Source organism: Kluyvera sp. 142486 (genome assembly GCF_046569695.1).
GTDB lineage: Bacteria > Pseudomonadota > Gammaproteobacteria > Enterobacterales > Enterobacteriaceae > Kluyvera.
This window is the reverse complement of sequence record NZ_JBKHUI010000014.1, coordinates 1-56,871: the sequence shown is the minus strand read 5'-3', so window position 1 is coordinate 56,871 and position 56,871 is coordinate 1. Positions and strand designations below refer to the sequence as shown.

52 protein-coding genes and 1 tRNA gene (1 of these 53 only partly in view) are annotated in these 56,871 nt (G+C 55.5%); 17 read left to right on the top strand and 36 right to left on the bottom strand.

Features of this window, described 5'->3' with window-relative positions; translation table 11 throughout:
* On the bottom strand, positions 1–1,878 hold the 5' portion of the coding sequence (locus ACLGE8_RS15855; RefSeq protein WP_410999846.1) for an ornithine decarboxylase. It extends 258 nt beyond the left edge of the window; the window shows 1,878 of its 2,136 coding nt (coding positions 1–1,878); it begins with the start codon at positions 1,876–1,878; the stop codon falls past the left edge of the window.
* A 418-nt stretch (positions 1,879–2,296) separates the two neighbouring features.
* Here ACLGE8_RS15855 and ACLGE8_RS15850 point away from each other — a divergent pair, with 418 nt between their 5' ends.
* Both ACLGE8_RS15850 and ACLGE8_RS15845 read left to right on the top strand, forming a co-directional pair.
* On the top strand, positions 2,297–3,004 hold the full coding sequence (locus ACLGE8_RS15850) for a DUF554 domain-containing protein (protein ID WP_410999844.1): 708 nt from the start codon (positions 2,297–2,299) through the stop codon (positions 3,002–3,004).
* A gap of 105 nt (positions 3,005–3,109) precedes the next feature.
* Positions 3,110–3,185, top strand: a tRNA-Phe gene (locus ACLGE8_RS15845).
* A gap of 48 nt (positions 3,186–3,233) precedes the next feature.
* Here the strand turns inward: ACLGE8_RS15845 and ACLGE8_RS15840 are convergent.
* From ACLGE8_RS15840 to ACLGE8_RS15785, 12 genes are all read right to left on the bottom strand, one after another.
* Positions 3,234–3,533 carry a SymE family type I addiction module toxin gene (locus tag ACLGE8_RS15840; protein ID WP_410999842.1) on the bottom strand — a complete coding sequence of 100 codons (300 nt, stop codon included), beginning with the start codon at positions 3,531–3,533 and terminating at the stop codon, positions 3,234–3,236.
* Positions 3,534–3,560: 27 nt separating this feature from the next.
* Positions 3,561–3,701, bottom strand: coding sequence for an ash family protein (locus tag ACLGE8_RS15835; protein WP_410999841.1), 141 nt, complete (start codon positions 3,699–3,701; stop codon positions 3,561–3,563).
* Between the two features lie 186 nt (positions 3,702–3,887).
* Positions 3,888–4,793 carry a fimbrial protein gene (locus ACLGE8_RS15830; protein WP_410999839.1) on the bottom strand — a complete coding sequence of 302 codons (906 nt, stop codon included), beginning with the start codon at positions 4,791–4,793 and terminating at the stop codon, positions 3,888–3,890.
* A 16-nt stretch (positions 4,794–4,809) separates the two neighbouring features.
* Positions 4,810–5,313: a fimbrial protein gene (locus ACLGE8_RS15825; RefSeq protein WP_410999838.1), complete on the bottom strand. Its 504-nt coding sequence runs from the start codon at positions 5,311–5,313 to the stop codon at positions 4,810–4,812.
* A gap of 12 nt (positions 5,314–5,325) precedes the next feature.
* Complete coding sequence (locus ACLGE8_RS15820; protein WP_410999837.1) at positions 5,326–5,853, bottom strand: fimbrial protein; 528 nt, start codon at positions 5,851–5,853, stop codon at positions 5,326–5,328.
* A gap of 10 nt (positions 5,854–5,863) precedes the next feature.
* On the bottom strand, positions 5,864–8,464 hold the full coding sequence (locus ACLGE8_RS15815; protein ID WP_410999836.1) for a fimbrial biogenesis usher protein: 2,601 nt from the start codon (positions 8,462–8,464) through the stop codon (positions 5,864–5,866).
* A gap of 72 nt (positions 8,465–8,536) precedes the next feature.
* Positions 8,537–9,226, bottom strand: coding sequence for a fimbria/pilus periplasmic chaperone (locus tag ACLGE8_RS15810; RefSeq protein ID WP_410999835.1), 690 nt, complete (start codon positions 9,224–9,226; stop codon positions 8,537–8,539).
* 44 nt (positions 9,227–9,270) lie between these two features.
* Complete coding sequence (locus ACLGE8_RS15805; RefSeq protein ID WP_410999931.1) at positions 9,271–9,810, bottom strand: fimbrial protein; 540 nt, start codon at positions 9,808–9,810, stop codon at positions 9,271–9,273.
* Between the two features lie 70 nt (positions 9,811–9,880).
* A complete protein-coding gene (gene fimA, locus ACLGE8_RS15800; RefSeq protein ID WP_220439545.1) occupies positions 9,881–10,432 on the bottom strand; it encodes a type 1 fimbrial major subunit FimA in 552 nt (183 codons plus the stop codon).
* A 1,307-nt stretch (positions 10,433–11,739) separates the two neighbouring features.
* A complete protein-coding gene (locus ACLGE8_RS15795) occupies positions 11,740–12,369 on the bottom strand; it encodes a deoxynucleoside kinase (RefSeq protein WP_410999833.1) in 630 nt (209 codons plus the stop codon).
* A 248-nt stretch (positions 12,370–12,617) separates the two neighbouring features.
* Positions 12,618–12,959, bottom strand: a complete 342-nt coding sequence (locus tag ACLGE8_RS15790) for a DUF1971 domain-containing protein (RefSeq protein WP_035892065.1) — start codon at positions 12,957–12,959, stop codon at positions 12,618–12,620.
* Positions 12,960–13,117: 158 nt separating this feature from the next.
* Positions 13,118–15,406, bottom strand: coding sequence for an FdhF/YdeP family oxidoreductase (locus tag ACLGE8_RS15785; protein WP_410999832.1), 2,289 nt, complete (start codon positions 15,404–15,406; stop codon positions 13,118–13,120).
* Positions 15,407–15,738: 332 nt separating this feature from the next.
* Here ACLGE8_RS15785 and ACLGE8_RS15780 point away from each other — a divergent pair, with 332 nt between their 5' ends.
* The gene (locus ACLGE8_RS15780; protein ID WP_410999830.1) at positions 15,739–15,924 is read left to right on the top strand and encodes a hypothetical protein; all 186 of its coding nucleotides are present in this window, start codon (positions 15,739–15,741) and stop codon (positions 15,922–15,924) included.
* 160 nt (positions 15,925–16,084) lie between these two features.
* Here ACLGE8_RS15780 and ACLGE8_RS15775 read toward each other — a convergent pair whose 3' ends face one another.
* Positions 16,085–17,266: a PLP-dependent aminotransferase family protein gene (locus ACLGE8_RS15775; protein WP_333011281.1), complete on the bottom strand. Its 1,182-nt coding sequence runs from the start codon at positions 17,264–17,266 to the stop codon at positions 16,085–16,087.
* Between the two features lie 124 nt (positions 17,267–17,390).
* Positions 17,391–19,259 (bottom strand): bifunctional glutathionylspermidine amidase/synthase, encoded by a 1,869-nt coding sequence (gene gss / locus ACLGE8_RS15770; protein ID WP_410999829.1) that lies wholly within the window; start codon positions 19,257–19,259, stop codon positions 17,391–17,393.
* Between the two features lie 155 nt (positions 19,260–19,414).
* On the opposite strand from gss, the gene ACLGE8_RS15765 reads away from it, so the two are divergent.
* On the top strand, positions 19,415–19,963 hold the full coding sequence (locus tag ACLGE8_RS15765; RefSeq protein WP_410999828.1) for a DsbA family protein: 549 nt from the start codon (positions 19,415–19,417) through the stop codon (positions 19,961–19,963).
* A gap of 51 nt (positions 19,964–20,014) precedes the next feature.
* Positions 20,015–20,884: a glutathione-dependent disulfide-bond oxidoreductase gene (gene yghU / locus ACLGE8_RS15760; RefSeq protein WP_410999827.1), complete on the top strand. Its 870-nt coding sequence runs from the start codon at positions 20,015–20,017 to the stop codon at positions 20,882–20,884.
* 28 nt (positions 20,885–20,912) lie between these two features.
* Here the strand turns inward: yghU and ACLGE8_RS15755 are convergent, their stop codons facing one another.
* Positions 20,913–21,203, bottom strand: a complete 291-nt coding sequence (locus ACLGE8_RS15755) for a DUF2623 family protein (protein WP_185668353.1) — start codon at positions 21,201–21,203, stop codon at positions 20,913–20,915.
* Between the two features lie 204 nt (positions 21,204–21,407).
* On the opposite strand from ACLGE8_RS15755, the gene ACLGE8_RS15750 reads away from it, so the two are divergent.
* Positions 21,408–22,448 (top strand): aldo/keto reductase, encoded by a 1,041-nt coding sequence (locus tag ACLGE8_RS15750; RefSeq protein WP_410999826.1) that lies wholly within the window; start codon positions 21,408–21,410, stop codon positions 22,446–22,448.
* A gap of 117 nt (positions 22,449–22,565) precedes the next feature.
* Here ACLGE8_RS15750 and ACLGE8_RS15745 read toward each other — a convergent pair whose 3' ends face one another.
* A complete protein-coding gene (locus tag ACLGE8_RS15745) occupies positions 22,566–23,060 on the bottom strand; it encodes a TIGR00645 family protein (protein WP_333496138.1) in 495 nt (164 codons plus the stop codon).
* 70 nt (positions 23,061–23,130) lie between these two features.
* Complete coding sequence (locus tag ACLGE8_RS15740; protein ID WP_410999825.1) at positions 23,131–23,640, bottom strand: ESA_00282 family adhesion-associated protein; 510 nt, start codon at positions 23,638–23,640, stop codon at positions 23,131–23,133.
* A 103-nt stretch (positions 23,641–23,743) separates the two neighbouring features.
* Between ACLGE8_RS15740 and ACLGE8_RS15735 the strand changes: the two genes are divergently transcribed.
* Together ACLGE8_RS15735 and ACLGE8_RS15730 are read left to right on the top strand one after the other, a co-directional pair.
* On the top strand, positions 23,744–24,139 hold the full coding sequence (locus tag ACLGE8_RS15735; RefSeq protein WP_410999824.1) for a hypothetical protein: 396 nt from the start codon (positions 23,744–23,746) through the stop codon (positions 24,137–24,139).
* A gap of 2 nt (positions 24,140–24,141) precedes the next feature.
* The gene (locus ACLGE8_RS15730) at positions 24,142–24,585 is read left to right on the top strand and encodes a cytoplasmic protein (RefSeq protein ID WP_185668358.1); all 444 of its coding nucleotides are present in this window, start codon (positions 24,142–24,144) and stop codon (positions 24,583–24,585) included.
* On the opposite strand, the gene ACLGE8_RS15725 is transcribed toward ACLGE8_RS15730, so the two are convergent.
* The 5 genes from ACLGE8_RS15725 to exbB form a co-directional block, all read right to left on the bottom strand.
* Positions 24,558–26,090 carry a glycoside hydrolase 43 family protein gene (locus ACLGE8_RS15725; protein ID WP_410999822.1) on the bottom strand — a complete coding sequence of 511 codons (1,533 nt, stop codon included), beginning with the start codon at positions 26,088–26,090 and terminating at the stop codon, positions 24,558–24,560. The two genes, ACLGE8_RS15730 and ACLGE8_RS15725, sit on opposite strands and share 28 nt — an antisense overlap.
* Positions 26,091–26,100: 10 nt before the next feature.
* Positions 26,101–27,480, bottom strand: a complete 1,380-nt coding sequence (locus ACLGE8_RS15720) for a glycoside-pentoside-hexuronide (GPH):cation symporter (RefSeq protein WP_410999930.1) — start codon at positions 27,478–27,480, stop codon at positions 26,101–26,103.
* A 201-nt stretch (positions 27,481–27,681) separates the two neighbouring features.
* On the bottom strand, positions 27,682–29,133 hold the full coding sequence (locus tag ACLGE8_RS15715; protein WP_410999820.1) for a methyl-accepting chemotaxis protein: 1,452 nt from the start codon (positions 29,131–29,133) through the stop codon (positions 27,682–27,684).
* A gap of 231 nt (positions 29,134–29,364) precedes the next feature.
* Positions 29,365–29,790, bottom strand: a complete 426-nt coding sequence (gene exbD / locus ACLGE8_RS15710) for a TonB system transport protein ExbD (RefSeq protein ID WP_185668362.1) — start codon at positions 29,788–29,790, stop codon at positions 29,365–29,367.
* A gap of 6 nt (positions 29,791–29,796) precedes the next feature.
* Positions 29,797–30,528: a tol-pal system-associated acyl-CoA thioesterase gene (exbB, locus tag ACLGE8_RS15705; RefSeq protein ID WP_185668363.1), complete on the bottom strand. Its 732-nt coding sequence runs from the start codon at positions 30,526–30,528 to the stop codon at positions 29,797–29,799.
* Positions 30,529–30,779: 251 nt separating this feature from the next.
* Between exbB and metC the strand changes: the two genes are divergently transcribed.
* Positions 30,780–31,967, top strand: a complete 1,188-nt coding sequence (gene metC, locus ACLGE8_RS15700; RefSeq protein WP_410999818.1) for a cystathionine beta-lyase — start codon at positions 30,780–30,782, stop codon at positions 31,965–31,967.
* Between the two features lie 247 nt (positions 31,968–32,214).
* Positions 32,215–32,874: a DedA family general envelope maintenance protein YghB gene (gene yghB, locus ACLGE8_RS15695; protein ID WP_410999816.1), complete on the top strand. Its 660-nt coding sequence runs from the start codon at positions 32,215–32,217 to the stop codon at positions 32,872–32,874.
* A 138-nt stretch (positions 32,875–33,012) separates the two neighbouring features.
* On the opposite strand, the gene ACLGE8_RS15690 is transcribed toward yghB, so the two are convergent.
* Positions 33,013–33,906 carry an AraC family transcriptional regulator N-terminal domain-containing protein gene (locus ACLGE8_RS15690; protein ID WP_410999814.1) on the bottom strand — a complete coding sequence of 298 codons (894 nt, stop codon included), beginning with the start codon at positions 33,904–33,906 and terminating at the stop codon, positions 33,013–33,015.
* 197 nt (positions 33,907–34,103) lie between these two features.
* On the opposite strand from ACLGE8_RS15690, the gene yqhD reads away from it, so the two are divergent.
* Positions 34,104–35,267 carry an alcohol dehydrogenase gene (gene yqhD, locus ACLGE8_RS15685; protein ID WP_410999812.1) on the top strand — a complete coding sequence of 388 codons (1,164 nt, stop codon included), beginning with the start codon at positions 34,104–34,106 and terminating at the stop codon, positions 35,265–35,267.
* A gap of 227 nt (positions 35,268–35,494) precedes the next feature.
* The gene (dkgA, locus tag ACLGE8_RS15680) at positions 35,495–36,322 is read left to right on the top strand and encodes a 2,5-didehydrogluconate reductase DkgA (protein ID WP_410999810.1); all 828 of its coding nucleotides are present in this window, start codon (positions 35,495–35,497) and stop codon (positions 36,320–36,322) included.
* 120 nt (positions 36,323–36,442) lie between these two features.
* Here dkgA and ACLGE8_RS15675 read toward each other — a convergent pair whose 3' ends face one another.
* From ACLGE8_RS15675 to ACLGE8_RS15650, 6 genes are all read right to left on the bottom strand, one after another.
* The gene (locus ACLGE8_RS15675) at positions 36,443–38,614 is read right to left on the bottom strand and encodes a YgiQ family radical SAM protein (RefSeq protein ID WP_410999808.1); all 2,172 of its coding nucleotides are present in this window, start codon (positions 38,612–38,614) and stop codon (positions 36,443–36,445) included.
* 208 nt (positions 38,615–38,822) lie between these two features.
* Positions 38,823–40,235, bottom strand: coding sequence for a cell division protein FtsP (ftsP, locus tag ACLGE8_RS15670; protein WP_410999806.1), 1,413 nt, complete (start codon positions 40,233–40,235; stop codon positions 38,823–38,825).
* Between the two features lie 98 nt (positions 40,236–40,333).
* Entirely contained in the window at positions 40,334–41,071 is a 738-nt protein-coding gene (gene plsC, locus ACLGE8_RS15665; RefSeq protein ID WP_410999804.1) for a 1-acylglycerol-3-phosphate O-acyltransferase, read from the bottom strand.
* 183 nt (positions 41,072–41,254) lie between these two features.
* Positions 41,255–43,513 carry a DNA topoisomerase IV subunit A gene (parC, locus tag ACLGE8_RS15660; protein ID WP_410999802.1) on the bottom strand — a complete coding sequence of 753 codons (2,259 nt, stop codon included), beginning with the start codon at positions 43,511–43,513 and terminating at the stop codon, positions 41,255–41,257.
* Between the two features lie 110 nt (positions 43,514–43,623).
* On the bottom strand, positions 43,624–44,490 hold the full coding sequence (locus tag ACLGE8_RS15655; protein ID WP_410999800.1) for a GyrI-like domain-containing protein: 867 nt from the start codon (positions 44,488–44,490) through the stop codon (positions 43,624–43,626).
* Positions 44,491–44,564: 74 nt separating this feature from the next.
* Positions 44,565–44,960 carry a YgiW/YdeI family stress tolerance OB fold protein gene (locus ACLGE8_RS15650; protein WP_410999798.1) on the bottom strand — a complete coding sequence of 132 codons (396 nt, stop codon included), beginning with the start codon at positions 44,958–44,960 and terminating at the stop codon, positions 44,565–44,567.
* Between the two features lie 150 nt (positions 44,961–45,110).
* Here ACLGE8_RS15650 and qseB point away from each other — a divergent pair, with 150 nt between their 5' ends.
* The 4 genes from qseB to ACLGE8_RS15630 all read left to right on the top strand — a co-directional run bounded on the left by qseB (position 45,111) and on the right by ACLGE8_RS15630 (position 48,148).
* Complete coding sequence (gene qseB / locus ACLGE8_RS15645) at positions 45,111–45,770, top strand: quorum sensing response regulator transcription factor QseB (protein ID WP_410999796.1); 660 nt, start codon at positions 45,111–45,113, stop codon at positions 45,768–45,770.
* Positions 45,767–47,116 carry a quorum sensing histidine kinase QseC gene (gene qseC, locus ACLGE8_RS15640; protein ID WP_410999794.1) on the top strand — a complete coding sequence of 450 codons (1,350 nt, stop codon included), beginning with the start codon at positions 45,767–45,769 and terminating at the stop codon, positions 47,114–47,116. Before qseB ends, qseC begins: the two co-directional genes overlap by 4 nt.
* A gap of 105 nt (positions 47,117–47,221) precedes the next feature.
* On the top strand, positions 47,222–47,803 hold the full coding sequence (locus ACLGE8_RS15635; RefSeq protein WP_220440988.1) for an NAD(P)H-dependent oxidoreductase: 582 nt from the start codon (positions 47,222–47,224) through the stop codon (positions 47,801–47,803).
* 30 nt (positions 47,804–47,833) lie between these two features.
* Positions 47,834–48,148, top strand: coding sequence for a putative quinol monooxygenase (locus ACLGE8_RS15630; RefSeq protein ID WP_395595905.1), 315 nt, complete (start codon positions 47,834–47,836; stop codon positions 48,146–48,148).
* 106 nt (positions 48,149–48,254) lie between these two features.
* On the opposite strand, the gene ACLGE8_RS15625 is transcribed toward ACLGE8_RS15630, so the two are convergent.
* The 3 genes from ACLGE8_RS15625 to ACLGE8_RS15615 form a co-directional block, all read right to left on the bottom strand.
* Positions 48,255–49,445, bottom strand: coding sequence for a glycoside hydrolase family 88 protein (locus ACLGE8_RS15625; protein WP_410999792.1), 1,191 nt, complete (start codon positions 49,443–49,445; stop codon positions 48,255–48,257).
* Between the two features lie 25 nt (positions 49,446–49,470).
* On the bottom strand, positions 49,471–50,739 hold the full coding sequence (locus ACLGE8_RS15620) for an oligosaccharide MFS transporter (RefSeq protein ID WP_410999790.1): 1,269 nt from the start codon (positions 50,737–50,739) through the stop codon (positions 49,471–49,473).
* A gap of 97 nt (positions 50,740–50,836) precedes the next feature.
* A complete protein-coding gene (locus tag ACLGE8_RS15615; protein WP_410999788.1) occupies positions 50,837–52,675 on the bottom strand; it encodes a DUF2264 domain-containing protein in 1,839 nt (612 codons plus the stop codon).
* Between the two features lie 152 nt (positions 52,676–52,827).
* Here ACLGE8_RS15615 and ACLGE8_RS15610 point away from each other — a divergent pair, with 152 nt between their 5' ends.
* Positions 52,828–53,685 (top strand): AraC family transcriptional regulator, encoded by an 858-nt coding sequence (locus ACLGE8_RS15610; protein ID WP_410999786.1) that lies wholly within the window; start codon positions 52,828–52,830, stop codon positions 53,683–53,685.
* Here ACLGE8_RS15610 and ACLGE8_RS15605 read toward each other — a convergent pair.
* The 3 genes from ACLGE8_RS15605 to ACLGE8_RS15595 are packed head-to-tail and all read right to left on the bottom strand — an operon-like array spanning position 53,682 to position 56,567.
* Positions 53,682–54,971 carry a TRAP transporter large permease gene (locus tag ACLGE8_RS15605; protein WP_410999784.1) on the bottom strand — a complete coding sequence of 430 codons (1,290 nt, stop codon included), beginning with the start codon at positions 54,969–54,971 and terminating at the stop codon, positions 53,682–53,684. The genes ACLGE8_RS15610 and ACLGE8_RS15605 overlap by 4 nt on opposite strands.
* A 12-nt stretch (positions 54,972–54,983) precedes the next feature.
* Entirely contained in the window at positions 54,984–55,532 is a 549-nt protein-coding gene (locus ACLGE8_RS15600; RefSeq protein WP_410999782.1) for a TRAP transporter small permease, read from the bottom strand.
* Positions 55,533–55,589: 57 nt separating this feature from the next.
* Positions 55,590–56,567: a TRAP transporter substrate-binding protein gene (locus tag ACLGE8_RS15595; RefSeq protein ID WP_185668385.1), complete on the bottom strand. Its 978-nt coding sequence runs from the start codon at positions 56,565–56,567 to the stop codon at positions 55,590–55,592.
* Positions 56,568–56,871 lie beyond the last annotated feature (304 nt).

The following is a 56,871-nucleotide window of genomic DNA, read 5'->3' as shown; positions in this document are numbered from 1 at the left end:
CTCGCTGTTAGCGTCCTGCGGGTTCATCACTACCGCCGGCAGGCTGGCTTTGCGGAACATCGCCTTTTGCAGATCCTTCACGTCAAAGCTGACATACAGGTCGTGCATCTCCTGGCACAGTTCACGCAGGGTGTAGTCGCGATAGCGCACCGGATATTTGTTGTAAATAGTCGGCAGCACGTCCGCCAGCGGCGTGTCGTCTTCAATGTGCTGCTCAAACTGGCCGAGCATCGACACCAGCTGCGCCATTTTCTCGGCGGACTCCGCTGGCGTCAGCAGGAAGAGAATCGAGTTGAGATCGCACTTCTCCGGCACGATGCCGTTTTCACGCAGGTAGTGCGCGAGGATCGTCGCCGGAATGCCGAACTCGGTGTACTCCCCGGTTTGTGCATCAATGCCCGGCGTGGTCAGCAGCAGCTTACACGGATCGACGAAGTACTGATCCTGCGCGTAGCCTTCGAAACCGTGCCAGCGAGCTCCTGGTGCAAAGCTAAAGAAGCGACGTTCGCTGGCGATGGTTTTGGTCGGGTGATCCTGCCACGGGCGACCGTCGACGATCGGCGGGATAAACGGCTGGATCATCTTGCAGTTCGCCACAATCGCTTTGCGCGCCTCAATACCCAGCTCGACGCACTCCGCCCACAGCCGGCGGCCGCTCTCCCCTTCGTGAATTTTGGCGTTCACGTCCAGCGCGGCAAACAGCGGATAAAACGGACTGGTTGAGGCGTGAAGCATAAAGGCGTTGTTCAGCCGTTTGTGCGGGCAGAAGCGTGCCTGACCACGAATGTGATTGTCTTTTTTGTGGACCTGCGAGGTTTGCGAGAACCCGGCCTGCTGTTTGTGCACCGATTGGGTGACAAAAATCCCCGGATCGTTTTCGTTAAGATCCAGCAGCAACGGCGAGGTATCCGCCATCATGTCGATAAACTGTTCGTAACCCACCCACGCGGAGTCAAACAGGATGTAGTCGCAGAGATGGCCGATTTTATCCACCACCTGACGGGCGTTGTAAATCGTGCCGTCGTAGGTGCCAAGCTGGATGATCGCCAGGCGGAACGGGCGCGCGTCATCGGCTTTCTCCGGCGCCACCTCGCGGATCTGCTCACGCAGATAACTATCATCAAAGCAGTGGTCGTCAATGCCGCCGATAAAGCCGAACGGGTTACGTGCCGCTTCCAGATAGACCGGCGTCGCCCCGGCCTGGATCAGCGCGCCGTGGTGGTTGGATTTGTGGTTGTTACGGTCGAACAGCACCAGGTCGCCGCGGGTGAGCAGCGCGTTGGTGACAACCTTGTTGGCCGCCGAAGTGCCGTTCAGCACGAAGTAAGTTTTATCGGCGTTAAACACCTTCGCCGCGAACTTCTGCGCGTGCTTGGCTGAGCCTTCGTGGATCAGCAGATCGCCGAGCTTCACGTCGGCGTTGCACATGTCGGCACGAAACACGTTCTCGCCGAAGAAGTCATAGAACTGACGGCCCGCTGGGTGTTTTTTAAAGAACGCGCCATGCTGATGCCCTGGACAGGCAAAGGTGCTATTGCCCATTTCGACATACTGGGTCAGGGTGTCGAAGAACGGCGGCAGAAGACCTTCTTCGTAGCGACAGGCCGCCGTTTCCAGCTCCAGCCACTCCTGCTCTTTTCCGCTAATCACCGCATTCACGCCTTCCGGCGCGCTGATAGCGTCCGACGTCAGCACGAAGACCGGCAGGTTAAAACCGGTACGTTTAAGTAATGCCAGGATGCCGCTGTGGCTGTCCGCCACCGTAATGACGACTGCTGCGACATCGGTAAAGTCGGTGCCGTCCAGCGCCACCACGTTACGGTGGGTGGAGAGACGGGAGACCAGTTCGCGACTGGCAGCAATGTGCATTGATTTCATAAGCGCAACGACCCACTCAGGGAGAGTAAAAGCCCCGGACAAAGCCGCTGGCTTTGCCCCATAAAGCGTCTGGGTGCAACTGGGTTACAGCTCCGACCGCCAGACATCAGTAAAAGCAGACATGGTCTAATCTTACTGTTGTCCTGCAGTGAGCGTGCGTTGGCTTCACCGCATGGTGAGCAATGAGAAAGGGGCAGACCTTCGCGAGCAGGCGAAGTGGCACTGGCGATGTAATGGCAAAGATGTCATTGCAGGCGGCCCCGATTCAGGAAAGGAGAAAATTCGCGCAATCATGGCACCATTCACCAGGGGGTGCAAGACGAAATTTTTATGCACTTATACCACGGAGAAACAAGCACTGAACCGATTAATCAGTCCATAATAATGCAGGACTTATCGATAAGTAACAGGAGTTAACGTGGTTATAGGCCCATTTATTAATGCCAGCGCGGTGCTGGTCGGTGGCTTGATCGGGGCGCTGCTCAGCCAGCGTTTACCGGAGCGCATTCGTGTTTCAATGACCTCTATTTTTGGCCTTGCCTCGTTGGGGATTGGCCTGCTGCTGGTGATTAAATGCGCCAATATGCCGGTAATGGTACTCGCAACGCTGGTCGGCGCGCTGATTGGTGAGTTTTGCTTTCTGGAAAAAGGCATCAATAAAGCCGTTTCCAGCGTACAAAAGCGGATGCTCAAGCCGGGCAAAAGCAGCCAGCATGAGAACTTTATTCAAAGCTTCGTGGCGATTATCGTGCTGTTTTGCGCCAGCGGGACGGGGATTTTCGGGTCGATGCATGAAGGCATGACCGGCGACCCGACTATTCTTATCGCCAAGTCGTTCCTTGATTTCTTCACCGCGATGATCTTTGCCTGCTCGCTCGGTTTTGCGGTCTGCGCCATCAGCATACCGATGCTTATCATCCAGCTCTCGCTGGCATTCTGCGCCTTCCTGATCCTGCCGTTGACTACCCCCGCCATGATGGCCGACTTCACTGCCGTCGGCGGCCTGCTGCTACTGGCAACAGGTCTGCGCATCTGCGGAATTAAGATGTTTGCGGTAGTGAATATGCTGCCCGCGCTGCTGCTGGCGATGCCGATTTCTGCGGCCTGGACGGCGTTTTTTGCCTGACCCGGCGTGCAAAACGGGCAAAGTGGTGATAGATTGTGCAACTCGCCGCAAATTTTATAAATTTCGTTGACGAGTCGAGGCGATTACGGTTTAATGCGCCCCGTTGCCCGGATAGCTCAGTCGGTAGAGCAGGGGATTGAAAATCCCCGTGTCCTTGGTTCGATTCCGAGTCCGGGCACCACTATTTAGAAGAACCCGCCTATGGCGGGTTTTTTGCTTTTCAGGCATATCACAACGCGTTCAATACCCCCTCCCTCAGTGCGTTTACCATGTTCTTAATCTGCTTTATCTCTTCGCGCAGCGCTTTCATTTCGTCGTTATCCGGAATCAACACAATGTAGCCTCCGGCAATCTTCACCGTGACGCCCGTTACGGTGTCGAAACCGGCCTCTTTTAGCCATTTTCCGCTGAGGTTCAGGGAGGGCGTGCTGGTATTGCCTTGCTGAGGGATGTAGCTGACGGTGTAACGGCGCTCGGTTTTTATCGGTGTGGCGGGTGATGGGTGAGCCTGGGTAGGGATCGTAGCCATAAGGGGCAACCTCCAGTATGTGTATATCTAAATACCGCCACTGGAGAGGTCAATCTCACTGGTGGCAGACTGAACGAGGTTGACCTTACCGGCCATACTGGATACCGGCGCACCTTGCGGCGCCCTCGCCCAGCCCACCATTGAGGTGTAACTAAGCGCACGACACAAAAATACGCTAATGCGCCATGTGTCGCCAGAATGTGATATCTCAGGAGGTCAATCCCGGCACCTGATTTTGCAGATGCCGGGCAGAGGTACTGCTATCACTTACAGGCCGCAAGCGGTTTTCAAACGCTAATCAAATCATCACGTTAATCTGGAATTCGCCTCGCAAAACATGGCGACACTGCGCCCTCATTGATACACAAACGTCACCCCAATAATCGACTGCACGTTCCCCGCCGTCACCTGGCCGCTGGTTCGCGCGTAGTTGGCCGTTAACCCCAGGCTGACGGCAGACGTCGTCACCGTGCCAAGCGACACCGTATTGTTAGCCGGAAGCACGCTGCCATTGCGCGTAAGCTGCACGCCAATCCCCTGTGCCGGTGAGGCCGATGCGGTATTGGTGAAGATAGAGTTCGCCGCATCCGCCGTGGTGCCTGACAGGTAGTAGCCCAGCTTCTGACTCTGTGCGCAGTACACCGTCAATGGAATGGCGGTGGAGCCGGGATAGTCAGGCAGCGTCACCGTCACGTTGCGCGAGGAAACATCGCAGCCGCCGGTCGGCACCACCACGTTGTTGTTGGCGTAGATATTCCAGACAAACTGAAAATCATCGCTGTTTTTGTTGTTGGTCTGGCGCAGGATCATCACCGCAATCAACGTACCGGCGCTTATCGCCACGCCACCAGCAGAGCTAATCGGCGTCAGGTAAAGCGCCGTAGGCCAGGGTTTATCAGTCTTTGAGTTATAGATAATCCGGGACGTTTCAGTGGTGGTGGGAAACGGGTAGCTGGTGCCGTTATATTTCACGGTGCCGGAAAAACTCGACAGCACCCCGCCGTAGGCCGAACCGCGCTGCAGCGTCACATAGTCGGTGATGGTATCCGGGTAGTCGTTATGGCAAAAAATCTGCGTCGAGAGATCGACCACCAGGTTTTGCCCCACGTTGACCGCAGGCGCGAGATCCACATAGACGTTGGCGCTGCCACCACCGATAGGGATCGTCGTACCGCTGGCGGTCTTACAGGCAAACGACCAGGCGTTAAATGACCAGCCGGCCAGCAGTAGCGTGGTCAGTAGGGCTATCACGTTTTTCATTACTCTCTTCTCCTGGTCAGGCGTAGGTGTAGGTGACGTTGATGACCGTCTTAATGGTGCCCTGGGTCGCACCGCCGTTAACCGACAGCGCCCTCACCTGCAGCGGAAAGTGCGCGGACTGCGATGCTTCGTCCACCGTCACCGTCGTGGTCGCGCCGGTGTTCAGCGTGTTTCCGCCGTTGTCCTGGAGCTCAAGCTGGATATTTTTGGCGGAGCCCTGATTCTGGTAATAGCCGGTGGCGTCAGCCGTGCCGCTAAAGCTGGCGACGACCCGCGACGTGCCCACCGGGCAGTTGCTGAGTTCAAGCGCCACGCTGTGCCACGCGGATGCCGAACCGGCGGCAAGCAGGCTAAAGGTATAGAGGTCGCCCAACGCGACGTTGGCGTTGGTGGTTGATACCGTGCAGGGCTTCGCCACCACTTTGCCGTTGACGGTAATGGTGACATCGGCAGCCCACAGCGCCGGAGAGACCGCCGCCAGCGCTAACGCCCACAGCCAGCCGTAAAAAAACCGTTTCATCTGCGCCTCCGCTTACTGAAATTCAAGAGTGAACGTCGCCGTGGCGTTAACGTGGCCGGGGGTGACCGGCACCTGCGTCGCCATCAGGCGGGCGTAAAAGTTCAGCGTGTTAGTCTGGCCGGGGGTGAGCGTCGTCCAGGGTATGGTCGACGATGCCGCGTTAATCGGCAGCGTGGTCTGCTGCCCGTTGAGGATCTGCACCCCCATGCCTGCCGCGGCAGACGCGCCGTTATCCAGCTTTAACAGGCTGGTATTGCCGTTATCCGCCACGCCGGTAAATCCCACCTTCACGGCGCTGACCGCCCCGCCGCACGGCGAGAGCACGATGCGAAATGGGACGGCGGGCGTGGTCGCGCCAACGGCGTTGAACTGTTTGGCGGCGTTGTTCATCAGGTCGACGGTAAAGTCTTTTGATTCTCCCGCCACGGCGCAGCCGTTGTCCCTGACGTTGCCGGTGATGGTTATCGTGCTATCCGCCGCCAGCGCGCAGGTAGCCGTCAGCGCAATGAACGCGCTGAGCAGGTAAAAGGGGGTTCTCATTCTTTTGTCCTTAGCGGCACACGGCCGATAGCTGAATCAGCGTCTGTTCCAGGCTCTCATTAGGGATGCGGTAATCCGCCACGCAGCGAGCATCGTCGCCTTCGCCCCACACCACCTGAACCTTCCCGGCTTGCGGCATACCGCTCAGGTAAACGAGGCCGTTATCCGCCACGATGCTGCTGTTCTGGTTGTCAGTCGAGGTCACCACCGCACCAAAAGGCACCAGCTTGCCGCGATGCGTGAGCGTCATCAGCAGCTTCATCCCTACCCGCGTTTTAAATTTCGCCCGCACAATCGCGCCGTGGGTTGGCACCACGTTGACCACCGCATCGTCTAAATCGACGTTATCCGCCAGCGAGTTGGTGTCCAGCGCCACGCGGTTTTCGCGGTACTCAGTGGCGTACGGCAGGACGGCGTAGCCGCGCCAGTCGGTGCGCACCCCGGTCTGGTTTTCTACTCTGGTCCCTTCCGCGCCCGGCGCGCTCACCAGCACCACCGTATCGTTCAACGGTTGGCTTAGCGTCACGCCATTGGCATGCGCCAGCACGCCGCCGCTCATGCCGTAATAGAGCTGCTTCATGCCGTCGCTGTGGCTGTAACCGACGTTGGCGTTGCCGTAGCCGCCGCGATAGTTCAGCGCCGCATAGCCGGTGCTGCCGCTAGAGCCTTCCCCGCCGCTGGCGTAGCCGGTCTGCACGCTGTAGCTCAGGTTGTTATCTTCCAGCAGCGTGCCGTACAGCCCGGCGAGGTTGCTCATGCGGCCGTTAAGATCGTCAGACATGCTGTAGCTGGCGCTGGCGTGTCGCCAGACGGACCGGCTGTCTGAACGCAGCCAGTGGCTGAACGGAATGTTGATGTTCACGGCCAGCATCTGGTCACGCTCGTCCTGCCAGGCGTTTTTGGTCAGGCTGTAGCTCAGCGTCCAGTTGATGTCGCTGACGGCGGTATTCAGCCCGACCTGGAACTGTTCATCCGCGTTGTCGGTTCCCCAGTAGCTTTGGCGGCTACCGCTTACGTAAAGGGTGGCAGTACGCCCTAGCTGCTGGGTCACGCTCACCTGCACCTTGCCCCGTTTGCTATAGGCCAGGTTGTAGTAGTCGGTGAATTTCGGCTTCACGTAAACCGGGCCGTCTTCGGTCACCACGCTATGGCCGCTCATACGCTGGTAGGTGGTATCGGCAAAGCTGTAGTAGCCCTGCGTAGAGTAGCGGTAGCCCACCAGTTGAATATTGGTGCCGAGCTCGCTAAGCGATTTGTTATAGAGGAATCGAACCGATTGCCCCTGCTGCTCGCTGTCATCGGGCAGCGTGGCGTTGGCCTGAGTGATATCCACCGACAGCGCGCCCAGATCGCCCATATTTTTCCCGACGCCCAGGTTAAAGGCGCGATAGCGGTCTGCCAGCTGGGTGCCGCCATAGAGCGTCCATCCTGCCGGTAGCCCGTGCATCAGCGTGCTTTGAAAGAAGGTAGGATCTTCTTGCAGATCGTTGCCGCTGCGGTATTTCCCGGCGGTCAGCGCGTAACGGGTGTGGCCTTCACGTTGCAGAACCGGAACCGAAGAGTACGGCACGGTGAAGCTCTGAACGCTGCCGTCCGCCTCTTTGATGGCGACCTGAAGATCGCCGCCGTTTCCCGCCGCATAGAGATCGTTAATGGTAAAGGGGCCCGGCGGCACCGTGCTGTGGTAAATCTCATAGCCGTTCTGCTTGATAGAGACCTGCGCCGTCCCGCGCGCAATACCGTGGATAACCGGCGCAAAGCCTTTCTGGCTGTCCGGCAGCATATTGTCATCGGACGCCAGCTGCGCGCCGCGAAAGTTAATGCCGTCAAAGACGTCGCCGTTGGTGTAGCTGTCGCCAAGCGTCAAGCGCGAGCGAAACGGGGTGATATCACGCTCCAGCCAGGTGTTGACGTGCTGCCATTGATTCTGGCTGGTTGAACCGCTGCTGTAGCTCCAGGTGCTGTTATCACGCAGCCGCCATGCGCCAACGTTGAGCCCGCTTTGCAGGTTTAGATAGGCGTACTGGCTGCTGCCGCCAACGCGGTTTTGTACGTTATTACCGGTGAAGTTGTAATTCAGCAGCCCGGCGGTGATCCCGTTATCCCACAGCTCCGGCGAAATATAGCCACGCGCCTGATTTCCCATATAGGCCTGAGGAATGGTCAGGTAGAGGCGCTGCTGGCCGACGTCCAGGCGGACGGTCGCATCCTTGATAATCTCCGTAAACGGTACGCAGGCATCAGGCTCCAGCGCGTCCATTCCCTTAATTGCAGCCGTGTTAAGGCCCATGCTGGCAAGCTGGCCGCGCGTCAGGCATGGCATCAAACCGTGGCCGTTTTCACCGGCGCTAAAGGTGACATCGCGGGTAGTCATAAAGCCATCGTTCAGATAGATATCCATCCGATAGGTGCCAGGCGGTAGCTCTTGCCCCTTCTCAAAACTGGAGAGATCCGCAACGGCTGCCGGGTCGTCGGCCAGAAAACGCGGGTTAAAGTAGAGCTCCGCCTGAGCAAGAAAGGCCGGTGAGGCGAGCAAGGTCGCAACGGAGAGTTGCGTCAGCCGTATACGTCGGGCCTGCAAATGGTCGAGGCCAAATTTCAGATATGACATAGTCCCTCCGGTTCGACATCGCCCGGCTGTCTGTTCTTATTCTGTTCAAGGGAGACGGGAAATTCCCGTGGTTTACCGCATCACGCCGATAACGCGCGGCGTCAGTGCGCCATAGTCATTGATGGTTCTGTAGGTAATCTCGCCGCCCGCGTCATCCGGAATTTTTACGCTGGTTTCGCCCATCGGGGGCACCAGCGCGTTTTCCAGCCCGCGCGTGCCCGCGCTAAGCTCGGTAACCGTCAGGTAATAGGGCGAAGGATTGATAAGCGTGAGCTTGCCGGCGCTGCGACGAAACGTCAGTTTCTGAGCAGCCTCTTCCGGCGGCATGGCAAGCTTAGCGGGGCGGTAGTAGAGCTTGATGCGGCTGATAATCGCCAGCTGCAGGGTATTATCGTTGAGTTTAGATTTGTCCATCGCCGGAATCGCTTTGACGTTCATCCAGAACAGGCTTTCTCTGTCCTGTGGCAGTTGGCCGTTAGTCGCGTCGAGAATGCGTAAGGTGTTCTCTTTTTTTCCCTGCATCGCAAACAGCGGCGGCGTCACCACAAAGCGTCCGTCTTTGCTGCCCGCCGCGTTTTCCACCCATGACTGGATCAGATAGGTGCCGTTTTCATCGGTGTTGGTGACCGCCAGCGGAACCTGCTTTTGCCCGGCCGGGTAAATCACGCGGGTCGCCCCCAGCGCCACGCCCGCTTCTGCGCGCGAAACCAGCCCGGTTACCGCGATCAGCAGCCCGAACACCATCATCAACGTTCTTTTCATGTTTACCCTTGTTGTACTCACCGTCATATCCTGCGTTCGGTTAATTACTGGTAGGTCAATGCAAACCAGGCCTGCGCATTGGCCGTACCGCCGACGACCTGCCGTGCGGTCGATCGGTACTTCGCCACAAAGTGCAGCGTGGTGGGCCCATCGTTCAGCCGCACCCAGCGCACGGGTTCGTCGTTCAGCGCAATGCGTCCGCCCTGGTCATCAAACAGCGCGATGCCAATGCCGCTCGCAATTCCCGCGCCTTCTCCCACCGAGAGCACGTTCGGATCTTTGCCATCAGCAACGCCCTGAAATGACACGCCCACGTGTTGGCTGACTTCGGTGCTGCAATCTTCAAGATGGATATCAAAAGCAATCGGGTTGGACTCTTCGCCTACCGCATGAAAACGATGGCTGCTGACCTGACCCATTTTTACCGTCATCAGGCGATCCCCCGCCGCGACGCTACAGGCTTCGGCGACGACGACGCCCTGAAAGCGCATATTTCCGCCGGGTACCGTCACGTTCCAGTGATTTCCGGCCAGCGCCACGGCTGGCAACGTGGAAACCAGCAAACCCCATTTCATCCATTGCATCGTTATCATCTCCGTTCCTTCACGGATAACTGGGCCCCCCTGGCCCCGAACGTCATCCTTGTCGAATGGGTTACTCGTACTGCACTTTGAAGGTGGCGTCAGCGTTCGCCGCACCCGCGGTTGCTGCACCGGTGGCGTAGTAACGCGCCTGGAACGGAATCACGTTGGTGCCATCGTTCAGGGTGGTCGCGCTGCTGAAGGTGGCGCCATCTAATGCCAGCGGTTTGCCTTTGTTGTCGAGGATCTGAATACCGACGTTAGACGCGCCGCCGGAAGCTGAACCCTGCAGCGCCAGAACGGTGGTATTGGTGGTATCGATCGCCGTACCAGAGAAGGCAACTGACGCTTTGGTAGAGACGGTGGTATCGCAGTCGTTCAGCTGAATGTTGAAGCCCACTGCGGAGCTGGTGCTGCCCGCCGTCGCCAGTTTTGCGGAACGAACCTGGCCCATCTGCACGGTCTGGTCGATAGAACCGGCATCGACGGCGCAGGCTGCGTTAACCACTTCACCTTTAAAATGAACGGTACCGCCATTTACAGTCGTGGTATCCGCCGCTAATGCGGCCGTTGAAGCCATAGACAGCGCAGAGATAATAACCAGCGCGACTTTATTAATTCCCATAAAACCTACTCCTTATTAATAGAGAATCTTATTCTCATTTTGTTAAAAACAGCGATGGAGGGTGATAGCGGAAGCATCACCAGATACGCTTTTATTACTTAAGTGAAATTTCTTTGCTCGTGGCAATAGTGCCATTGCCGATCGCCAGCAATGGCACTACCAGCGTCGATTGAGCTTAGAAATATCGAGATAAAAAGAGAGCGCCGCGGCATTATTTCCGCGCAAGCCAAACATCCTTTTAGTTTTCTGCCTCACATAATAAATATGTTTCTCACTGAACCCTGCTAACTTATTTATTTGGGATACTGAGTATCCTTCGCATAGATAGCGAAAAACAATCAGCTCTTTCTCAGAGAAATCTCTCTGATCGTAAATAGATTTACTCGCCTTATACAGGCATAAGTAAAGGTCAGAAAAGCCTATTTTTTCAGAGACTAGCCAAGGAAAAGGCCCCTGAAAATCGCCCCCGGAAGAAGCTTCCATCTTGTATAGCAGTACAATTCGACAACGAGAAGTCGGTGAAGCCAATAAACTAAGTATCCGATGTCGCTCTACAACATCAGAAATATAAACAACGAAGATGTCCCGAACCGATGTGCGTAAGTAGCACTTCGACCGCAATTGCCGAGAGTGGATCGTTGAAACGTTGCCATCCTGAATAACATCATCATCCTGTAATGCCAAAAGAAAAAAACTGTTATCCGAGATAATACATTGCCTCATATATTACCCCAACGTCCTGGTCTAAGTTTTTTATCTAATGTCCGTAGTTCCTGATTCTATAAATCTGTTTGCTAAAATTCGGTTTAATTATATACACAGTGAATATATATCGTCAAAAACGATCAATTAATTATTATTGATAGATATAATCAATTGATTTAATGAATATAGATCGTCTTGATCGATCAATCATTTAATAAAAACAAGTAGATCAATGAAATAGATAATCGTATTTTAGGATTTTTCCATTAATAAGATTTTACTCGTACTGATACGTCCGCCGCTCAATTTGTAATTTTATGTAAATAGCGTATTCAGATTCATGATTTAACTTATTTTTCACATTCGAAAAAATTGATCTAAATCAATTAACGGCAAATAAACAAAAATAGAATTATTGATTCACAACAATTCAAACCCCTAAATTTAATCCATTTTGGGGAGTCATCGCGGTAATAAAACGTCCCAATGGGAGTATAGACGCAGGTTTTCGACAGGGAGGAGTAGAAGACGGCAGGAATGAACAACGACCTCAGGCGCAGAGTCCCATAAGAGGCGCTGCGCCATGGTATAGATTCAACACGCTATTTCAGGCTTTCAACAATGGCATCCGCCAGCACTTCCGGGCAGGCAAACCCTGACTCTACGCGGTGCGTCAGCAGTTTAGATCCGTACTGGCGGGTAATCTGCGGCAAGCAGGCGTCGTGGAACGCTTTAAGATCGGCAAAATAGTCCAGCGTATATTCGCCCTCCCCCGCCCGGCCACGCGCCATGCAGGCGTTAAAGCACGACTCCACGTCCCGGTCGACATACACCACAAGGTCAATCTGCGGGTAGCTCCTCAGGTAATGTTTAATTTGGTAGAAATAGGACATGTAACGGGCCGACGGCTGTTCGGTCATCAGGAAGTTAACGTGGCAGAACACGATATCGCTAAACAGCGAACGTTCTATCACGTAGTTACCATCCGGAATCCCCTGTAACAGCGCCTGACGGCTGCGGGTAATGTAAAGCTGGAACGCTACCCTCGCATCCGCATCGCGGGGATTTTCAACAAAGACCTGCAGCAACTCCAGAAACACCGGGTCTTCATCCACCGGCTCTCGAATGACTTTCCAGCTGGCGCCCGTTTTCTCGGATAGCGCCTGAGCCAGGGGATCTAGCAGTGTGGTTTTTCCTGCGGCAATATTTGCCTCAATGGCGACAATCTTCATGTCAGCACCCTGATGATTTAACGAATTGATGCGGCGTCAGCAGGACGCTCCGTGTGGCTGGCGGGACAGTCTGGCCCTTCACAGTATAGATATTCCTGATATTCGGCGGCATGGAGTAAAGGCTGTTCGCGGCAGCACTCCTGCTCGCCGTAATCGACTCGCATCGACGCGTTTTTGAAGAATGTCATCATGGCGTTTTACACTATCGGGAGGGCTCCCCCATCAACGGTGATGGGGAAGCGGCAGGGTTAGGATTTTTTTGCGCTGTAGACTTCGTCACCGGAGAATTCAGGCTCGGCCCAGAAGTTGATGTTGAACTGCGCGTCGTCGGTCATTTCGATACGGTGCCAGTACTGTGGTGGGCTGGTCGCGAAGCTACCGGCATTAATCACCACTTTAACCTCCGGTTCGGTGGCCTCACCGTTGGCGAAGCCGTAGTAGGTTACCGTCCCTTCCATGACGCAGAGCTGGCCGAAAATACCGGCGGCGGTGTTGTGGTGGCTGAGCAGCGCGGCAGGCACGTTGTCTTTCGTAAAGAATGGGGTGGAACGTTTGATGGTCCAGTTTTTTGGAATTCTGAGATGGCTCATAATGACCTCCGCTTCATAAGTTGCATTTAAAATACATCTTTAAAATTTCACTGCAAAGTCATTATTGCGAATAAATCTCATTACCATAAAAATTATTCTGCTCCCAGAAACGACGAAACCAGCCTGACGGCTGGTTTCGTGCTGACGGTTTGCGCGGCCTATGCTTTGGTTATCAGCACCGGCACGCTCTTATAAGCGGGTGTCAGACTTTGAGTGTCCACCGCATCCAATGAAAGCAGTACATTCGCTTCAGGCAGATAGGCTCCAATCGAGCCGCTCGCCATGCTGTAAACCACTACCGTCAGGCCATTCATCACCCGGCCTTCACTCGGTTTGCCGTCATCATCCAGCGCCTGAATATTAATCACATCGCCTTCCAGCAGTCCGCGTGCGTCGGCTTCTGCCTGGCTTAAGAACGCGACGTCGCGGCGACCGGTGATCCCACGATAGCGGTCGTTCATGCCATAAATGGTGGTGTTGTACTGATCGTGGCTGCGCAATGTTGCCAGCACCAGCGAATCAGCGGGCTGATGCTCGCGCTCTATGGCGCGCTGGTTGCTCACTACAAAGTTGGCCTTGCCGGTAGCCGTGTTCCACTCACGACGCGAGGCTGGCGTATCCATACGGAAACCGCCCGGTTCGGCAATGCGCTCGTTATAGTGAGCAAACGCCGGGATCACGTCGGCAATCGCATCGCGAATCAGCGCATAATCGCCCATCATCGCTTCCCAGTTCACCGGGGAATTCGGCAAGGTGGCGCGCGCCATCTCCGCCACAATCGCCGGTTCTGACTTCAACCAGCGCGAGGCTGGTTTCAGGGCTCCGCAGGAAGCGTGGACCATCGACATCGAATCTTCCACGGTCACCGACTGAATCCCGCTAGCCTGCATATCGCGCTCGGTTCGGCCCAGCGCCGGCAACAGGTAGTTGTGCTTCGCCATCAGCAGATGTGAGCGGTTTAGCTTGGTCGCCACGTGCACCTGCAGATCGAGCTTTTTCATCGCCTCGAAGGTGCGCTGCGGTTGCGGCATCGCCACCGCCAGGTTACCGCCCATGCAGATAAGGGCTTTGGCGTCGCCACGTTCAATGGCGCGAATGCTCTCCACGCTGGAACGACCGTGTTTGCGAGAGACGCTGATGTTAAAGCGTCCTTCGAGCCGCACCAGAAACTCTTCTGACGCCGCTTCGTTAATTCCTACCGAACGGTCGCCCTGCACGTTGGAGTGACCGCGCAACGGGCAGATCCCCGCCCCTTTCTTGCCCATATTGCCCTTCAGCAACAGCAGATTTACCAGTTGCTGCACGTTCTCCGTGCCGTTCTTATGCTGGGTGATACCCAGCCCGTAGCAGATGATGGTGGCGTTCGATTTGTCGTAACGGTAGGCGAGCTCTTCCATCTGGCCTTGGCTGAGACCAGAATCCTGTTCCAGTTCCGCCCAACGACAGCGATGCAGATCGTCGTACAGCTCCTGATAACCGTGGGTATGCTCAGCCAGAAACGCGCGGTCGAGGCACGGTTCCTGGCCAAGCAAAATACGGGCTTCATCCATCTCGATCAGCGCTTTCATGATCCCTTTGAGCAGCGAGGCATCGCCGCCCATTTTTACCTGGTAGTATTCATTGCTGAGGGTAGTGGCGTGGCCTTTGAGCATATCCGTTGGGCTTTGCGGGAAGCTAAAGCGTTCAAGCCCCCTTTCCGCAAGCGGGTTGATGGAGATGATGCGAGCGCCACGCTGCGCCACTTCGCGCAGCGTGGTGAGCATGCGCGGATGGTTGGTGCCAGGGTTGTGCCCAATGCAAATCACCAGATCGCAGTGTTCAAAGTCGTCGAGTTCGACAGTGCCTTTACCCAAACCAATCGAGGGTGTCAGGCCTGCACTGGTCGGCCCGTGGCACATGTTGGAGCAGTCCGGGAAATTGCTGCTGCCGTATTCGCGGGCAAACAGCTGATAGAGGAACGCCGCTTCATTGGAGGTACGCCCGGAGGTATAAAACTCTACCTGTTCCGGAGACGCCAGGCTGCGCAGTTGCTCGCCGATTTCCGCGAAAGCCGTCTGCCACTCCACCGCCTGCCAGGTGTCGGTTGCGGAATCGTACTTCATTGGGTGGGTCAGGCGGCCAATGTTTTCCAGCGCATAGTCACTGTAATGCCACAGCTCAGCCACCGTATGCTGGCGGAAAAAATCCGGGGAAGCTTTCTTGCTGGTCGTCTCCCAGGAAACCGCCTTTACGCCGTTTTCGCAAAGTTCCATCGGCGAACGGTGGCCAGGGTCAGGCCAGGCGCAGCCGGGGCAATCAAAACCTTTTACCTGATTCATGCGGAACATCGCGATGATGTCGCGCGCAACGGCCTTTTGTGAAAACACCGAGGCGGTCACCGCTTTGACTGCACCCCAACCACCTGCCGGCCCTTGATAGCCGCTTACACCCGGAACGCCATTACTCATTTTTACCGCTTATTTTGTACCCAATTTCAATGGTGATACGGTAGCAAGTTCACTGGCGCAAAGATTTCCTCTTCACGAGGTATGCCCGCCCTACAATGAACGGGTTAGAGGGCGGTTCCCTTCTGGTAGCAGATAGCGCTCTTATTCTGGTGAATTTCAGCGCAGAAACGCACCACGATAAAACGAAAATCTGCCACCTAAGTTAAATCAGAAATTATCTTTCTCCCGTTAACATTATCAGGATTTCATCTGATAAAGGCCCCAGGAAAAAGTAGTTGATCTGATAAGCGCTAGCTTTTATTTTCTTCTGAGTTTTCTAATAGGGTCCTACGATGTCTACCATTACAGCCAACAGTATTAGTGAAGCGAAAGAATTAATTACCTGTGGAAAATATAAGGAAATCATTCTTAATTTCGATATTGATGCCGACAGTTTCTTTACCCTCGCCAGCGCCCCACATGATATTAAAATAACTCTCACGGATAGAAATAATCACGCTGCGGAAATAGCAGAATAATAAAAAGAATAAATCGGGATATGGGTATGTTGTTATTTATGGGTACCGCAGCGGCGGCCTTTCTGGCCTCGCTAATGCTTATCTGGGTTGATGACCGGATGGCTGACCAGGAATAAGAGAAGAGACTCCGCGCTAACGTTCAGCGCGGAGTAAAAGCGGGTTACAGTGATTTCGCCAGGCGTTCCACGGCGGTCATCAGCCCTTCCTGCGATACCGTCGAGTACGACAGACGCAGGGTGCGGGTATCCGGATTATCGTTGTAGAATGCTTCACCCGGCACATACACCACGCCGTTTTCCAGCGTTTTTTCCAGCCACTTCATGGTATCGAACGGGTAGCGGAAGCGCGCCCACAGGAACATCCCCCCCTTCGGACGGCTGAACTCGATATGCTCGCCCAGACGGCTTTCCAGCGCATCGGCCAGCGCATCACACTTCTTACGGTAATCTTCGCGGATAAGCGCAATCTGGTTTTCCAGACGGCCCAGGCTCAGGTACTCGGCGGTAATCACCTGCGACAGCATATTGGTGTGCAAATCGGCGGCCTGCTTAACGATCACCGTCTGCTGCGCCAGCCAGTCCGGCATCACAATCCAGCCGATACGCATACCCGGTGCCAGAATTTTAGAGAAGGTTGAGGTGTAGACCACCTGATCTTCGCAGCCCAGCTCCACCGCGTGCTGGTACAGCGGGCGCTGCACTTCATCGGTAAAGCTGATTTCACCGTACGGGTCGTCTTCAATGATCACAAAATCATGCTGCTTCGCCAGCTCCACCAGACGGCGGCGGCGGTCGTCACTCAGGGTTTTACCGCCTGGATTACCAAAGGTTGGCACCAGATAAACGGCCTTCACGCGGGTGGTGGAAAGCAGTTCGGCAAGCTGCTCTACCAGCATGCCGTTGTCGTCAGTATCGACGCTCAGAATATTGGCCTGCGCCAGCTGGAAGACCTGTAGCGCTGCCAGATAGGTTGGGCGTTCAACAACAATCGCATCACCCGGATCGAGTAGCGTGCGGGCCACAATATCCAGCGACTGCTGCGAGCCAGAGGTGATATACACGTGACTTGCCTGGCAGGCCACACCGCGCGCCTGACACAGTTCGCTGACGGCCTGACGCAGCGGCGGGTAGCCTTCGGTCAAACCGTACTGGAAGGCATCGTTAAAGCGTTCGCTCATCACCTTCTGCACCGCCAGCTCCAGCCCTTCGGTATCAAAAAGCTCCGGGGCAGGAATGCCGCCACCGAGAGAAATCACGCCGGGCAGTTTACTGTGTTTTAAGAGTTCGCGGACGGCGGAGGGCTTGAGTTCACCCGCGCGCACGGCGAGTCGCCGATCGTGCATATTCATTTCCTTTTCTGTCTTGTTGTTGTGTTTATTGCAGGCTTGCTTTACGTAGGCCTGATAAGCGAAGCGCCATCAGGCAACCCGACGCAGATTGCCGGATGGCGGCCCCGCCTTATCCGGCCTACAATTCGTTATCTTTTATTACCACCAGCGGTTCAATATCGCTCTCTTTTTTAATCACCAGAGATTCGTCACCGCGTAAACAGGTGCCGCCATAATTACCGCCGACGGTAAAGGTACATACCTGAATATATTTTCCTGCGACGTTTGGCAAGCACCAAAGTTGCTGATAAATATTTTTTCTATCGACAAATTTACCGCTGGTTTGATCCAGTAACCGATCGTTCCCGCTGACCAGATCGATATTACTGCCGCAGCGACCGGAAATAGGCTTAATCGCATAACCCGTTTTTGCCAGATGTTCGCTGACTTCGAAATCGGTATCCAGCAGATACGGATGGTTCGGGAACAGCGACCACAGCACTGGCAGAATCGCTTTGTTGCCAGGGATAACCGTCCACAGCGGCTCAAAGACCATCACTTCCGGACGTAGCAGCACGTCAATCAGACGCACTTCGTTATCCGGATTACCGGTGCGAATCGGCACGGCGGCATATTCATCTTCGTCAACCTCGCGCACCTGTTCGATGGCAGTTTCCCACGCCCAGGTTTTCCACACGCAGTTCACCAGACGTCCATCACCGTCAATTAACTGACCGGCGGCATCCCAGCGCAGCTCGTCCAGGCCATAAAGAATTTTGCTCTCAAAGCCGGCCTGTTCGAGGGCACGCTGCATAAACTGAGCGTGATAATTCTCTTCCAGATCGTTGTCCTGCATGATGTGCACAAACGGTCTGGCCTGGCTGTGTTTCCACGCGCCCACCAGTTCACCCAGCAGATCTTCCGCCGGGTTATGGCCGTTGCCGCGGTAGCCGGTTTTCAGCCACTGTTCGAGGATCAAACCACCTTCGGTGTGGCAGGATGCGGAGTCGGCGTTGTACTCGTAAACCTTCAGCCCGCGCTCGTCCATGCAGAAGTCCATGCGCCCGGTGATCATATCGTGACGACGACGCTGCCAGGAGAGGCGCAGACGCGGCCAAAGGATTTTCGGGATGTCGAACAGCGCCAGCAGGTTATCGTCGCGCATCACTTTGTCGGTCGCGTGGAGATACATCAGGTGCATCTCGTTGGTCGCTTTGATCAGCTCCTGCTCAGCGCTTTCAGTCATGGTGAAGTACTGATAAGGATCGGCGTTGATCACGTGACCGTTGGCGGCGATATAGGCCTGCTGGAGCGAATCTTTTTCATCCAGCCATTTGCCCTCAAACTGGCCGTTGTTCTCCAGTCGCGCGCCGCCAAGCTTGAGCGCTTCACCGGCAATGGCCGGCTGCGGCAGGCCGTAGCGTGCATCGTCGGTCTGGATCATCCAGCCCAGAATAGTAGTGTCGTCGAAGGTGTCATGCAGCGTGTAGTGGCCGTCTTTGACCTCGAGCGTCAGCTCACGGGTCCACTGCTGGCCTGCTGGCAGCGGCGAGTGCAGTACGTTCTGCTCTGCAATGCGCACCTTGTTGCCCAGCAGTTGGGTCACCACCGCCACATGGCCAGTTTCATTAAACTCACCGCCCTTTTGCCAGATTAGCAAAGAGCCGACGAGCGGCGCACGGCGGGAACCATTGGCAAACGCCTGGAGCGGGAGAATCGCATCGTTCACCACCTGGCGCAGATAGCGCAGCGAGAAGATCTCGTAGGCCATGCCCACATCGGTGAAGACAAATCCATAGTTGATAAACAGGAAACGGCGGGCGAACTCGACGCACTGCCACTTGTGGCCCATGTATTCGTTGTCGATATAGCTACGAAACGATGCGTCGTCAGGCATGTCGCCCGGTTTTAAGCTGCTGTAATTTGAAGAGTAAATCGCTACGCCACCCGGCGCATACCCCAACAACGTGCCAAATGGGGCGTCACTATTGGTACTTCCCTTGCTCATGAACCTTCCTCAAACATACCGTGCGATTTTCTCGCCCGCACGTTGAAATTAATCCAACAAAAGTGGATTAATCATACACCCGTGTATGCGAGGATGACCCATCGGGGTAAAAATATTCATCCGAAAAATGCACACTTAACCCATCAGGAGTCCACATGAGTTTACAGGCACAACCGCTGGTCTGGGGCCACGGCACACGCACGTTTGAAGTGTTCCTGGAGCCAACCTGCCCATTTTCCGTTAAGACTTTCAACAAGCTGGACGCGTTGCTGGAACTCGTCGGTGAAGAGAACGTTAGCGTCAAAATTCGCTTACAGTCACAGCCGTGGCATCTGTTCTCCGGCGTGATTGTGCGCTGTATTCTTGCCGCCTCCACGCTGCCCGACGGTAAAGCGGCGGCGCATAAGGTGATGAAAGCGGTAGCCGATCATCGCGAAGAATTTGAGTTTACCGACCACTGTAGCGGCCCGAATATGGACGCCACGCCGCAGGAGATTATCGCGAGGATTGAGCGCTACAGCGGCGTACCGCTAGCCGCAGCGTTCGCCGAACCGGAGCTGCAAAAAGAGATTAAATGGCATGCTCGTTACGCGCGCCAGAACGGGATTCACGTCTCCCCCACCTTTATGGTCAACGGTCTGGTACAGCCGGATCTGGGCAGCGGTGACGACGTTAGCGTCTGGGCGGCACGGATTTTTGCCTGAAGCTGCTAAACTTCACTACCTCAACACATCATCAAAATAAGGCGAGCGATTATGTCAGAGAACACCTATCAGCCACCCAAAGTGTGGGAATGGAAGCAAAACAACGGCGGCGCATTTGCCAATATTAACCGCCCGATTTCCGGTGCCACTCATGAACAAGCGCTGCCGGTAGGCCATCACCCGCTCCAGCTTTACTCTCTGGGTACACCCAACGGCCAGAAAGTGACGATTATGCTGGAAGAGTTGCTGGCGGCAGGCGTAACGGAAGCAGAATACGACGCGTGGCTGATTCGCATTGGCGAGGGCGATCAGTTCTCCAGCGGCTTTGTGGAAGTGAACCCGAACTCGAAGATCCCGGCACTTAGCGACCACTCCACCACGCCGCCAACCCGCGTGTTTGAGTCCGGCAACATCCTGCTCTATCTGGCAGAGAAATTTGGTCACTTCCTGCCAAAAGATCCGGCCGGGCGCACCGAAACCCTGAACTGGTTGTTCTGGCTACAGGGCTCAGCCCCGTTCCTCGGCGGCGGTTTTGGTCACTTCTATAACTACGCGCCGGTGAAGATTGAGTACGCTATTGACCGCTTCACCATGGAAGCGAAGCGTCAGCTGGACGTGCTGGATAAGCAACTGGCGCGCGGGCGTTACGTGGCGGGTGAAGAGTACACCATCGCCGATATCGCTATCTGGCCGTGGTATGGCAACGTGGTGCTGGGGAATGTGTACGGGGCAGATGAGTTCCTGGATGCGCAGAGCTACAAGAACGTGATGCGCTGGGCGCAGGACATCGCCAGCCGTCCAGGCGTGAAGCGCGGTCGTATCGTCAACCGTACTAATGGCCCGCTGAACGAACAGCTGCACGAGCGTCATGACGCCAGTGACTTCGATACCCATACCGAAGACAAGCGTCAGCAATCATGATGAAAAGCCGGGTGCCAGGCACCCGGCTTTATTGACCTTCCAGCCGGTAGCCCGCCATAAAGTAGCGAACGGTGGTGCTGGAATCATGCTCTTTGAAGAAATCCATCACCATCTCTTTATCCAGCCCGTAGCGCCGCGTTAATACCCCTGCCTCCCAGGCACTAAGCTGACGGTCACCGGTTTTCTCAAACATACGGTGCGAAAAGCCCAGCACAAAACCACGCTTATAGTCGGTGCAAAAGCCGACCACCTTCTGCGCACTGTCGGCATAAGGTGCCTTCAGTCCCGCAATTAACCCTTTGCCAAAATGGTTGTCCATCTCTACGCCCTTAATCGTTATATATAAAATTATATAGCGATTTTTTGAGCGATGGCTAGCGCTATTTAAGGGCTACCCCTAAAGAGGAATAAAGCGCGTATTTTTCATCCTCATCTATGACAGTGTGATCGGCACAACGGGCGTGTGTCACAAAAAAAAGTACGCTGGGAACAGCGTTTCAAAATAAAAAGAGAAGGAGACTTTATGGCCTGGCAAGCAAACCCAGCCCGTTATGAACAGATGCAGTATCGCTACTGCGGCCGCAGCGGTTTACAACTTCCGGCGCTGTCCCTCGGCCTATGGCACAGTTTCGGCCATATCAGCGCCCTCGATGGCCAGCGCGCGCTGCTGCGCAAAGCCTTTGACTGCGGCATCACCCATTTCGATCTGGCCAATAACTACGGGCCGCCGCCGGGCAGCGCCGAGGAGAACTTTGGCCGCCTGCTGCGGGAAGACTTCGCGGGCTATCGCGATGAGCTGATTATCTCTACCAAGGCCGGTTACGACATGTGGCCTGGGCCTTACGGCTCCGGCGGCTCTCGCAAATATCTGCTGGCAAGCCTCGACCAGAGCCTGCAGCGTATGGGGCTGGAGTACGTGGATATCTTCTATTCCCACCGCGTGGATGAGAAAACGCCGATGGAAGAGACCGCCGCGGCGTTAGCGCAGGCGGTGCAGAGCGGGAAAGCGCTGTACGTGGGCATCTCCTCCTACTCTTCCGAACGCACCCAGACGATGGTTGAACTGCTGCGCGAATGGAAGATCCCGCTGCTGATCCATCAACCTTCTTATAACCTGCTGAACCGCTGGGTGGACAAGAGCGGCCTGCTGAATACCCTTGAGCACAACGGCGTAGGCTGTATTGCCTTTACCCCGCTGGCGCAGGGGCTGCTGACCGGCAAATACCTGAACGGTATTCCGGAAGGTTCCCGTATGCAGACGGAAGGGAAAAAGGCGCGCGGCCTGACGGAGAAGATGCTGAGCGAGAGCAACCTCAACAGCCTGCGTTTGCTCAACGAGATGGCGCAGCAGCGCGGTCAGTCGATGGCGCAGATGGCGCTAAGCTGGCTGCTGAAAGACAGCCGCGTGACCTCGGTGTTGATTGGCGCAAGCCGCCCGGAGCAAATTGAGGAGAACGTGAAGGCGCTGGAGAATCTGAGCTTTTCGGCAGAGGAACTGGCGCAGATTGATAAGCATGTTGCCGATGGGCAGTTGAATTTGTGGCAGGCGTCGTCAGATAAGTAAAAGCTCGAACATGTAGGCCTGATAAGCGTAGCGCCATCAGGCAGCCCGGCGCACATTGCCGGATGGCGGCGATACCTTATCCGGCCTACAAACGTGCCGGATAAGGCATTTATATCGTTATTTTTTCCCGCGAGTCAGGCTATCCAGATAGCCCATCACAAACGCCGACAGCACAAACGTCAGGTGGATAATCACGTACCACATCAGCTTGTTGTCCGGCACGTTTTTGGCATCCATAAACACGCGCAGCAGGTGAATAGAAGAGATAGCCACAATCGACGCGGCAACCTTGTTCTTCAGCGAGGTCGCATCCATTTTCCCCAGCCAGTTGAGCTTCTCTTTGTGCTCGCTGATATCCAACTGCGAGACAAAGTTTTCATAGCCGGAAAACATCACCATCACCAGCAGCCCGCCCACCAGCGTCATATCCACCAGCGACAGCAGCGTCAGGATAAGATCCGCTTCCGCCATGCTGAAAATATTCGGCAGAACGTGAAGGATCTCCTGAAAGAACTTCAGGGTTAACGCCAGCAGCGCCAGCGAAAGACCGAAGTAGACCGGGGCCAGAATCCATCGCGACGCGTACATCGCATTTTCCAGAAAACGTTCCATAATGTCCTGTTCGTCAGTCAAATTCGGCTTAGTATATCGCAACTATGCAACATCATAACAACAGATGTAATCACACATCATGGGGACGAATAAACGGACGCCGATAGTCAGGCCACACCAGGCCGACCAGCTCAGGATAAGCTTCGTGAGCAAACTCCTGGTAGCACTGCTTTAAGCTCACCACTACCGGGTCGACCGGCGCAACGCGCTCGCCTTTGAGACAGCGGCGTTTGATTTCATCATAATACTCATAGACCGCGCCGTTGAGGTTGCGGCAGCGATCCTGCGCTTCGAACAGCCCTGGCGTCTCTTTTAGTTCGTCTATCGACATGCGCTTGATGGTGGATTGCAGGAAGTCGATATACTCATGATTAATACGCCAGTACCACACCGGGGTGATACTGCTCATCAGGCTGGCGAAATGATTTTCACCTTCATCTTTGCTGAGTGGCGCAGGGGCCAAAGGCGTAACGGTTTCATTATTGGTATCAGACGATTCGTTATTTTGACCATACAGAAAAATTAAAATAACGGCGGTGAGTAGTAGCAACACCATCACAAAATAAATAATACCGCTCATGGTTTTCTCCACTTTTTTTGATTTTAAAAGTGCACCATGATAATGTCAACGAACCTCACTATAATAAAAAACACTTTCCAGCCATTCGAAAGATGACAGGTATATGATCGCTGAAACCCTTATCCCAGCCCGCTTCTGTATCTCCGCCGTAGACAGCGAGGCACAGGAGGTGAAGGCCAGCACGCAGGCGGAGCCAGAAAAGGCTTCGCTGGCAGACTGGCAGGATGAGATATTGATAAGTGGTGGTCAATCACGTAACCCATTGCTGGAAGAGCGCGATCGTCATATTAAGGATAGATTATATCGCGTTGCAAAAATTGAAGCCTTTGCCCTTATGCTAAATAACCTGGTTGTTCAGGGGGAGATCTCTTCACTGGAGTTAAGTCAAATTATTGAGTTAAAAACCCAGGAGATAAATGATAATGGCAATGAAATTTGGCTTAATTTAATGACACAGGAAAAAGTCACGCCGCTTTTTTATAATTTAACGGATAAGTAAGTATGAAACTTGTCGATGTTAATCAGGCTAATATATCGTTAAGCCAACCGGTAAGCGATGAAACGCTCTTGCAGCGTAACCTTCAGGCCCTGCGCGATGACAAAAACGCCGAGGGTCGCCGCATCTCCAACCCTTCCGTCCCGCTCACCGCTGCATTGGTCAAAATGAAGTGGAAGAATCGCCGCGACATCTATGCCTATCAGGTCAAAGAAGAGATCTTTGGCGCCGCGCTGTGTGAGGTGATGGAACGTTATCCGCACCTGCGCGATAAAATCCTCGCCCATACCGAAGCCAGCTATCAGCACGTGCTGCACCGCGAAACCGCGACCCTTGAAATCAGCCGCGGCCTCGCCGATGGTGACTACCGGACCTCAAACGTCATTCTTAAACTCGATAAAGATGACGAGAAACGCCCGGATCAGCCGGTAATATCCGTCGCAAAATAGTCAAACCCGCAGGAACCCTGAGATACCAACGCGTTCTTCGTCAGCGCGACAAGCCCCACTTTGGCCCCCACCCATTTACCTTTGCCCGCCGCGAACGGCGGCGTCACCGACTGCCAGCTTCCCTCAGGTTCACGCCAGGCGAAGCGGCAAATGCCTCCTCGGGTCACGCTAACCTTTAGCTCGCAGCGCCCAACGTTCAGCGGCGCGATAACCTGACGGCTTTCGCGCACAATACCGGCATCGCTCATCCAGCCCGTCACCCAAAGCAGCTGATGCTCACCGTCCCATTTTTCCAGCAGCAGCGCCGCGTAGCGCTCACCGTAGATAATCAGACCGCCCGCATCACCGTTTTCCGCCGCCTTCAAGGTCAGCGACGTCCGGGCAGTAAACTGCCAGGCGGGGAATTTTTGCAGCAGCAGGTTAGGCAGCCAGTAAACGTTGCCTTTATCCTTACCTTGCGGCAGCGGACAGCAGCGTAAATTGAGGCGGTCGTTGCCCGGCAGCAGCCACTCTGCGCGCGGGTTAGCCTGCCATTGCCACTGCAGGCCCGGTACGCCGCGCGCGAAGCTATCGTCAGTTTGCGGCAAGCAGCGCGGCGACGGCGGCAGGCTTGCCGGACGCGCCCAGCGCATCACCGGCTGCCCTTCCCCTTCATCGCCAATCGGCTCGCCGATACGCGGCCAGCCATCCTGCTCCCAACGCATCGGCTGCAGATGGACAATCCGCCCGTAGAGGTGCGCATCCTGGAAGTGCACAAACCAGCATTCACCGTCGTCCAGCTCCACCCAGCCGCCCTGATGCGGGCCATTCACCGGCGTATCGCCCTGGAACAGGACGTTTCTGGCTTCCCACGGCCCGGTCATACTGCTGGCGCGCAGCACGGTTTCCCAGCCTGTCTCCACACTGCCCGCTGGGGCAAAAATGTAGTACCAGCCGCCGCGCTTATAGACTTTTGGCCCTTCCAGCGTCGGCTGATCGCAGCTGCCGTCATAGATGATGCGCCCTTCGCCCAGAAGAGAAGTACCGTCAGGCGACATAGCAAACAGCTGCAGCTTATGCTTGATGCCGCTACGGCTATGGGCAAAAGCATGCACCAGCCAGGCGTCGCCGTTGTCATCCCAGAACGGGCAGGGGTCAATCCAGCCTTTCGCGGGCTGAACGCAGTGCGGCGCGCTCCATCTCCCCCAAGGGTCGTCGGTCTGGCACATGAAAATGCCTTCATCCGGCGTGCTGAAAAACACCCACAGCTTATCGTCATGCCAGCGAATTGACGGTGCCCACACCCCTTTTCCCGGCTGATATTCGTCGTAGCCAGGCAGCGGCAGCGCGTCGAAAACGTGGTTGATAATCTGCCAGTTGACCAGGTCCGTCGAATGCAGAATTGGCAGCGCGGGCATATGGTTAAAACTGGAGGAGACCATAAAAAAGTCATCCCCGACCCGGACGATATCCGGGTCCGAATAGTCTGCGCACAGAATCGGGTTCTGATATTCAGATTGCGTCATCTCACCCTCCTCAAGCTTTACTTAATTCGCCGTCAACCGCCTGTGGCTCTGCGGTTGTCGCCGGGGAACCTGCCTGCTGGCGAGCGGAGAGGTCACGTTGAATCATCGCCATTTTCTGGTCGTCGAGTTTATAGAAGCGGGACAACCACCACAGCACCAGGTAAGAGAGCGATGGCCCAAGCGTCAACAGACCAACAATACCCATCGTCGCCATCGGCGTTTGTTCGCTGACGCCCGCCTGATAGCCAAACAGCCCCAGCGAGAAGCCCACCACCGCACCGGCTACCGCCATGCCCATTTTCAGCGCAAACAGGTTGCCGGAATAGGAAAGGCCGGTAATACGGCGGCCAAATTTCCACTCGCCGTAGTCGGCGGCGTTGGCCATCATGTTCCACTTAAACGGTTGATACATCTGGTGGAAGAAGCCGACGAGGAAATAGAGCGGGAAGACGACCGGCAGCCAGGTCGGCGGCACAAAGAACATCACCACGCCCACCGCCACCAGCAGCAGGTTGATATTTTTGAACAGCGAAACCGCACGATAACGCTTCGCCAGCCAGCCGGCGGCGATGCTGCCGATAATAGTGCCAACCACGCTGGTTGAGACAAAGGCCGACTTCATCGCCGTACCCGCCGCAGACTCCACGCCGCCCATCATCAGGTAGGTGGCATAGTAGAGCGTGGCGGCGCTGCGCATCACGCCCGCCATGCTGGAGAAGAAAGTAATGATCGCCACGATCCGCCACTGATCGTTTGCCAGCAGCGAACGGAGGTCTTCACGAATACTGCCCTGCTGCTCAACCGCAGGCGCCACGCGCTCTTTGGTAGAGAAGAAGCAGAACGCCAGCATCACGATGGCAATCAACCCCATAATTCCCATGGTGGCCTGGAAGCCAAACTGCTTGTCCTCTTTGCCCAGATAATCGACCAGGAACAGCGTTGCCACGGAGACCATCAGCCCGGCAATAGAGGAGATCGTAAAGCGATAGGACTGCGCCGACAGACGATCTTTTTCATCGCGGGTGATCACCCCGCCCAATGCGCAGTAAGGGATGTTGATAAAGGTGTAGCACAGCATCAGTAAGGTGTAGGTCAGGTAAGCGTAAACCAGCTTGCCCGAAGCGCCGAACGCAGGCGTGGTGAAGGTCATCACCGCCAGCACGGCATAGGGAATAGCAAACCAGATAAGCCACGGGCGGAAATGGCCCCAGCGGGTTTTCACCCGGTCGGCGACGATGCCGGTCAGCGGGTCGGTGATGGCGTCAAGCACGCGGGTCACCAGGAACATCACCCCAACCGCCGCGGCGGAGAGGCCGTAAATATCCGTGTAAAACCAGGTCAAAAACATCGTTACAGAAGAGTAGACGATGCCGCAAGCGGCGTCGCCCATGCCATATCCCAGCTTTTCTGCGATAGACAATTTGCTGTCATTTGCCACGAGAATATCCTCCGGAATTGAAGAGGCTTCAATGTAGGAGGATGGCTAAGACAATCCTATTGTCATTTTTCGTACTGGTATTATGTTTTCTGGCAACTGCGGAAGTTGTCACATAACTGGATGATTTATCATACCACTTTCATTTTTGTGACCTTACACCAGGCGGAAAACGGAAATCGCCGACTTCAATTCACCGGTATGACGCTGCTGTTGATGCGCCACCTGAATGGTTTGGGCCACGTGCTGGATGTTCTCCTGCACGCTGGCATCGATGGTGGCAATGCTGCCTTTCATCTGCAGCACGCTGGTTTTCTGCTGGTCGCTCATTGAGAACAACACATCGACGCAGGACTGCAGGCTGTCGATATTACTGATAATCGACGCCATCGTTTTCCCCGCCCGTTCAACCTGCTCCGCCCCCTGATGGGTACGCTCAACGGAGGTGGCAATCATCTGGCGAATATCGCGGGCCGCCTCTTCGCAGCGTAGCGCCAGCGTACGCACTTCGGCCGCCACTACCGCGAAGCCCTTGCCGTGCGCGCCCGCCCGCGCCGCCTCAACGGAGGCGTTCAGCGACAGAATATTGGTCTGGAAGGCAATACCGTCGATAAGCTCAAGAATCCCGTTGATTTTCAGCGATTCGTCGCGGATATGCGCCATTGAAGCCATTGCCAGGCGAATATTCTCCCCGCCCTCCTGCGCTACGCCGCTTGCCTGCTCCGCCAGCGTCCGCGCTTCGCTGGCCTTCTCGCTGGTAAGCGAGGCTGCCCCGGCGAGCTGTTCCATGGCGCTGGCGGTTACCGCCAGCGAGCGCGCCTGGTTGTCCGTACGTTCGGAGAGCGCGGTGTTGCGCTGGAGCAAGGTTTGCGAAGCTTCAAGCAACTCAGAGACGTTGCCGCTAACCTGTTCAAGGGTATTTCGCATCGCATCCAGCGTCAGGCTAAAGGTACGGGCAAACGGAGAGCGGCTGGTTTTGCTGTCACGCTCAAGCGTCAGGAAGCCCGACTCGCGGTTGATAACCGAGGCCAGTTTCGCCACCTCACTGGCCGAACGGGCATCCTGCTCCATCCGCACCGCCAGCAGCACCAGAAATATCGTCTGCGCGACCACGTACAGCCCGTGCATCACCACCATTTCCAGCCCGGTATGCATGAATACGGTAATATTAAACAGGCCATATTCCTGTAAATAATTAAACACCAGATGATGTACGGCAATAACGGCCGCACCCATAATTAATGGCCGCCAGTCTCGCCATGCCAGCAACGCAGAGAGCAATACAAACACCGAGAAGTGGTATTCGGTCTCGCCACCGCCCAGTTGAATAAGCAGCGCGGAATAGGCCATCATAATAAAGGCGTAGACCAGCCGGGTAATTAATCTGCCGGGAAGAAGGAGCGTCATCAATGTGCCCAGCACCGAAAGCAGCGTGGCCACCAGCAGCGCCAGGCTGAGGTTATCGTTTATCGCCCCTACGCCCAGCGAAACACCCCACATCACCCAGGCCAGCGCCATCAGCAGTCGGTCCGCTCTGCGGCGAATGGAGGATAAAGAGAACAGATTCTGAGACAGCCCGTTGGGCTGCCAAAACGTCATTATTGCCATGATATATTCCGCCCGCGCAGGTGTAATTTCACGTCATATTATTGTTAGCGTTCAGAATTAAGCGTAGAGGGGTTATTTCTTGCTAGCCACTATATTGTTAAAAATATATCGCTAAGATTAAGTTGTACTTAATTTTATTTAACAGCGGGTTGGAATATATAAGACTTAAGGGAAATATTATATTGCAGGGGGAATAATAACGGATGGCGCAGAACGCGCCATCCGGGATACTTATTTTTTCGCGACGGTCTCTTCGCCAACGAGGCCAATCTTCAGATAGCCCGCCTGGTGCAGGGTATCCATGACCTTCATCATCGTTTCGTAGTCCACGGTTTTATCCGCGCGGAAGAAGATGGTGGTATCTTTCTTGCCTTCCGTGAGCGTATCAATCGCCGTCACCATGTTGTCGTCGGTGACAGGATCATTGCCGAGGAACATCGATTTGTCCGCCTTCACCGACAGGTAGACCGGTTTATCCGGGCGAGGCTGCGGTTGGCTGGATGACGCAGGCAGATTCACTTTGACATCTACGGTTGCCAGTGGCGCAGCAACCATGAAGATAATCAGCAGTACCAACATGACATCGATAAACGGCGTCACGTTGATATCATGCATTTCGCCATTATCGTCCAGATTTTCATTAAGACGCATTGCCATGGGGCGTTAACCTACTCGTAATTTCTGGGCGGTACGCACCGGATGTACGCCGCTGGCGCTGAGGTCCAGGTCACGGCTTTGCAGCAGCAGAACCTGCGCCGCAACGTCGCTCAGGTTGGCTTTAAAGCCGCCAATCAGACGCGCAAAGATGTTATAGATAACCACCGCTGGAATCGCGGCGAACAGGCCAATCGCGGTCGCCAGCAGCGCTTCTGCGATACCCGGCGCCACAACCGCCAGGTTAGTGGTCTGGGTCTGGGCGATGCCGATGAAGCTGTTCATGATACCCCATACGGTACCAAACAGGCCGACGAACGGGGAGATAGCGCCGATGGTCGCCAGGAAACCGTTACCACGGCCCATATGACGACCCACGGCCGCCACGCGACGTTCCAGACGGAAGCCGGTACGTTCTTTAATGCCTTCGTTATCTTCCGAACCTGCAGAGAGCTCCAGCTCGTTCTCAGCTTCGTTGATTAACTGCGTGCTCAGGCTGCGGGCATCGAATGCAGCCGCAATTTCATTCGCCTGATTCAGGGAACGCGCTTCGCCTAACAGTTTCTGTTCGCGCTTGAGGCGGCGCTTATGGGAAAGAAGCTCAGCACCCTTGCTGAAGAAAATAGCCCAGGTGACGACGGATGCCAGTATCAAGCCAATCATGACCACTTTAACCACGATGTCGGCATGATGATACATACCCCAAACGGAGAGATCCGCCTGCATCAAATTATTACCCACTGTGTATCTCCAGGACATAAATCACAAATTCTGAGCACAATAATATCAAAACATCGCCGAATTGATAGTAGTTCTCATTAGTATTTACATATTGACCCAAATCACACTTATTTTCCTTGCGCTTACGCAGTAAAAAAGTTTTCAGCCGGTTTTTTGGCAAAATTTTCTGCTGTTCGCGCACTAAACGGTAGATCCCGCGTGCAATCGTGTTAATTTAGCCATCCAGACGTATAAAAACAGGCAGACAGAAAATGGCAGACAAGCACCTCGATACCGCGCTGGTTAACGCCGGACGCAGCAAAAAATACACCCAGGGATCGGTGAACAGCGTCATTCAGCGCGCCTCTTCGCTGGTGTTCGACACGGTCGCCGCCAAAAAGCATGCGACCCACAACCGCGCTAACGGCGAGCTGTTCTACGGCCGTCGCGGCACTCTCACCCACTTCTCATTGCAGGAAGCAATGTGTGAACTGGAAGGCGGTGCCGGCTGCGCCCTCTTCCCGTGCGGTGCGGCCGCGGTCGCCAATACCATCCTGGCGTTTGTGGAACAGGGCGATAATGTGCTGATGACCAACACCGCCTATGAGCCAAGTCAGGACTTCTGCACCAAAATTCTCGGCAAACTGGGCGTCACCACCAGCTGGTTTGACCCGATGATCGGCGAAGGGATTGCCGAACTGATTAAGCCCAACACCAAAATCGTGTTCCTGGAATCCCCTGGCTCCATCACCATGGAAGTGCACGACATTCCGGCCATCGTTGCCGCCGTGCGCCGCGTCGCGCCTGAAGCGATCATCATGATCGACAATACCTGGGCGGCGGGGATTCTGTTTAAAGCGCTCGATTTCGGTATCGACATCTCCATTCAGGCAGGCACCAAATACCTGATTGGCCACTCGGATGCAATGGTCGGTACTGCGGTGTCTAACGAACGCTGCTGGGCACAACTGCGCGAAAACGCCTACCTGATGGGCCAGATGCTCGACGCCGATACCGCTTACATGACCAGCCGCGGCCTGCGTACGCTGGGCGTGCGTTTACGTCAGCACCATGAAAGCAGCCTGAAGGTTGCCGAATGGCTGGCGCAACAGCCGCAGGTTGAGCGCGTGAACCACCCTGCGCTGCCGGGCAGTAAAGGGCATGAATTCTGGAAGCGTGATTTTACCGGCAGCAGCGGCCTGTTCTCATTTGTGCTTAAAAAACAGCTGAACAATGAAGAGCTGGCGAACTATCTCGATAACTTCTCGCTGTTCAGCATGGCCTACTCCTGGGGCGGATTTGAGTCGCTGATTCTGGCGAATCAGCCGTCCGAACTCGCCAGCATTCGTCCGGAAGGAAAAATCGATTTCACCGGCACGCTGGTGCGCGTCCATATCGGTTTAGAAAACGTTGACGATCTGATTGCGGATTTAGCGGCAGGATTTGCCCGCATCGTGTAACATGACCTCAGCCCGGTGGCCCAGGCTATCGGGTGGGTTAGCAATGTTTTTGATGCGTCAGTCAGGCGCGTCACCGATGTTGAGAACAGTCGGTCCCCGAAGTGATTCACCACCGTCTGCGTAAACCGTTTCCGCGTTGTTGTCAGTAAATCAGGACAGCGCGGCTTCATGAGTTGCGCACGCGATCAAGGTGTTCTTAATCTTTCGGGCGTACAATAAGCGAAAACGCTGTTCCACAGGAATGTTCATGGTCGTTATTCAAGATATTGTCGCCGCGCTTTGGCAGCACGATTTTGCTGCTCTGGCGAATCCGCACGTCGTGGGGGTCGTTTATCTGGTCATGTTTGCCACTCTTTTTCTGGAAAATGGCCTGCTTCCCGCTTCATTCTTACCCGGCGATAGCCTTCTGCTATTAGCGGGCGCGCTCATTGCGAAGGGCGTGATGGGCTACGTTCCTACCATTGCCATTCTGACCGCGGCCGCCAGCCTCGGCTGCTGGCTGAGCTATATTCAGGGCCGTTGGTTGGGTAACACCCGCGTGGTGAAAGGTTGGCTGGCGCAGCTGCCGGATAAATACCACCAGCGCGCAACCTGTATGTTTGACCGTCACGGTCTGCTGGCGTTGCTGGCGGGACGTTTTCTGGCATTCGTTCGCACTCTGCTGCCTACCATGGCGGGCATCTCCGGCCTGTCGAACCGCCGCTTTCAGATTTTTAACTGGCTGAGCGCGCTGCTGTGGGTGGGCGTGGTGACGAGCTTAGGTTATGCCATTAGCATGATCCCGTTTGTGAAACGTCATGAAGATCAGGTGATGACCTTCCTGATGATCCTGCCCATTGTCCTGTTGGTTGCCGGGCTTCTGGGCACGGTGATTGTGGTGATTAAGAAGAAGTATTGCGACGCGTAATCGGTAACGTGCCATATCATGCCTGATGGCGCTTCGCTTATCAGGCCTACCAACGCATTGTAGCCCGGCCGAGCAACGCGACGCCGGGAATGGCACCCGCCCCCCGGGTCGGCGTAAACGCCTCGCCCGAGCGACAAATTACATTCCCCGCAGCCTTGCAGCATCCTCTCCCGGCGTCATGCCGAAATAACGCTTAAACTCCCGGCTGAACTGCGAAGCGCTTTCGTACCCCACCTGCATTGCCGCGGCGCTGGCCTTCAGCCCGTCGTGCACCATCATCATCCGCGCTTTATGCAAACGATAGGTCTTCAGATACTGTAACGGCGAGGTGCTGGTCACCGACTTAAAGTTATGGTGAAACGCCGACAGGCTCATATTAGCCTCAGCGGCGAGCTGATCCACGCTGAGCGTTTCGGTGTACTGGCTCTCGATACGCTTGAGCACCCGACTAATCTGGCTGAAATGGGTCTGGCGGCTAACCAGCGCCATTAACGCACCGCCTCGCGGCCCGGTCAGCACGTGGTAGAGCATCTCACGGATAATCTGTTTCCCCAGAATGCGGGCGTCCAACGGGCGCTCCATCACGTCCAGCAGGCGTTCCGAGGCGCAGAGAATCTCTTCGGAGAGCGTGGCCGAGTTAATCCCGCTTTCCGCCATCGACGACGGGTGAAACAGCGGATCTTCGCCAATATCCATCAGCAGTTCCTGTAGCTGCAGGATATCAACATCCAGGCGTAATCCGGCCAGCGGCGCATCCCCGGTCGCAAAAGTTTCACATTCGAAGGGTAAAGGTACTGTCAACAGCAGATATTCGTTGGCATCGTAGCGGAAGGTGCGCTCGTTGATATAGCCAATCTTATAGCCGGAAAAGAGAAACACGATGCCCGGGCGATACATCACCGGTGTGCGACCACTTGGCTGAGTACCATAAATAAGCTGAATATCCGGCAGCAAGGTTCTCAGGTTTTGTTCTTTATTTTTCAGCTGCTTAATCTTTTCTGTCAGCAGCGCACAGATCTCTTCACGGTTCATCAACGAGGGCTCCAGGTACTTTTTCCAACGCTGTCATTGTGGCTTTGTTTAACGTATTTCTCCAGAGCTATGGAGAAATGGGCAAGACAATCGCAGAAATGTGCATTGAGAGGTACGACGTCGAAGACCACAATGATGTCATTCGGTGATGACCCCTCACCGCCCTCTTTTTCCACCCACACTATAGGGAACGAGCAATGTTTAATTTTGATCTTCATACCCCAACCCGCATTCTGTTCGGTAAAGGTGCTATCGAAAACCTGCGCGCTCAGATCCCCGCTGACGCTCGCGTACTGATTACCTACGGCGGCGGTAGCGTGAAAAAAACCGGCGTGCTGGACCAGGTGCTGAGCGCGCTGCAAGGTCTGGACGTGCTGGAGTTCGGCGGTATTGAGCCAAACCCATCTTATGAAACGCTGATGAACGCGGTGAAAATCGCCCGCGAAGAGCAAGTCACCTTCCTGCTGGCCGTTGGCGGCGGTTCCGTGCTGGACGGCACCAAGTTTATCGCTGCTGCCGCGCACTACGATGAAAGCATCGACCCGTGGGAAATTCTGGAAACCTACGGCAGCAACGTCACCAGCGCTATCCCAATGGGTTCCGTGCTAACGCTGCCAGCGACCGGTTCCGAGTCCAACAAAGGCGCCGTTATCTCTCGTAAAACCACCGGTGACAAACGCGCCTTTATGTCACCACACGTGCAGCCGGTATTCGCCATTCTGGACCCGGTTTATACCTATACCCTGCCGCCGCGTCAGGTCGCAAACGGCGTTGTGGATGCGTTCGTTCACACCGTAGAGCAGTACGTCACCTACCCGGTTGACGGCAAAATTCAGGACCGCTTCGCAGAAGGCATTCTGCTGACGCTGGTTGAAGATGGCCCGAAAGCGCTGCAGGAACCGGAAAACTACGCCGTTCGTGCCAACGTGATGTGGGCTGCAACTCAGGCGCTGAACGGCCTGATTGGTGCTGGCGTGCCGCAGGACTGGGCAACCCATATGCTGGGCCACGAACTGACCGCAATGCACGGCCTGGATCACGCGCAGACGCTGGCTATCGTGCTGCCTGCACTGTGGAATGAAAAACGCGATACCAAACGCGCCAAACTGCTGCAGTACGCAGAACGCGTCTGGAACATTACCGAAGGTTCTGACGATGCGCGCATCGACGCTGCTATCGCCGCGACCCGCAGCTTCTTCGAACAAATGGGTGTGCCAACTCGCCTGTCCGACTACGGTCTGGACGGCAGCTCTATCCCTGCGCTGCTGAAAAAACTCGAAGAGCACGGTATGACCAAACTGGGTGAAAATCAGGATATTACCCTCGACGTGAGCCGCCGTATTTACGAAGCAGCACGCTAATCGCCCTCCGTTTCTTGCTCTAAGTATTTCGAGCTGCAGAAAGGCGTCAAGGCAGCGAATCCCCGGGAGCTTACATCAGTAAGTGACTGGGGTGAGCTGGCGCAGACAACGCATCGGCGGCTTGAAAGACGACGAGCAAACTTTCGTTTTTGCATATTTCGACCAGACTTAATCCTACAAACCTTATCGGGGCATTGCCCCGATAAGCTCGTAAAAAGGAGAAATGCATGACACATCCAACCGTGATTAAACTGCACGATGGCAATGTAATGCCGCAGCTCGGCCTTGGGGTATGGCAGGCCACGAATGAGGAAGTCGTCACCGCGATTCATAAAGCACTCGAGGTGGGCTATCGCTCCATTGATACCGCCGCCGCTTACAAAAATGAGTCGGGAGTCGGTAAAGCGATTAAGAGCGCGGGCGTTGCTCGTGAGGATCTGTTCATCACCACCAAGCTGTGGAATGACTCCCATCTCCGCGCGGCGGATGCCCTGCAAGAGAGCCTGGAGCACCTGCAGCTGGACTATCTCGACCTGTATCTGATTCACTGGCCGGTTCCCGCAACCGATCACTATATCGATGCGTGGAAGAGCCTGATTGAACTGCAAAAACAGGGGCTGATTAAGAGCATCGGCGTGTGTAACTTCCAGGTGCCTCATCTGCAGCGGCTGATTGATGAAACCGGCGTCGCACCGGTTATCAACCAGATTGAGCTGCATCCGCTGATGCAGCAGCGTCAGCTGAACGCCTGGAACGCCACGCATAAAATCCAGACCGAGTCCTGGAGCCCGCTGGCACAGGGCGGTGAAGGGGTGTTTGACCAGAAAGTCATCCGTGCTCTGGCGGATAAATACGGTAAGACACCAGCGCAAATCGTCATTCGCTGGCACCTCGACAGCGGCCTGGTGGTGATCCCGAAATCGGTCACGCCGTCGCGCATCACCGAAAACTTTGCCGTCTGGGATTTCCGTCTGGATAAAGATGAGCTGAGTGAGATTACGAAGCTGGATCAGGGTAAGCGTTTAGGCCCGGACCCGGACCAGTTTGGCGGTTAAGCCGTAAGGAGCGCCGGATGGCGGCTACGCCTTATCCGGCCTACAAATCATCGAGTAGGCCTGATAAGCGCAGCGCCATCAGGCATAAAATACCCGGCATTTGCCGGGTATTTTTTTAACTCAACGCGACGCGGGTTTAGGACGCTTTTTGATGCCGTTTGGAGCCTGACGCTGGTGCGCCACCGGCGTGTGCTTGGTCAGCGCCGGGCGGGTGTTGCGGTTCTGGCGACGCGCTTCGCGCATCTCGTCGAGCGTTGGCGCAGGCACCAGGCAGTCACGACGGCTGCCGATCAGATGCTTTTTACCCATCGTCTCCAGCGCCGTACGGATCAGCGGCCAGTTAGCCGGGTCGTGATAGCGCAGCAACGCTTTATGCAGACGACGCTGCTTATCGCCTTTCGGGATCACCACGTCTTCACTCTTATAGCCAATTTTACCCAGCGGGTTCTTGCCGGTGTAATACATGGTGGTCGAGTTCGCCAGCGGCGACGGGTAGAAATTCTGCACCTGGTCCAGACGGAATCGGTGCTGCTTCAGCCACAGTGCCAGGTTCACCATATCTTCATCGCGCGTCCCTGGGTGGGCGGAGATAAAGTACGGGATCAGATACTGCTCTTTACCGGCCTGCTTCGAATAGGTGTCGAACAGCTCTTTAAAGCGGTGATAGCTGCCCATCCCCGGCTTCATCATCTTCGACAGCGGCCCCTCTTCGGTGTGTTCAGGCGCAATCTTCAGGTAGCCGCCCACGTGGTGGGTTGCCAGCTCTTTAATATAGCGCGGGTCTTCCACCGCCAGGTCGTAACGGACGCCAGAGGCGATAAGGATTTTCTTGATGCCTTTCAGGTCACGGGCGCGGCGATAGAGGTTAATCGTCGGCGTATGGTCGGTATCCATATGCGGGCAGATTTCCGGGTACACGCAGGAGAGACGACGGCAGGTCTGCTCCGCACGCGGCGACTTACAGCGCAGCATGTACATGTTGGCCGTTGGGCCCCCCAGGTCGGAGATAATGCCGGTGAAGCCCGGCACCGTGTCACGAATGGCTTCGATCTCGTTGATGATTGAATCTTCAGAGCGGCTCTGAATGATACGCCCTTCGTGCTCGGTGATAGAGCAGAAGGAACAGCCGCCGAAACAGCCGCGCATGATATTGATAGAGAAACGAATCATCTCATACGCCGGGATACGCGCCTTGCCGTATGACGGATGCGGAATACGCTGGTACGGCAGCGCGAACACGCTATCCATCTCTTCGGTGGAGAGCGGAATTGCCGGCGGGTTAATCCAGATGTTGCGGTCACCCTGTTTCTGCATCAGCGCACGGGCGCTGCCCGGGTTGGTTTCATGGTGCAGAATACGGGAAGCGTGGGCATACAGCACCTTGTCGCCTTTGACCTTTTCAAAGGACGGCAGCAAGACATAGGTTTTCTCCCACGGCTTAGGGCGCGGCGGCTGCACGGTAACGGCTTTGGCTTCCTGCTTTTTCGGTGCTACCGGTTTGTTATCGGCACACGGCAGGTCTTCACCATACGGATGCGGAATCGGGTCGATTTTCCCCGGGGTGTCGATGCGGGTTGAGTCGACGCCGGACCAGCCCGGCAGCGCTTCTTTGACGATAATCGCGGTGTTACGCACGTCGCGGATCTGTGCGATTGGCTCGCCTGCCGCCAGACGGTGCGCCACTTCAACCAGCGGACGCTCGCCGTTACCGAACATCAGCATGTCAGCTTTGGCGTCAATCAGCACCGAGCGGCGCACGGTATCGGACCAGTAGTCATAGTGCGCGGTACGGCGCAGGCTGGCTTCGATGCCGCCGAGGATAACCGGCACATCTTTCCACGCTTCTTTACAGCGCTGGGTATACACCAGCGTGGCGCGGTCAGGGCGTTTGCCCGCGACGTTGTCTGGGGTATAGGCATCGTCATGGCGCAGCTTGCGGTCTGCGGTATAACGGTTGATCATCGAGTCCATGTTGCCGGCAGTGACGCCGAAGAACAGGTTCGGTTTGCCCAGACGCATAAAGTCGTCTTTGCTGTTCCAGTCCGGCTGGGCGATGATCCCCACGCGGAAGCCCTGCGCTTCCAGCATACGGCCACAAATCGCCATCCCGAAGCTCGGGTGGTCAACGTAGGCGTCGCCGGTTACCAGAATGATGTCGCAGCTATCCCAGCCAAGTTGATCCATCTCTTCACGTGACATTGGCAAAAACGGAGCCGGCCCAAAGCAGGCGGCCCAGTACTGCGGCCAGGAGAAAAGGTCGCGATCCGGTTGGATCAGGGAGATAGCGCTCATATTGCTTCCGAAAAAATTGGCAAAAAAATAGACAAAGGCCGGGGATTATAAGCCCGAATGCCCTATGAATGAAGTGGGAATTTATAACGTGGTGTGAGTCCCGGCGTCGCTGCGCTCGGCCGGGCTACAGTAGGCCTGATAAGCGTAGCGCCATCAGGCAATTCGGTGCGGATTGCCGGATGGCGGCGTAAACGCCTTATCCGGCCTACTATGGAGCCGGGTTAACCAGAATCTGCCCGATAGATCCACGGTCGGCAAGCTCCAGCGTCTGGCTGGCGAACTGGAACGGGAAGTGTGGCCATGACGGCTGTGAGTAATAAACCAGCAGCTCAACCTGACCGTCAATCCAGACGGTATCTTTCCAGCCCCGGTCTTCCGGCAGCGGCGTCGCGCCGTTAACGTTGCGAACCTGGAACATCACCCCTTCAATATGGAACGACTGCGGCGCATCGGCGCGCACCGTCCAGCGCTCCCAGGTACCCTGTTGCGCGGTGATATCAATACGTTGCGGGTCCCACAGCTGGCCGTTGATGCCTGGATCGTCGCCGAGCAGAATATCGCGACTGCGAATCGGCGTGCCGCTCAACACCTCGGTTGGCAGTATGCGCATCGGTAAGTTATCGGTCACTAACGGCAGAAGCCCCGTCGGACGTAGGGTCAGCACCAGCGTAGAGATCAAAATGCTCGACGGTTCGAAGAAACCGCGAATACGCTCCATGATGCTGGCGGACTCACCGCAGGTAATCGACACTTCATCACCGTTGGTCATATCGACCAGCACTTCGCGACGTTCACCCGGCGCCAGCGAGATTTGGGTGGTGGAGACCGGCGCAGGCAGAAAGCCCTGATCGCTGGAAATGACGTGCAGCGCACGGCCATCGCTCATCCGCAGTGAGTAACGGCGAGAGTTAGAGGCATTCAGCAGGCGCAGACGCACCCAGCCACGCGATACTTCGACGAAGGGTCCCTGAACACCGTTGACCAGCAGCGTATCGCCAACAAAACCACCGCTGCCCGGCTCGTCGTACACCGGCGCGCCAAAGTTATCCAGACGCTTATCCTGGATAATGACCGGGAAGTCGTCGACGCCGTAGTGGTTTGGGAATGGTAAGGACTTACTAACTTCATCCTCAACCAGCCACATTCCCGCCAGGCCGTTATAGACCTGCTGGGCCATGTGGTTTGGCGTATTGGCCTGATACCACAGCGTTGACGCATTCTGGCGAATAGGCAGCACCGGTGCCCAGTCGGCGTTTGGCGTCATCATGCGCGCCGCGCCGCCAATCAGCGGCCCCGGTACCTGCAGGCCACGCACGGTCATGGCGACGTTTTCCGTCAGACGGTTGCTGTAAATGAGTTTGACATCGTCACCCTTCCAGACGCGGATCGTCGGCCCAAGATAGCGGCCGTTGACGCCCCAGACGGAGGCGCGCGTGCCCTGCGTAAACGACCAGTGCGCACGTTGCAGCGTTAAGAATAGCGGTTGTCCACGGCGAGACTCCAGCAGCGGAGGCACCGGCAATGCGGGCTGCTTCCCTGCGGCCTGTGCCCTCAGCGGCACGGTGCCGGCACAAAGCGCAACGCCCGAAGCCTGAATAAACTGACGCCGACTGAGTGACATATAAGCTCCATCAAAACTGACAAATCAAATGCGGGAAATCATTTTCCCAACAGCAATACAGCCGCAACGCGGGCATTCACCCGCGCCGTCAGCAGAAATTACGCTTTACCCGCAGACTCACGCTGGGCCACTTCCTGGTCCAGCTCGTCTATTTTGGTCTTCATTACTTCACGGCAGTGTTTTGCCAGGTCGCGAACCTGATCTTTACCCCAAGCGCTGGTGTCGATTGGCTCCAGCATTTCCACAATCACCAGACCATTATTCCAGCGGTTGAGTTTAATCTTATTGGAGGTATTCGACACACACACCGGGATAATTGGCACTCCGGCGGCGATAGCGGCGTGAAACGCGCCGGTTTTAAACGGCAGCAGGCCGCGGCCGCGGCTGCGGGTACCTTCCGGGAACATCCAGATAGAGATTTTGCGTTTCTTAAAGGCATCTGCCACTTCGGCAATGGTACTGTGCGCTTTCGCTCGGTTGTTACGGTCGATCAGCAGGTTGCCGGTCAGCCAGTACAGCAGACCAAAGAACGGCACCCACACCAGGCTCTTTTTACCGACCGTCACGGTTGGCGGCTGGACGATATTCGCCGCCGTCACCATATCGTAGTTGTTCTGGTGGTTGGCGATATAAATCGCGTTGCCATAGCGCTCCGCGTCAGCCGGTTTGCGGGTTTCCACCTTTAAACCGAACACCGGCGCCATACGGCCAAACATATGGCCAAAGGTGGCGACGTGTTTTGGGTTACGCGGGCTGAACAGGCAATAGATGCAGCCAAAGATGCATACCAGGATGCAATAAATGACGACAATAATGACACGTAAAATAAATAGCATAGCGTCCTCTGAACCCTGAACCACTTAGAATGATACCGATCAGACGGGTGCTGACAGGATATATAGACCGGACAGGGCTTTGTTACTTGCAGACCCCTGCAAAGGGGTATTGTTAATCGCAACGGCTGAATTAACAACGGTTTCACGGTAATTTTTCCCCCGCCTGACGACGGGGGAAGATAATTACTCTTCGCTGTCGCCCACCGAGGCGCGCTGCGGTGAATCAATCTCAACGCGATCGATTTTTTGCAGGCCGCGCATCAGGGTACCGCGACGACCGCGTTCACCCGTCACTTTTTGCAGCTCTTCCGGGCGCAGTTTGATCTTACGTTTACCCACGTGGAAGGTCAGCGTGCTTTGCGGCGGCAGCACGTAAAGGTGCGCCAGGCTATCGACACCGCTGGCGGCTTCCGCCGACGGGATGTTGATAATCTTGTTGCCCTTACCTTTCGACAGCTGCGGCAGGTCGCTCAGCGGGAACATCAGCATACGGCCAGCCGCAGTGATCGCCAGCAGCATATCGCTTTCGTCTTCTATCACCACTGGCGGCATGACGTGCGCGTTATCCGGCAGTGAAATCAGCGTTTTACCGGCACGGTTACGCGCGACCAGGTCGTTGAAGGTACACAGGAAACCGTAGCCCGCATCGGAAGCCATCAGCAGTTTGGTCTCATCACCTTCCATCAGCATGTGCTCGACGGTTGCGCCCGGCGGCAGCGTCAGCTTGCCGGTCAGCGGCTCGCCTTGCCCACGGGCGGACGGCAGCGTAATCGGGTCGATGGCGTAGCTGCGGCCGGTGGTATCAATAAACACCACCGGCTGGTTGCTCTTGCCTTTCACCGACGATTTCCAGCTATCGCCGGATTTATAGTTCAACCCCTGAGCATCAATATCATGGCCTTTCGCGCTACGAACCCAGCCCATCTGCGACAGCACGATGGTCACCGGTTCGGACGGCAGCATGTCATGGTCGCTCATCGCTTTCGCTTCTTCGCGCTCGCGCAGCGGAGAACGACGATCGTCGCCAAAGGCTTCGGCATCGGCCTGCAGCTCTTTCTTCAGCAGGTTGCTCATCTTACGTTCAGACGCCAGGATCGCCTGCAGATGATCGCGCTCTTTGGCTAAATCATCCTGCTCGCCGCGGATCTTCATCTCTTCGAGCTTCGCCAGGTGGCGCAATTTCAGCTCGAGGATCGCTTCCGCCTGAGTTTCGCTGATACCAAAGCGCGACATCAGCGCCGGCTTCGGCTCATCTTCGTGACGGATAATCTCGATAACTTCATCGATGTTGAGGAATGCCACCAGCAAACCTTCGAGGATATGCAGGCGTTTAAGCACTTTCTCGAGGCGGTAGTTCAGGCGACGACGGACGGTGTCGCGGCGGAACGCCAGCCATTCGGTGAGGATCTCCAGCAGGTTTTTCACCGCCGGGCGACCATCCAGCCCGATCATGTTCAGGTTGATGCGGTAGCTCTTTTCCAGATCGGTGGTGGCGAACAGATGGTTCATCACCTGATCCATGTCCACGCGGTTGGAACGCGGCACGATAACCAGACGGGTCGGGTTTTCATGGTCGGATTCGTCGCGCAGGTCATCGACCATCGGCAGCTTTTTATTACGCATCTGAGCGGCTATCTGTTCCAGCACTTTGGCGCCGGAAACCTGGTGTGGCAGTGCGGTAATCACCACCGCGCCGTCTTCTTTATTCCACACCGCGCGCATGCGCACGGAACCACGGCCGTTCTGGTAAATTTTGCGGATTTCCGCGCGCGAGGTGATGATTTCCGCCTCGGTCGGGTAGTCCGGGCCCTGAACAATATCCAGCACCTCGTCGAGCGTGGTCTGCGGTTTTTCAATCAGGGTAATCGCGGCTTTTGCCACTTCGCGCAGGTTGTGCGGCGGAATGTCCGTCGCCATACCGACAGCGATGCCGGTGGTGCCGTTCAGCAGGATGTTAGGCAGGCGCGCAGGCAGCATTTTCGGCTCCTGCATGGTGCCGTCAAAGTTCGGCACCCAATCAGCCGTGCCCTGCCCCAGCTCGCTTAACAGCAGCTCGGAATATTTTGACAGGCGGGATTCGGTATAACGCATCGCCGCGAACGATTTCGGATCGTCCGGTGCCCCCCAGTTCCCCTGGCCATCGACCAGCGGGTAACGGTAAGAGAACGGCTGCGCCATCAGCACCATCGCTTCGTAACAGGCGCTATCGCCGTGCGGATGGTACTTACCCAGTACGTCACCGACGGTACGGGCGGATTTTTTAAATTTCGCGGTGGCGTTCAACCCCAGTTCCGACATTGCGTAAACAATGCGGCGCTGTACCGGTTTCAGGCCATCGCCAATAAACGGCAACGCGCGATCCATGATGACGTACATGGAGTAGTTTAAGTAGGCGTTTTCCGTAAATTCATGTAGCGCAAGGCGCTCTGCCATATCGCTCATTAACAGTGGATCCTCAATCTGCATGCTGACCGTTCGGACGGCAATATTGCCGCAGATAATACCCTATCTCACGGTCTGAGTCACAAACCGTGAGAGAGGTTGGGAGCCGGTTAACGAAGCGGTAAATAAATATCCGTCAGCAGCGCATGTTCCGGCACCTCATGGACAAAGTTGAGGTAGTGGAAAAAGACCGGGAAGTCGCGCGGTGTCTCGCCGCTGCCCGGCAGCCACTCGCGGAACAAATACCAGACGCTATCAGACAATGAATCCAGCGATCCCTGATGGCGCACCACCGCGCAGCGCCCGCCGGGAATCTCAGCGTTGACCACGCCAAACGCGTTCTCCGCTATCGGTTCAGCGACGCTACCGCAGATATCAAAACGAAACTGCTCCGGCGGCGTGGTCTGCGGGTCGTGCCAGGCAATGCCGTAGGTCTGGCTGCTCGCCACCGGCGAAAGCCCGGTGGTGCGTCGCCATTCAATAAAGGTTGCCGCGCTGTCGTTCACCCGATCCGGATGCCCCTGATGGGTCAACATGGCGACGTTGGTTTGCGGAAATTCAACGATTTTCACGTCCATTACGTGCTGCTCCTGTAAAGCCAGTTTAGGAACGCGCTGGTGCCAGGCCGCCCAGTCCGGTTTTTGACGAAACTGACGCGGGCTTTGACCAAACGCGGTTTTAAAGGCACGAGTGAACGACTCCGGGTTCTGAAACCCGGCATCCAGCGCAATATCGATAACCTTATCCTGCGGGTTAAACGCCAGCCGCCACGAGGCGCGGCGCAGACGTAACCATTGGATATAGCGATACAGCGGCAGGCCGCTCCAGGCGGTAAATTGCCGATGGAAATGAAATGGCGAACTGTGCGCCATCCGGCTTAATGCCTCAAGCGAGAGAGGCTCATCCAGATGACGCTCAATGTGGTCGCAAACGCGCCGCAGGCGTTCGGAATAAGCCGCGCTTAATAAGTCACTCATCACTGCCTCCTTGCGGGACATTCTGCCCAGCTGGCCGCAGTGGATCCTGACCGATCTTGCGCAGTTTTAAGGGATTAAGGATTCACTTTGCGGATCTGCTTCACGTCGATTTCAACGGAGTTCCAGTCTTTATCCACTTCGCCCTGGATTTCAACCACATCCTGCGGGGTGATGGTCTGGCCGTTCCAGCGTTTGTGGTCAATATCCACATTTACGGTGCCGCTGGCATCTTTAAAAATATACAGGTCGTCGGAAACGCGCTCAATGATGTTCCCACGAAGCGTTACCCAGGTGTCATCACGCATGGTTTTGGCGTTCGCCGCGGTGGTCACGGTGCCGTTAGGGCCCACGAAGCCGCCGGCCTGCGTCGTCGTGGTGCTGGACGGGCCGGAAAATCCGCCCTGAGTGGCGGCAAATGCCGGTGCAGAAGCCAGAGCCAGGATAGCGGCGATAGCAGCAAGTTTCTTCATGATTTGTTCTCCCTTTTGTGGTGTATGAGCACTATTACACCTGCCAATTCTTAACAACTTCTTAAGGGGAAAAAAGATTTATTATTGCTGTACATAGGCAGTAAAGGCGCGCTTTACTTGGCATACAGAGTAGCAGGCATGGAGTGGCGGATGCGCATTTTATTAGTGGAAGACGACAAGCTTATCGGCGACGGCATCAAAACCGGGCTCGGAAAAATGGGCTTTAGCATCGACTGGTTTACCCGCGGTGAAGAAGGCAAAATTGCGCTCTACAGCGCCCCTTACGACGCGGTGATCCTTGACCTGACGCTGCCTGGCATCGACGGGCTGGATATTCTGCGCGAGTGGCGAGAAAAATCCCGCCGCGAGCCGGTGCTCATTCTTACCGCCCGCGATGCGCTGAGCCAGCGCGTCGAAGGGCTGCGTTTAGGCGCTGATGACTACCTCTGCAAACCGTTCGCCCTGATTGAAGTGGCCGCTCGACTGGAAGCGTTGATTCGCCGCGCTCACGGCCAACCCACCAGCATACTGCGCCACGGCGACGTGGAACTCGACCCGAGTAGCCTGACCGCCACCTTTAACAATGAACCGCTGGCGCTGAAGCCAAAAGAATTTGCCCTGCTGGAACTGCTGCTGCGCAACGCCGGACGCGTGCTGCCGCGCAAGCTTATCGAAGAGAAGCTCTACAGTTGGGATGAAGAGGTCACCAGCAACGCCATTGAAGTGCACGTTCACCACCTGCGCCGCAAGCTCGGCAGCCATTTTATCCGCACCGTTCACGGTATCGGCTACACGTTGGGTGACCAATGAACCTGTTCCGCCGCTTGAGCCTGCGCGTTCGTCTGACGCTGCTGTTTATGCTGCTCTCCGCCGTGGCCTGGTGTTTTGCCAGCGTCATCGCCTGGAAGCAAACCACCGATAAGCTGGATAAGCTGTTCGATACCCAGCAAATGCTGTTTGCCAAACGCATCAGCGCAATGGATTTCGCCGACCTGCCCGCCTCACGCCAGTGGATACGCGCGCCGAAGAAGGTTAAACACGGGCATCTTGATGAAGATGCGCTGGCGTTCGCCATCTATACCATCGACGGCAAAATGGTGCTGCACGACGGTGAGAACGGGCCGTACATCCCCTATAACTATCGCCGCGAAGGTTTTGACGATGGCCCGCTGAGCAACGATGACGACAGTTGGCGCTTTTTGTGGCTGACCACCGCGGATAAAAAATACCGCATCGTGGTCGGCCAGGAGTGGGACTACCGCCAGGAGATGGCGCTGGATATCATCACCAGCCAGCTGACACCGTGGCTGATTGCCCTGCCGGTGACCTTTTTGCTGCTGATTCTGTTGATTAGCCGCGAGCTGGCGCCGCTGAAAAAATTAACCCGTACCCTGCGCCAGCGCCACCCGGACTCCGGCGAGCCGCTGGATACCCACGGCGTGCCGAACGAAGTCCGTCCGATGCTGGACGCGCTAAATCAGCTGTTCCGCAAAACCCACGATATGATGACCCGCGAGCGGCGCTTTACCTCCGATGCCGCCCATGAACTGCGCAGCCCGCTCACCGCACTGCGGGTGCAGGCCGAAGTGGCGCAACTGTCGCAGGATGACCCGGAAAGCCAGCAAAAGGCGCTGATGCAGCTGCATGCCGGTATTGACCGCGCCACGCGCCTGGTTGAGCAGTTGCTGACGCTCTCCCGCCTCGATTCGCTGGAACAACTGGCGGACGTACAGCCGGTGAATCTCGGCGATCTGTTGCAATCCTCGGTAATGGACATCTACCACACCGCGCAAAAAGCAGGTATTGAGATCCGCTTGCACCTGAACGCGCAGCAGGTCACGCGCACCGCCCAACCGCTGCTGATGAGCCTGCTGGTGCGTAATCTGCTGGATAACGCCGTGCGCTACAGCCCGTCGGGTAGCATCGTTGACGTAACGCTCGACAGCCACGGTTTCAGCGTCCGCGATAACGGGCCGGGCATCAGCCCGGAGGCGCTGGCGCGCATCGGCGAACGCTTCTATCGCCCGCCGGGGCAGGATGAAACCGGCAGCGGGCTTGGGCTGTCGATTGTGCAGCGCATCGCGACGCTACATGGCATGACGGCGACGTTTGCTAACGCCCCTGGCGGCGGCTTTGAGGTTAGGATTCGTGGGTAGTGAATTATTGCTAATTCAGCAAAAGACTTTGCACATTTTGCACATTTAATCGTTCCAGCAAGGCGAGTATCATGCCCCTCAAAAGCCAACTTTTGAGGATTTATAATGAGCAACATTCTGATTGTTAACGGTGCGAAAAAATTCGGCCATTCTAACGGCCAGCTGAACGACACCCTGACTGAAGTCGCGGAGACCTACCTGCGCGACCTCGGGCATGATGTTAAAGTGGTTCGCGCGGACGGCGACTATGACGTAAAAGCCGAAGTACAGAACTTCCTGTGGGCCGACACCGTTATCTGGCAGATGCCAGGCTGGTGGATGGGCGCGCCGTGGACCGTGAAAAAATATATCGATGACGTGTTCACCGAAGGTCACGGTTCTCTGTACGCCAGCGATGGCCGCACCCGCTCCGACGCCAGCAAAAAATATGGTTCCGGCGGCCTGATTCAGGGCAAAACCTACATGCTGTCCCTGACCTGGAACGCACCGATGGAAGCCTTTACCGATAAAGATCAGTTCTTCCACGGTGTGGGCGTTGACGGTGTTTACCTGCCGTTCCACAAAGCCAACCAGTTCCTGGGAATGGAAGCGCTGCCAACCTTTATCACCAACGACGTGATTAAAATGCCTGACGTTCCACGTTATGTTGCAGAATACCGCGAGCATCTTGGGAAGATTTTTGCTTAACTGTTAGCCTGGAATTAGAAGGAGTTAATCATGTTGACCATTATTGCTGAAATCCGTACTCGTCCAGGACAACATCACCGTCAGGCGGTGCTGGATCAGTTCACCAAAATTATCCCAACCGTGCTGAAAGAAGATGGCTGCCACGGCTACGCGCCGATGGTGGATCACGCCGCAAACGTGAGCTTCCAGACCACGGCACCTGACTCTATCGTGATGGTTGAAGTGTGGGAAAGCGTGGCGCACCTTGAAGCGCACCTGCAGACGCCGCACATGAAAGCCTGGAGCGAAGCGGTGAAAGGCGACGTGCTGGATACAACGATTCGTATTCTGGAATCGGGCGTTTAAGTTTCGCTGCCGTGATGTGCCGGGTGGCGCTGAGCTTACCCGGCCTACAAAACCAACGTAGTTAAATATAGGCCCGGTAAGCGCAGTGCCACCGGGCAATAGCCATTTACCAATACAGCTTCCAGCTCTGCGTCATTCGCACCAGCGCTTCCACATAGAAATAATCTCCCCAGCTACAGCACTCATCCACGCCCTTATCGCTGGCGAAGTGATAAACCGAGTGTTTCAGCACGCCGGTGCCCGGTTCGTCCACGCCCATCAAATAGTGTTTCGACAGCGACGACATCATCCCCATCGCCCACTGCTGATAGCGCTCACGGTCCGGATCGGTGGTTGGCAGATGCTTCACCAGTTCCAGCAGGCCGCACACCGCAATAGCTGCCGACGATGAGTCACGCAGCGCGTCGGTGCCCACCAGCGCCAGATCCCAATGACAGACAGAGTCTTCCGGCAGGCGGTTGAGGAAGTAGTTCGCCAGCTTTTTCGACAGGCTAATCAGCTCTTTATCGCCGGTATACAGGAAGCTCAGCATAAAGCCGTAAATGCCCCACGCCTGCCCGCGCGACCAGCAGGAGTCGTCGGCATAGCCCTGCTGGGTTTTGCCAAAGCGCGGCGCGCCGGTCTGCACGTCCATATAGTAGGTGTGGTAGGTCGAAGCATCTTCACGCACCAGATATTTCGCCGACTGGCGCACGTGGGCGCGCGCGGCATCCGCAAATCGCGGATCGCCGGTCTGTTCCGTCGCCCAGTAGAGCAGAGGCAGGTTCATGGTGCAGTCGATAATCATACGCCCGGCCTGTTCCGGGTCGGTTAACACGCCCCAGGCCTGGATAATTTCCGCTTTACGATGGAAGCGCTCCAGCAGCGCTTCCGCCGCCTGCAATGAGAAGCCGCGCGCATCGCGATTGCCGGTTAAGCGCCACGCCGACACGCAGGAGAGCGTGTACAGGAAGCCCAGGTCGTGCGTATTAGTGTCGCAACGCCCCGCAATACGCAGGCCGAACGAGCGCACGTGTTTTTCCGCCAACGCCCGGTATTTCTCCTCGCCGGTCATCTCCCAGGCCAGCCACAACTGCCCGGTCCAGAAACTGGTCGTCCACTCGACGTTTTCGGTGAGCGGATAGTAGCCGTTCACGCAGGCTTCGCCGGGAAATTTATCACCGAAATCCGTTAAATGACGGCTAATCAGCTTAAGGACGTGGCTACGCGCCGAGCACAGCTCATCGTTAAACGTCTGAAGATTAACGGGTGCACCCGGAAATTCACGCAGGGTTTCCTCAACGATACGGTTTAACATATTCGGTTCCTTGATTCAGTAAGGCTTATTTAGAAATACCATTCTCAGCCACATCAAGTGCAGGCTGGCGATGATTCTGACGTTTACAGGCGGATAAAGTGAATGCGGATATCAGCGTAAAGAACAGCGCTATTCCACCCATGATGATATAGGTCTTTTCAAAACCAATGCGGTCGTATAATAAACCTGCCGGCGAAGAGACCACCACGTTGCCGATATATAACATTGCCTGATAACCCAATAGATACATGGTGGCGTTAACGCGTTTATCGAAATGCTCAGCAATATATTTAAAGACCGATACCAGCAGCAGACAAATTTCCAGACCGTACAGCGGCTTAATAACGGAAATCAGCAGATGTGAATCACACAGGCCAGAAATCACCAGACGTGCGCCAACGAGCGCCCCGACAATGATCAGGCCGCGCTTCGCGCCGATATAGTTAACGAACATCGGCATAAAGATATACATCACGAACTCGGTGCCGGACTGCACGGTACCCAGTAGGCCAAAGATGGTGTTGCCTTCGTGGACATCGCTAAAGAAGGTGACGAAATAACGTGAGAACTGCTGCTCAGCAACGAACATCATCCATGCCACGCCAGCTACATACAGGCAGAATGCCCAGAACTTGCCGCTTTTCAGCAGGTCGAACACGTCTTTCAGGACAATCTTATCCTTAGAGAGAACCGCGCTGGCGTTGCTGGTTTCGGTATCCACTTTCAGGCTAATTAACACCGCCAGCATCACCAGCGATGCCACGCTGCCGAGAATAAAGTTATAGGCCGGAGAGATATTAAACAGCAGGCCGGAGAACGACGACGCCACCGCCCAGCCGAGCGAGCCCCACATACGAATCTGACCAAACTCCATGCTGTTCAGACGACTGTAGCGATCGGCATAGGATTCACAGGCCGCCACACCGGCATACCACGCGAAGCTCAGATAAATGGCACCGACGATAATCCCCACGGTGGTGTAGGAGAGCAGCAGCGGTTGGTAAACATAAATAAAGAACGGCGCCATCAGGGCGGACATCACCACCACAAAATAGAGCAGATATTTACTCATGCCTATTTTATCGAGAATGTAGCCGTAAATAGGTTTAAGGATAACGGAGAATATGCCGTTTACCGCAAACACAGTACCAATTACCGCGCCGCTGAGTTCTGCTTTTTGTCCAAGCCAGATAGCAAATAAACCAATACTGGCGGACCAGGTAAAGAAATATAAAAAGATAAATGAACTTATTTTGTAATATTCCAGCCTGTTTGTTGACGATAGTTTTTCCATACGGTCCTCGACAAGACGATGTAGGGGTACAAACTCTGCATCAGGTTGATGCAGAGTTTGTCAGGAGGTATTTCGGTTTATTGTTTTATCCGGATAGTTAAAAATTCAGCGTAGTTATTTTCCCGCTGACGCTATCCGTCACGTTCAGCGTATTATTTTCGATATGCAGCGTTGGCAATGCTGGCAACGTCATATTGTGGTTACCGCTTGCCACCACGGCGCAGCACAGCCAGTGTTCGCCAGGCGCTATCTCACCCGTTAACGTCGGGATCGCCGCGCACTCGGCAAACATCACGCTGCTGTTGGGCGGGGTAATCACGCTGTCGGCCATGCGAACGGCGTGAGGCGAGAGATCCACCACCGCGCTCACACCATTGGCAGCATTCACCAGGCTCTGACGTACGGTAAGCTCTGCGTCGGCTTTCATCACCGCAAAGCCCCCTTCCACCGTCTGCAGGCGACGCGCCGTATTCACGCGGTGAACGCGCACGTGCCAGTCACCGCATGGGATAAGCCAGGTATCGACCTGCACGTCGTGCCACGGCAGCCAGCGCGAGTAGATAGCGCCGTCCAGCATCTCAACGCTCTCGCATTCACGGCGGCCGCGCCAGTAGTTGTCGTTATCCGACAGCAGCAGCATCGAGTCACAGGCCGCGTGCTTAATGCCGTAGCGCCCCCGCTCGATGGTGAAACCAAAGCGCGTGGAGTAGGCAAATTTGGTGTACTTGGCTTCGGTGTTGACGTAGTTGTTCAGCTCAAGCTGGCCGGAGGTAAGCATCACCACGTGCTGCGAGTTTTCGCTGTGCTGCAAAATTTGCTGTGCGGGTACAATCACATGTACCGGTGCCAGGTTCGGCAGCGGCATCTCTTCCGCCTGCCAGAAGGCATGAGTCTCCGGTAGCGCCATGATCAGGAACACCTTCAGCGCCCAGTACGGCGAGCCCGGCGAGTTGTAGTCTTCGCACATCGCCAGGTTCGGATAGGCAAAGCCCAGCGTCAGAATACCGTCGCGGTCGAAAATCGGCTGATCCAGCCACCAGCGCAGGTGGCGCAGGATAATGCCTTTCACTATGCCCGGTGAGAACACGTCAAGTCCGGCAAAGGCCACGCCGCTCCAGAACGCCACCATCGCGAAGCGGTAGGTCAAGCTGCGGCCAAACGGCACCGACGCCCCGTCGGCGGCGGAAAGGTAGATAAAGTCTTTGGCGAACAGGCAGGCTCGTTCACGCAGCGTGGCGGCGCGTGCTGGGTCATCGTCCGCGTTCAGCGTGGCGTAAATCAGGCCGTAAAAGTGGAACGCCATCGAGATGTAGTAATCCTTCGGGCGACCCGGGCCATCGGAGTACCAGCCGCCGCCAAGATAGTAGGCTTCCATCATCGTGAAGCGGCGGTCGATAGCCGCCTGATCGTAAGGCAGCCCGGCACGTTTAAAGCCCAGCTGCACGATAATCGCGAAGTAGTTCCAGTTGCTGTCCGGCATCTGGGCATCGGTGATTTGGTTCAACCAGCGGTGCAGGTTTTCCAGTTCAGCAGCGCTGAAATGGCTGGTCAGCTTGTCCTGCAACAGGGCTAAGCCGAGACCGTAAGCCGCCATCTCAACCAGACGCTGATCGTATGGCCCGGTTTCGCCCCAGTAGGATGGGCTTTGCGGGTCAGTACCCAGCTTAATCGCAGTGAGATATTTGTCGCTAAACGGCACCGCTTCCCCACCCGCCAGCAGCGGGAACAAACCCCAAAGCGCTCTCGATAAGCCCTCCATTTCCGCGATATCCGTGCTGTAGTGCGCGCAGGTTTTACCCAGCGAGAACTGTGCGACGTTGTCGGGAAACTGTTTATCGAGAGCGCTCAGCATCGCCGTCAGCGTCTGCGCTACGTCCTGTCGTGATGACAATATTTTTGATATTTCCGCCACTGTCCTGCCCCCTGATTTACCCATCCTCGAAAGTGGCTAAAGCATAGAGAATCGGGGTGACAGAGAAATGTTAACCCGGTCACAACTGATACCATTCGATGAACCGCCGCTTGATAAAATTTAAAACAGTGGTTTAGTAGTAAGATTAACCCGGTGAAAATTTAAATTTATTGCACATGACTTCGTCCTGGAACGCCGAACATCTGGAGCTGATCACCCTGAATGATGCCGTGGCGTCGTTTAGCCGCCTTTTTGCCAATACCGTGCGCTACCAGCACTGGCATCAGTGTCTGGAAATTCTCTATGTCGAAGAGGGGTTTGGCGTGGTGATCGTCGATAATCGCCAGTACACCATGCGCCCCGGCAGGCTCTTTTTCTTCCCGCCGTTCACGCTGCATAAAATCATGGTCGATGAAAAAGCGCAGGATAGTTACCGCCGGACGATTATCCATGTCGATCAGCACGCTATCGCCACGCTGCTGCGCCGCTTCCCGGAAAATCATCAGCGCTTACAGGCACTTTCTGCCCGCGGCCGCCCGGCGTTCGTGGCGGATTTGGCCGACCAGCACGCGCATATTGACCACCTGTTCAGCCTGTATGCCCGCATGTCCAACGCCTCCGGCCTCAGCACCGAGCAAATCACCTGCATGCTGATGACGCTGTTCAATATGCTGCCACCCACCCAGGAAAAGATGCCGGAAGCTGGGCGAGGTATCGCCAGTTCAGTGATGTTCTGGATTGAAGAGAACTATCGGCAGAAATTTAGCCTCGACGCGCTGGCGCAGGAATTGGGGAAATCACGTAGCTATCTGTCGCGCCGCTTCCATGCCGAGACGGGGGAAAATATTCATGATTATCTCAATACTATTCGGCTGCGACGCGCCTGCGAACTACTGTTGCACAGCGCGCAGCCGGTAAGCGAGATTGCCAGCCAGGTGGGGTTTTCTGAGGTGACTTACTTTATTAGCTCATTTAAAAAGGGGATCGGTGAGACCCCCTTGCAGTACCGAAAAAACCATGTCGCCCAGGCCTAGTGGAAACGCCCCGGCAGCCATAGAGAGATCATTGGAATGTAGGTGATGGCAACCAGCACCAGGAACAGCACGCAGTAGAACGGGATCATCGCCTTCACTACTGTCTCAATTTTCTGCCCGCTGACCGCGCTCGCCACGAACAGCACCGAACCCACCGGCGGCGTGATCAGGCCAATCCCCAGGTTCATCATCATGATGATGCCGAAGTGCACCGGATCGATGCCGAGCGCCACCACTACCGGCAGGAGGATCGGCGTCAGGATCAGGATCAGCGGTGCCATGTCCATCAGGCAGCCCAGCAGCAAAAGCATAATGTTGATAATCAACAAGATGACGTACTTATTGTCCGACAATGATAGCAGCGCGGCGGAGATCTCCTGCGGCAGGCCCACCAGCGTCATCACCGAGCCAAACGCCGCGGCGAAGGCAATCAGCACCATCACCATGGTGACGGTTTTGATGGTGCGGTGAATCAGCTTAGGGAAATCCTTGAGCTTATATTCGCGATAAACAAAGAAGGTGACGAACATCGCCCACACGCAGGCGATCGCTCCTGATTCCGTTGGCGTGAAGAAACCGGAGAGAATACCGCCGGAGATAATCACAATGGTGATTAGCCCCCAAATGGCATCAGAGGCAATCTTTATCTTGCGCTTAAGTTCGACGCGTTCCTCTTTCGGGTAGTTGTTTTTACGTGCGGCAATCAGGCACATGACAATAAGCGTCACGCACAGCACCAACGTTGGGATGATCCCGGCGAGGAACATCGCCGGAATGGTGACCGCCGCGGTGTTCGCCACGATAGCAAACAGCACCGAGTTATGGCTCGGCGGCACGAGGATCGCCTGCACCGAGGCGCTGGCGGTCAGCACCGCACTGAACGAGCGCGGGTAGCCTTTGCGCTCCATTTCCGGGATCAGCACCGATCCGATCGAGGCCGTATCGGCAACCGATGATCCGGATATCGCTCCAAACAACGTCGAGGCAAGGATGTTCACCAGCGACAGGCCGCCACGGATCCAGCCGACAAACAGCCCGGCGAAATCCACCAGCCGTCGTGCCATTCCCCCTTCTGCCATTATTGCCCCGGCAAAGACGAAGAATGGAATGGTCAGCAGGTTGACGTTATCGGTACTGTGGAAAATGGTGATGATAAGACCATCGAGGGAGAAATCGGCGAAGGCGGTGACCACCACGGCGGTCAGGCCGACAGCGTAGGCCACTGGCATACCAATCGCCATCAGCGTCACGAAGGTGACGACAAAGATAATCAGCGTTAAGTCCATGGTATTCGCTCCTTAGTGGCCGACTTTCGGCGAGCCAAACTGCACCAGTTCGCGGTGCGTTTGCGGACCGCACAGCAGTTTTTCCACGACGAACAGCAGCGTAAAGAACGAGCCCAGCGGGATCGGCAGATGGGTAATCCCTGAGGTCAGGAACGGCAGCGACGGCACCACATCCTCCCAGGCATCCATACAGCCAATGATTCCCCAGTGAATGATAAACAGGCAGGTGGCGAGCATCGCCAGATCGACAAACACCGCCAACCCTTTTTTCATCACTGGATTGATATGATCGACCAGCATGGTGATCGCAATATGGCTACCTGCACGATAGGCCGCCGCCGCTCCCACGAAGGAGAAAGTGATCATACAGATCTGAGATAGAGGCTCCGGCCAGCTGGTCGAGGCGTGCGGCAGAAAGTCCAGCCAGGCAGGAAGATCGGGACGGAAACGGGCGTAGATCCCCACCAGATAGATAAACGTCATAAATAACAGGCTGATCCCTGACAGCCAGATACAGAGCCGATACACAGCATCCATCGCCAGGACATAGTAATTTTTCATTGTTATCCCCAGATCAAAACGGGCAGACCAGCCCACGCTGGCCCGCCGCGAAGTGGATTATTTGGTGTCCTGAATTTGCTGCATTAAGTCGCTGAACTGCTTACCGTATTTCTCACGAACCGGTGCAGTGGCGTCGACAAACGGTTTTTTGTCGACCGGAAGGAATTTCACGCCCTGGCTTTGCAGACGCTGTTTGGATTTCTCCACGTAATCGGCCCACAGTACGCGTTCTTCAGCCTGTGCTTCTTTCGCCAGCTTCATGATCAGCGCCTGATCGTCCGCCGAGAGCTTGCTCCATTTGCGCTTCGAGAAAGCAAGCACTTCCGGGATCATAAAGTGTTCGGTGAGATCGAAATATTTGGTCCCGGCCACTACGTAGTTTTCGGTGTCAAAGGTCGGTTCGTTGTTTTCCGCCGCGTCGATCACCCCGGTTTGCAGGCTGGCGAAGACATCGCCTACCGGCAGGACTATCGGGTTCGCGCCCAGCGCTTTAAAGGTATCAAGGCCGATCGGGTTATTTTGCAGACGGATCTTCACCCCTTTCAGATCGTCGAGGCTAGTGATCGGTTTTTTCGTTATCAGGCTGCGGGAGCCTGCGTCCATCCAGCCGAGGAAGACCAGACCGAGATTGCTGTCGGAGATCTCTTTTGCCAGCGTGTTACCAATATCGCCATCCAGCACTTTGTGCTGATGGTCAGTATCGCGGAACACAAACGGCATATTGAAGACGCTCACCTGAGGAAGGATGCCACCGACCGGAGCCATGGAAACGCGCAGGATATCAATGGCGCCCGCGCGGGTTTTTTCGAGCGTGGTACTTTCATCGCCCATCTGCCCGCTTGGGAACATGCGGATGGACAGTCGCCCGTCGGTTTGTTGGCTGAGTTTTTCACCCATGTGAATCACCGCCGCCGTGGTCGGATAGTCAGCCGGATGTACATCTGAAGCGATGAACACCGTTTTTGCCATCGCCGCCGCAGACCCCATCAGTAACGAGAAAGATAAAACGCTTACTGCCAGTTTTCTTCTTAACATAGACGATTCTCTTTTGATTAAAGATAAAATTCACCATGCAAATCAATAGCCAGCACAGATTGACGTCCATGTTCAGAAGTATGTTTTATATCCAGCGACAGAATATGGTAGAAGTCATACAACTAAACTGTGACCTGTCATACCAAATTTTAAAATGGCATTTCAGATAGCGTAGAAATTAGAATTGAATCGATTAATTAAGCGGTGGTTCAGGCAATAAATATCCTCCGGCATAGCCGGAGGTTTTTCTGATGCGCCTATAAGGCTCTCTTACCAGCCGCGCCCTAACAGGCGCATACGATCT

What these genes read in the sequence shown, in the direction of transcription:
- ACLGE8_RS15740 (WP_410999825.1), bottom strand. Translation starts at nt 23,640, where the DNA reads ATGAGCGGTATTATTTATTTTGTGATGGTGTTGCTACTACTCACCGCC.
- ACLGE8_RS15630 (WP_395595905.1), top strand. Translation starts at nt 47,834, where the DNA reads ATGTTGACCATTATTGCTGAAATCCGTACTCGTCCAGGACAACATCAC.
- ACLGE8_RS15625 (WP_410999792.1), bottom strand. Translation starts at nt 49,445, where the DNA reads ATGTTAAACCGTATCGTTGAGGAAACCCTGCGTGAATTTCCGGGTGCA.
- ACLGE8_RS15840 (WP_410999842.1), bottom strand. Translation starts at nt 3,533, where the DNA reads ATGGCTACGATCCCTACCCAGGCTCACCCATCACCCGCCACACCGATA.
- ACLGE8_RS15830 (WP_410999839.1), bottom strand. Translation starts at nt 4,793, where the DNA reads ATGAAAAACGTGATAGCCCTACTGACCACGCTACTGCTGGCCGGCTGG.
- ACLGE8_RS15815 (WP_410999836.1), bottom strand. Translation starts at nt 8,464, where the DNA reads ATGTCATATCTGAAATTTGGCCTCGACCATTTGCAGGCCCGACGTATA.
- parC (WP_410999802.1), bottom strand. Translation starts at nt 43,513, where the DNA reads ATGAGCGATATGGCAGAGCGCCTTGCGCTACATGAATTTACGGAAAAC.
- ACLGE8_RS15715 (WP_410999820.1), bottom strand. Translation starts at nt 29,133, where the DNA reads ATGGCAATAATGACGTTTTGGCAGCCCAACGGGCTGTCTCAGAATCTG.
- ACLGE8_RS15635 (WP_220440988.1), top strand. Translation starts at nt 47,222, where the DNA reads ATGAGCAACATTCTGATTGTTAACGGTGCGAAAAAATTCGGCCATTCT.
- yqhD (WP_410999812.1), top strand. Translation starts at nt 34,104, where the DNA reads ATGTTTAATTTTGATCTTCATACCCCAACCCGCATTCTGTTCGGTAAA.
- ACLGE8_RS15655 (WP_410999800.1), bottom strand. Translation starts at nt 44,490, where the DNA reads ATGAGTGACTTATTAAGCGCGGCTTATTCCGAACGCCTGCGGCGCGTT.
- ACLGE8_RS15605 (WP_410999784.1), bottom strand. Translation starts at nt 54,971, where the DNA reads ATGGACTTAACGCTGATTATCTTTGTCGTCACCTTCGTGACGCTGATG.
- ACLGE8_RS15795 (WP_410999833.1), bottom strand. Translation starts at nt 12,369, where the DNA reads ATGAAGATTGTCGCCATTGAGGCAAATATTGCCGCAGGAAAAACCACA.
- ACLGE8_RS15725 (WP_410999822.1), bottom strand. Translation starts at nt 26,090, where the DNA reads ATGACGCAATCTGAATATCAGAACCCGATTCTGTGCGCAGACTATTCG.
- ACLGE8_RS15750 (WP_410999826.1), top strand. Translation starts at nt 21,408, where the DNA reads ATGGCCTGGCAAGCAAACCCAGCCCGTTATGAACAGATGCAGTATCGC.
- ftsP (WP_410999806.1), bottom strand. Translation starts at nt 40,235, where the DNA reads ATGTCACTCAGTCGGCGTCAGTTTATTCAGGCTTCGGGCGTTGCGCTT.
- gss (WP_410999829.1), bottom strand. Translation starts at nt 19,259, where the DNA reads ATGAGCAAGGGAAGTACCAATAGTGACGCCCCATTTGGCACGTTGTTG.
- ACLGE8_RS15755 (WP_185668353.1), bottom strand. Translation starts at nt 21,203, where the DNA reads ATGGACAACCATTTTGGCAAAGGGTTAATTGCGGGACTGAAGGCACCT.
- ACLGE8_RS15620 (WP_410999790.1), bottom strand. Translation starts at nt 50,739, where the DNA reads ATGGAAAAACTATCGTCAACAAACAGGCTGGAATATTACAAAATAAGT.
- ACLGE8_RS15610 (WP_410999786.1), top strand. Translation starts at nt 52,828, where the DNA reads ATGACTTCGTCCTGGAACGCCGAACATCTGGAGCTGATCACCCTGAAT.
- plsC (WP_410999804.1), bottom strand. Translation starts at nt 41,071, where the DNA reads ATGCTATTTATTTTACGTGTCATTATTGTCGTCATTTATTGCATCCTG.
- ACLGE8_RS15730 (WP_185668358.1), top strand. Translation starts at nt 24,142, where the DNA reads ATGAAACTTGTCGATGTTAATCAGGCTAATATATCGTTAAGCCAACCG.
- ACLGE8_RS15595 (WP_185668385.1), bottom strand. Translation starts at nt 56,567, where the DNA reads ATGTTAAGAAGAAAACTGGCAGTAAGCGTTTTATCTTTCTCGTTACTG.
- ACLGE8_RS15600 (WP_410999782.1), bottom strand. Translation starts at nt 55,532, where the DNA reads ATGAAAAATTACTATGTCCTGGCGATGGATGCTGTGTATCGGCTCTGT.
- qseB (WP_410999796.1), top strand. Translation starts at nt 45,111, where the DNA reads ATGCGCATTTTATTAGTGGAAGACGACAAGCTTATCGGCGACGGCATC.
- dkgA (WP_410999810.1), top strand. Translation starts at nt 35,495, where the DNA reads ATGACACATCCAACCGTGATTAAACTGCACGATGGCAATGTAATGCCG.
- qseC (WP_410999794.1), top strand. Translation starts at nt 45,767, where the DNA reads ATGAACCTGTTCCGCCGCTTGAGCCTGCGCGTTCGTCTGACGCTGCTG.
- ACLGE8_RS15675 (WP_410999808.1), bottom strand. Translation starts at nt 38,614, where the DNA reads ATGAGCGCTATCTCCCTGATCCAACCGGATCGCGACCTTTTCTCCTGG.
- ACLGE8_RS15765 (WP_410999828.1), top strand. Translation starts at nt 19,415, where the DNA reads ATGAGTTTACAGGCACAACCGCTGGTCTGGGGCCACGGCACACGCACG.
- ACLGE8_RS15825 (WP_410999838.1), bottom strand. Translation starts at nt 5,313, where the DNA reads ATGAAACGGTTTTTTTACGGCTGGCTGTGGGCGTTAGCGCTGGCGGCG.
- ACLGE8_RS15780 (WP_410999830.1), top strand. Translation starts at nt 15,739, where the DNA reads ATGTCTACCATTACAGCCAACAGTATTAGTGAAGCGAAAGAATTAATT.
- ACLGE8_RS15775 (WP_333011281.1), bottom strand. Translation starts at nt 17,266, where the DNA reads ATGCACGATCGGCGACTCGCCGTGCGCGCGGGTGAACTCAAGCCCTCC.
- fimA (WP_220439545.1), bottom strand. Translation starts at nt 10,432, where the DNA reads ATGGGAATTAATAAAGTCGCGCTGGTTATTATCTCTGCGCTGTCTATG.
- ACLGE8_RS15785 (WP_410999832.1), bottom strand. Translation starts at nt 15,406, where the DNA reads ATGAGTAATGGCGTTCCGGGTGTAAGCGGCTATCAAGGGCCGGCAGGT.
- ACLGE8_RS15735 (WP_410999824.1), top strand. Translation starts at nt 23,744, where the DNA reads ATGATCGCTGAAACCCTTATCCCAGCCCGCTTCTGTATCTCCGCCGTA.
- exbD (WP_185668362.1), bottom strand. Translation starts at nt 29,790, where the DNA reads ATGGCAATGCGTCTTAATGAAAATCTGGACGATAATGGCGAAATGCAT.
- metC (WP_410999818.1), top strand. Translation starts at nt 30,780, where the DNA reads ATGGCAGACAAGCACCTCGATACCGCGCTGGTTAACGCCGGACGCAGC.
- ACLGE8_RS15720 (WP_410999930.1), bottom strand. Translation starts at nt 27,480, where the DNA reads ATGGGCGACGCCGCTTGCGGCATCGTCTACTCTTCTGTAACGATGTTT.
- yghB (WP_410999816.1), top strand. Translation starts at nt 32,215, where the DNA reads ATGGTCGTTATTCAAGATATTGTCGCCGCGCTTTGGCAGCACGATTTT.
- yghU (WP_410999827.1), top strand. Translation starts at nt 20,015, where the DNA reads ATGTCAGAGAACACCTATCAGCCACCCAAAGTGTGGGAATGGAAGCAA.
- ACLGE8_RS15810 (WP_410999835.1), bottom strand. Translation starts at nt 9,226, where the DNA reads ATGAAAAGAACGTTGATGATGGTGTTCGGGCTGCTGATCGCGGTAACC.
- ACLGE8_RS15790 (WP_035892065.1), bottom strand. Translation starts at nt 12,959, where the DNA reads ATGAGCCATCTCAGAATTCCAAAAAACTGGACCATCAAACGTTCCACC.
- ACLGE8_RS15615 (WP_410999788.1), bottom strand. Translation starts at nt 52,675, where the DNA reads ATGGGTAAATCAGGGGGCAGGACAGTGGCGGAAATATCAAAAATATTG.
- ACLGE8_RS15745 (WP_333496138.1), bottom strand. Translation starts at nt 23,060, where the DNA reads ATGGAACGTTTTCTGGAAAATGCGATGTACGCGTCGCGATGGATTCTG.
- ACLGE8_RS15690 (WP_410999814.1), bottom strand. Translation starts at nt 33,906, where the DNA reads ATGAACCGTGAAGAGATCTGTGCGCTGCTGACAGAAAAGATTAAGCAG.
- ACLGE8_RS15650 (WP_410999798.1), bottom strand. Translation starts at nt 44,960, where the DNA reads ATGAAGAAACTTGCTGCTATCGCCGCTATCCTGGCTCTGGCTTCTGCA.
- ACLGE8_RS15805 (WP_410999931.1), bottom strand. Translation starts at nt 9,810, where the DNA reads ATGCAATGGATGAAATGGGGTTTGCTGGTTTCCACGTTGCCAGCCGTG.
- ACLGE8_RS15820 (WP_410999837.1), bottom strand. Translation starts at nt 5,853, where the DNA reads ATGAGAACCCCCTTTTACCTGCTCAGCGCGTTCATTGCGCTGACGGCT.